The sequence below is a fragment of the uncultured Flavonifractor sp. genome (assembly GCF_944385615.1).
Classification (GTDB): Bacteria; Bacillota; Clostridia; order Oscillospirales; family Oscillospiraceae; genus Flavonifractor.
Genome location: NZ_CALWXV010000001.1, coordinates 113,231 through 170,265 on the forward strand (window position 1 = coordinate 113,231; position 57,035 = coordinate 170,265).

Sequence of the window (57,035 nt, forward strand, 5' to 3'; positions counted from 1 at the left end):
AAACAAATGGTTGAACGGGTTTTTCCGGCCACACTGGATCAGCTGGAGCCGGTGCAGGCCTTTGTTGCCGAGCAGCTGGAACAGTATGACTGCCCTATGAAGGTGCAGTTTCAGCTGGATGTGGCGGTAGAGGAGATTTTTGTCAATATTGCCCATTACGCCTACCCGGAGCACAATGGGCAGGCCACCGTGCGCTGCTGCGTGGGAGGCGACCCGCTGCAGGTGACCATCCAGTTTTTGGATAACGGACAGCCCTTTAATCCCCTGAATAAGCCGGACGCCGACATCACCCTGTCGGCGGAGGAGCGGGCCATCGGGGGACTGGGCATCCTGATGGTCAAAAAGAGCATGGACGCGGTGGATTACGCGTATGAGGACGGCAAAAACGTCTTGACCATAAAGAAGAATATCCAGTTGGGTTAGGAGACGATTAAAGTCATGATAGCATTTCAGCCCCCTGAGGTGGGGGACAAGCCGTGGGTTGACGACTGCTTCCGCGCCGCCGGTAACAGGGGCTGTGAGTACAGCTTTGCCACCCTGTTTCTGTGGAGCGATACCTTCCGGCAGCAGGTGGCCCGGATGGACGATTATGTGCTGGAGCGGCTGTGTGGTCGGGCGGGAAACGGCTATCTGTTTCCCGCCGGCAGAGGTCCGCTGGAGCCGGTGCTGGAAGCGCTGGAGGCCGACGCAGCGGAGCGGGGGGAGCCATGCCGCCTGCTGTGCGTGACCCCGGAGCAACTGGAGCGGCTGGAGGCGATCCGACCCGGACAGTACCAGTGTACGCCCGATCGGGACGGCTGGGATTATCTCTATGAGGTCGGGCGTCTGGCCGATTTGGGTGGGAAAAAGCTCCACAGCAAGCGCAACCATATCCACCGCTTTGAGGAGAACTGCCCGGACTGGGCGGTGGAGGAGATCACGGTGGAAAACCTGGCCGAGTGCGCGGAGATGGATCTGGAGTGGAACCGCCTTTACCGCCAGGAGCGGGAAAACGGCGCCGAGACGACACAGAGCCGGATGGACGAGCGCCACGCCATGTCCAAGGCTTTTGCCCACTATGATGCCCTGGGCCTGACCGGGCTGCTGCTGCGGACCGGGGGACGGGTGGTGGCCTTTACCATGGGCAGCCCCATCGGCGCGGATACCTTTGACATCCACTTTGAAAAGGCCTATGGGGAGATCCAGGGGGCGTATGCCATGATTAACCGGGCGTTTGCCCGCTGGATTCGGGATCACTATCCCCAGGTGCGCTATCTGAACCGGGAAGACGACATGGGGCTGGAGGGCCTGCGGAAGGCCAAGGAATCCTACTATCCCGACTGTATGGTGGAAAAATACACGCTGGTCCGCCAAATGACTTGACGTTAATAGTGGCCAAGGGGGGTAGAAAGCAAACAGTGGCAAACTCTTTTGTGGTATGATAGAGACAGCTACAAAAGGAGGTGCGCCGTTGTGCAGGACCTTACCTTGATCCGTCTGAAGCAAGATTTGGGTGCCTTTTCCCAATATGTTCCCCGATCCTTTCACCCCCTGATGGAGAAGCCGGAAACCGTGTGTGTGGGGGCTGTGTACAACGGCATGGCCTGTGCCGCCGCCCTGGCCGAGGAGACGGAGCCGGGGGAGTACTATCTGCGCTATGTCTTTGTGGACCCAGTGGCCCGGTTGTGTGGGCTGGGGACCTACCTGATTCGGGGACTGCTGGGAGAGGTGAAGGCCGCCGGAGCCCGTCAGCTCAAAGCGGTCTACAGCCCCAGTATGCTGGAGGGGGAGGAACAGACCCTCCACATTCTGACCCGAGCGGGCTTTTCCAAACCAAAGCCTATCTCTACGGCCTTTTCCACCCGGCTGGCGGACATTCCATCGGTCAGAGTAAACCTGCCGGAGGAGATGGCGGTATACAGCGCATTGGATGCACCGGAAGCCGTGCAGCTGGATTACGAGGCTCTGGTGGAAAAGGGAAGCCTGCCTTCCTTTGTCACCCCGGAACGGCTCAAGGACCCGGACCCCCAGCTGTGCAGCTTTTGTACGGTCAAAGGGAGCTTGTCCGGCCTGCTGCTGGTGGACCGGCTGGCGGGGGGCTATCAGATCGCGGGGCTTTATGTGCTTCCGTCCTACCGGAGCGGGCGGACGGCGGCGGCGCTGCTGGCCCGGACCATCGAGGCGGCCAGGGCCGCACTGCCCGGCGATACCCAGGTGTGGACCTCGGCCATTGACCGGGGGGGCTACGCTCTGTGCGACAAGCTGCTGCGGCAGGGAAGGCACGCGCAAAAAGAGACGGAATTTTATGCGGTATATCAGTTCTGAAGGAGGAATCGCGGATGCAGACCTATCAAACCAAGCGGAAAAGCGCTCCGGCCCGGGCGGCCCGCCCTCAGGCCAAGCCCGTTACGGCCGATGAAATGCTCCACCTGTCGGGCGCGGGTGCGCCACAGCCCATGTCCCCCGCCCTGCGGGAGAAGTTTGAACCCGGTTTTGGCGCGGATTTCTCCAACATCCGCATCAGCCGGGGCCACATTCCCGAAGAGATGGGGGTCCAGGCGGTGGCCAGAGGGACCGACATCCTGCTGGACAGCAGCGCCGGGATGGACGTGCTGGGCCACGAGCTGGCCCATGTGGTGCAGCAGGCCCAGGGCCGTGTGCAGGGGGGCTATCCCGTGGTGGAAAACGCCGCCCTGGAGCATGAGGCCGATGTAATGGGGGCCCGGGTGGCCTCCGGCCTCACCGCCCAGGCGGGGCCTCAGAACAGCTTCGGCGGGGAACTGACTACCATTGCTCCCATGTCGGGGGCCTCCGCCCCCGCCCAGTGTAAGAGCAAGGAGGAGAAAGAGGCGGAGAAAGCACAAAAGGAGCAGCAGAAACAAATGGCGCGGGACGAACAACAACGCCAACAATGGCATAGTATGCTTTCGCCCTCTGCTCAACGCTACATCAAACCGGTAGATATGATTGCCCAGCCCACCATTTCCCATGCAGAAATGAATCAACAGGTGCTGGATCGGCAACAATACCTTGGTTTACGTAATCATCGTACTGAAATGGCGACAGAAGCGTTGCGCAAAAAATACAATGATCCAAATGCAAGGCCGGATAATAGTGGTGCAGGTAGTATGGGACGGCGGATAGAGGCCTTGTTTGACGCCAGCGGAACAGAAGAGGCTGATTCGTATAATCAGACAATGATAGACACATTGGACCAGGTGAATCAAATAGCACAAACAACAGCGCAGTCAGGAACAGTGTCCATGAGTGATGATATGGTAAAGAATATGGGGACCACGTTTGCACCTCTGGTTCGGCAGATTCTTAATGCAGGTGGATCTGACGCAGGGAAACTGCAACAGTATGCAAAACAGAATTATGCAGATTCCAAATTTTTAATTGGTAAGCTCCATGCGCTTCCTGATGTGTTAAAATCGTTTGATGCGCAATCCAAAGAAAGAGTGATACAAGCTGCGGGATTTTCTGGGAGCTACCAGGATTATTTGAAAATGAGTGCACCTGTTAATAACGCATTTAGTGAGGGATGGAAGGAAAGCGGAAATGAAATGGGGATAGGCGCAAATGTTCTGTTTCGGGGCATTGAGCATCAAGAAGGCATAGATACTGTCCCCATTACTCCGGCTCCCCTGCCGCCTCAGGTGACTAGGCCCCGTCCAGCCCCCGGACCCTCCCTGGCACCTAAGCCGGGACAGCAGTACACCACTCAGGCCGACCTGCCCCAGAGCGGCCCTGGCTGGTCCCATACCGGGTCTTGGAAGCATAGCAATGCAGGGTATTACAATATGGACGACCGGACGGATCTCATGCCCGGCGGCAGCGAAGGCAGCGCATTCCATCGGTACTTCTCTCAAGAAGAATCCTCCGCCCCAAAAAAGAAAAAGGGCCTGTTCTCCCGGCTGTTTGGTCGGTAAACCGGTCGCGCTCAGACACAGGAACAGCCAGGGTCTGCCGCAAAAAGCGGCAGGTCCTGGCTTTTTCGAAGCCCTTGACGATAGATGGGAAAGCCCATATAATCATGGTGTACCCAGAAAAAACAGCGGACGGACAGGAGGGCTGTCAGAATGGAAGAGATCAGAATAGTCAATTTGGCCGATGCGCCGGAGCTGATGGAAGAGGTTTCCCGGTGGCTGTGGCAGGAATGGGCCAAGGCCGATGGATACACCCTGGACGAAATCATCTACCGCACCAAATACGCCTCCCAGCGGGATACCGTTCCCCAAATGCTGGTGGCGGTCCGGGGCGGACAGCCGGTGGGGGTGGTGTCCCTGTGGCTCAATGACCTGAAGACCCGGCAGGACCTGTCCCCCTGGATGGCCACGCTGTATGTCAAGGAGGAGTGCCGGAACCTGCATATCGGCCAGCGGCTGCAAATTGCCAGCATTGAGGCGGTGCGGGCGCTCCGCCGCTATGAGCATCTGTACCTCATCACCAAGCTGAACGGCTACTATGAGCGGATCGGCTGGAAGTTTGTGGAGGAAGCACCGGCAGGGGGAGGCGCCTATGAGCGCATTTACCGGTATGATCTCTGAACTATATCAAACAGCTCTGTTTTGTGAAGCTATTATCTGACGAAAACCTGTAGCGGCGGCTCCTTTTGGAGCCGCCGCTACAGGTTTGTGAGCAATGGGCATCTATCGATAGGAATGGGCAGCGATAAGAAATGAATCAGTCCTTTTGATCCGCGGAGTGCTTTTCCTTGGGCAGGATCAGACTGAGCAGCAGGGATACCACAAATACACCGGCTACCGCGTTGCCGTTGAAGATGTCGCCTACAGCGGCGGGGAAAGCGGAGAAGAAGTTGCCGGAGGTCTGGGTCAGGCCGATGCCGATACAGAAGGAGAGGGAGACGATAATCATGGTGCGGTCGTTGAATTCGCACTCCTTGAGCATTTTGATGCCCTCATACATAATGGAGCCGAACATCATGACGGTGCAGCCGCCCAGAACCGACTGGGGCAGGGAGTTAAAGAAAGCGCCCAGCGGGGGGAAGAGGGAGGCCAGGATCAGAATCAGCGCACCCATGAGGATGGTGAAGCGGTTGATAACGCCGGTCATGGTTACCAGGCCCACATTCTGGCTGAAGGAGGTGAGGGGCAGGCAGCCGAAGCAGCCGGAGATGGAGCTGGAGAAACCGTCTACCGCCAAGGAGCCCTGCAGCTCCTCGATCTTCAGCTCCCGGCCCAGTGCGCCCTGAGCCACGGCAGCGGTAGCGCCGGTGGTCTCGGCAGCGGAGACCAGGAAGACGATGGCGATGGTAAAGAAGGCGCCCAGGTCAAACACAGGGAAGTGGCTGGTAAAGAACACCGGCTTGGGCAGGCTGAAGAAGCCAATCTCACCAATGGTCTTCTGAATGCCGGAGAAATCTACCATGGGAGCGACGCCAACCACAGTCAGAATGGCGGCAGCCACATAGCCCACAATGAGTCCAACAAGGATGTTCAGGTTCTTGTATACGCCCTTCAGGCAGTAACGGGAGACCAGACAAACAATCAGAGTGAAGGTGCCGATGGCCAGATGGTACCAGGCGCCGAAGTCGGCTACGCCGTTGCCGCCGCCCCAGGAGTTCATGCCTACCGACAGGAGGGAAAGGCCGATGGCGATGACCACGCAGGCGGATACCACAGGGGTGAGGAAACGCTTCCAGTACTTGGCGCTCAAGCCAACCAGGCCCTCAAAGATACCGCCCAATATGACCGCGCCTACCATGCCCTCATAGCCCAGGGCTGGGTTGGTACAGATCATCAGGAGGCTGCCCAGGAAAGTGAAGCTGACGCCCATAACGATGGGCAGCTTGGAGCCGATTTTCCAAATGGGATAGAGCTGCAGACAGGTACCGATGCCAGCGGCGAACATGGCGCACTGGAGCAGCTGGGTGATTTCCACGGCTGTAAGATGGGTGTCGGTGCCCCGCACCAAAGCGGCGCTGCATACGATGAGCACAGGGGCCAGGTTGGCCACAAACATGGCCAGAACGTGCTGCAATCCAAAGGGGATGGCCTTGGACAGAGGGACCCTTCCGTTGAGCCGGTAGATATTGTCCTGGCTGACCGTTTTGATTTCCGCTTCCTTGTTTTCCATCATTAGCACCTCACTTGCAACGTTGAAAATAGTAATTTTTCATGTAAAATATATATTTTTCAGTAAAAAAGGGTGCAAAAATCCCCTTCGGTCTGGAGCCGAACGTTTTGTGGATCTTATTACAAATCGACAGGACCGAAGGGGACTGACAAAGAAATCAGGGGATATCAGACTGGGGGAAGGATTATACCGCGTCGGCTTCGGCGTTCTTGCCCAGGCGGCGGAGCATGGTCTTTTTCACCGCGCGGAAGATGTTTTCGTATCCGGTACACCGGCACAGGTGGCCGGACATCAGCTTGCGGATCTCGTCGTCGGAGTACTCCTTGCCCGACTCCAGGATCTCCGCCGCGCTCATGACAAAGCCGGGGGTGCAGAAGCCGCACTGGACGGCGGCCTCGTCGATGAAGGCCTGCTGAATGTCGGAGATCTCGCCGTTGGGACCGGCCAGTCCCTCCAGGGTCAGAATCTCCTTGCCGTCGGCCCACACCGCCAGGTAGATACAGGAGTTGAAGCACTCCCCATTGACCAGGACGTTGCAGGCGCCGCACTCACCCACTTCACAGCCCTTTTTCACGCTGGTGAGCCGGTAGTCGTCCCGCAGCATATCGGTGAGGGAGGCCCGCACGTCGATCATCTTTTCCACAGGCTTGCCGTTGATGGTGCAGCGGACCAGTTTATACTGCTTACTCATGGATCACACCTCCTGCCAGACGAATGGATTCGGTCAGAGCGCGCTCTGCCAGTACCACCACGATATGCTGCCGGAAGTCCTTGGCCGCCCGCCAGCTGTCCCTGGGGTTGATGTCCTCCAGAACCGTGTGGGCAAAGGCCTTGATCTCGGCCTGGGTGGTGGGTTTGCCCTTGGCGCGGGCCTCGGCTGTGCGGGCCCGCATGGGCACCGGCCCGGCCACCCCATAGGCGATGCGCACATCCTCCATGGTGGACTTGTCGGCGGACAGCTTCACGTTCACCGAGCAGCCGGTGGTGGCGATGTCCATGGCGTTGCGCATGGCGTACTTGATGTAGTGGCCCTCATAGCCCTCATAGGCCGCCTTGGGAATGAGAATGGCGGTCTGGAGCTCGCCGGGGCGCAGGTCCACTTTGCCCGCCTTGATGTAAAAATCCTGGATGGGGATGCGCCGCACCCCCTCCGGTCCGGTGAGCTCGACGATAGCATCCCAGGCAAACAGGGTGGAGGCGGAGTCGGCGGAGGTCACGCCGTTGCAGGTGTTGCCGCCGATGGTGCCGATGTTGCGGATCTGGGGGCCGCCCACCTGGTCCACCGCCTGGCCCAGCACGTTGATATGGGCCTGGATAATGGGGTTCCGGGTGATGTGGGAGAAGCTGGTGAGGGAGCCGATGCGGATGGTGCCGTCCTCCTCCAGGGAGACCCCACGGATCTCGTCCAGGCCGTAGATGCTGACCAACTCCTTGCCGGCCCGCTTGCCCTCCCGGATCTGGACCAGCACGTCGCTGCCGCCGGCAATGATCTGGGCTTCCGGGTGTTCCATCAGAAGCTGGATGGCGTGAGCCACGCTCTCCGCCTCGTAAAGTGCTTTGATATCATACATGGCCGGAGACCTCCTTTTCGATCAGGCCCTCTTCCTGGAAACGGCGGAAGAGGATGTGGGGATTCACAGGCGCGTCGTTGACAAAGACTCCGGTAGCCTGGTAGACCGCATTACGGATGGCGGGCGCCACCGAGCAGGTGGGGGGTTCGCCCAGGGCCTTGGTGCCGAAGGCACTGGTGGGTTCCGGATTTTCCACAAAGAAGGCCCGCAGGCGGGGGTGATCCATAAAGGTGGATAGCTTATAGTCCAGCAGGTTGTTGTTCAGGGCCCGGCCGTTTTTATCGTCGAAGAGCAGCTTTTCCGACAGGCCGAAGCCGATGCCCATGCTCATGCCGCCGTGGACCTGAGCCTCCGCCAGGGCGGGGTTGATGATGGTGCCTGCGTCGTGGACGTTGACCAGGTCCAGCAGCTTCACCTTGCACATGGGGATATCTACCTCCACCTCGGCAAAGGTGCAGCCGAAGGAATAGGCGTTGGACTTGATCTGGGCGGTGCTCTCCGCCGTCAGGTGCTGGCTGTGGGTCAGGCTGTAGAGGGCCTCGGTGGCCAGCTCACCCAGGGTCATCAGCTCCCGTCCATCGGTGATTCGGACGATCTTGCCGTTCACGATGTTCAGGTTGTAAGGGGGCATCCGGGTCAGCTCCTGGGCGTAGTTCAGGATGCGCTCTTTCAGCAGGGAGCCGGTCTGACGGATGGAAAAGCCTGCGGTATAGGTCTGCCGGGAGGCATAGGCGCCGGTGCCGAAGGGGGTGACGTCGGTGTCCTGGCAGGAGACCACGTGGACCTTGTCCAGAGGCACGCCCACCACGTCGGCGGCCATCTGGGTATAGGCGGTGTCGGCGCCCTGGCCGATTTCAGTCTCGCCCAGCTGGACCTGGAGGGAGCCGTCCTGGTTGAGCACCATCCGGCAGGAGGAGGTTTCCAGGGAGATGGGCCACACCGCCGTGTTGTACCAGAACACCGCCATGCCGATGCCCCGGCGGACGTCGCCGGTCTGATTCTGGTAGGCCTGATACTTCCGCAGGTAATCGGTGGCCTCCATACCCTTGTCGATACACTGGTTGAAGGTGTCGGCATACAGCTCGTTTTTGGAGAAGGGGTCCGTGTAGCCCACCGGCATCAGGTTTTTCCGCCGGAAAGCAATGGGGTCCATGCCCAGCCGGGCGGCCACCTCCTCCGTGTGGCACTCCACCGCCCACATGGCCTGTGGGATACCGTAGCCCCGCATGGCGCCCGCCACGGACTTGTTGGTGAACACGGTGTAGGCATCCACCTCCACATTGTCGCAGGGGTAAAGCTGGGGGAACGCGCCGGCGCCCTTGGCACAGATGCTGTGGCCGTGGGAGGCGTAGGCCCCCTGATCGGAGAAGGCCTCCAGCTTCCGGGCGGCATAGGTGCCGTCGGGACGCACCCAGGAGATGATGTGGCTGTGGATGGCATGGCGTACCCGGGTGGAGACGAAGGTATCCTCCCGGGGGATATCCAGCTTGACCAGATGGCCCCCCAGCTGCATACTCAGCCAGGCGCACAGAGGCTCGTACAACACATCCTGCTTGTTGCCGAAGCCGCCGCCGATGTAGGGCTTGATAACCTGGATTTTGCCCCACTCGATCCCCAGGGCCTGCCCCACCACCCGGCGGACAATGTGGGGGATCTGGGTGGAGGTGACGATCTTGATCCGGTCGCCCACCCCCTCAGCAAAGCAGATGAAATTTTCAATGTGACAGTGCTGGACGGTGGGAGTCTGATACCACCCCTCCACCTTGATGAGGCCGGGCTCTTTGATGGCCTCCTCATAGTTGCCCTTGCGGATGGTGGTATGCTTGAGAATGTTGTTGGGGTAGGCCTCATGGAGCTGAGGCGCGCCGTCCTGCATGGCCTCGTGGACGTCCAGTACGAAGGGATATTCCTCATACTCCACCTTGATGGCCCGGATGGCCTGGGCGGCGGCCACCTCATTTTCCGCCACCACCGCGCCGATGTCATCGCCGTAAAAGCGGACCCGATCGGTGAGCACCAGCCGGTCTGCCACGTCCTGGTGGCTCTCATCGGTGGACCAGGGGTGTCCGGCAGTGGGGAAGTAGTGTTTCTCTTTCAGATCAAAGCAGGTAAATACCTTGATGACGCCAGGAATGGCCTCCGCAGCAGAGGTGTCAATGGACTTTACCCGGCCGTTGGCAATGGTGGCGTGCAGTACCTGAGCGATATAGGCGCTCTTGTCACACAAGTCATCGGTGTACCTGGTGCGGCCGATGGCCTTGTCACAGGCGTCCACGCGGGTCACTTTTTTTCCGACATACATGGCGCTTTCCTCCTTTTACGTGCTCCGTGTTGACGGAGGGATATTCAGCCGTTGACGTGATGTTCAATGTGGGCTTTCATGCGGCGGTAGCCCTCCTCAGAAATCAGGATCTTTCCCCGCTGGACCCGGATCAGGTCCAGCTCCTCCAGCTTCTGAATACTGCGGTTGAGGGTTTTGGTGGAAAAGCCGATCTCCTCGGCGATCTGAGCTCTGGTCTTCTTCAGCTCCAGGACCTGGGGGGTGGGCAGCCGCTGTTCAAATTTTCGGATCAGGTGGACCATCAGCCGGTCCTTGCCGTCCATGAAGAGGTATTTGCGGGCCTCGGCGGTCTGGGTGATGAGCCGGTGCATATTTTCCTGGGTACGCAGGAACAGGGCTTCCACGTCCATCCGCATCCAGTCCATATAGGCGGAAGCGGGGATGGAGAGGACCCGACAGGGAGTGGAGGCGATGATGCTGATGCGGTATTGGGGCAGACCGGCAAAGCACTCGATCTCACCGAAGAAGTCGCCGGGCCCAAAGTCCTTGAAGGAATAGGGCCGCTCGTGTATGGGCCACTCCACGCCGGTGACCTTGCCGGAGAGGATGATAAAAATATGGGTGCAGTCTGTGCCTGCCTTGATAAAGGTACGCTCCGCCTCGATGTCGATCAGGGTCATATAGTACTTGACCTCTTCTGTGCAGTTGCGGAACAGAAACTCCATGTAGTTCCGCTTTTGCGGCGGAAGCGCCCGGAAGACGTCCACAGGACCTCACCTCCTCATGTCCCTATTATATCGTGTAATTCACACAAAAAGAAAGGTCATGTGTCTCATTTTTCTATAGTTTTTTTCAAACCCTCAAATCCAGTGGAACAAACAAAACAGACAGGCCTGCTTCCTCCCGGGGGAGTGAAGCAGGCCTTTTTCCCAAGGGGATGGTTTTTGGAAAGAATCAGGCGCGGGCGATGCCCTGCTCTCTGGCCTCTTGCGCCACGGCGTCAGCCACAGCGTCGGCCACGCTCTTATCCAGGGCGGAGGGAAGAATATATTCGGGGCTGAGCTGATCGTCGGTGACCAGGGCGGCCAGAGCCTTGGCGGCCCGGATCTTCATGCCCTCAGTGATCTCCCGGGCCCGGACTGCCAGAGCCCCCTTGAAGATGCCGGGGAACACCAGCACATTGTTGATCTGGTTGGGGAAGTCGGAGCGGCCGGTGCCGATGACGGCGGCCCCGCCCTTTTTGGCCTCGTCGGGCATGATCTCGGGGGTGGGGTTGGCCATGGCGAACACAATGCCGTCTTTCATGGTGGACACCATTTCCGCCGTTACCAGGTTGGGACGGGATACCCCAACAAAGGCGTCGGCCCCCTTGAGGGCGTCAGCCAGGGTGCCGTGCTCGTGGTTCAGATTGGAGATGTGGGAGATCTCCTCCTGACCGGCGTTAAGCCCCTGGTCCCCCTCACAGATGATGCCGTTGATATCACACATGACGATGTTGCCGAAGCCCATGGAAATGAGCAGCTTGCCGATGGCGATACCGGCGGCCCCCGCCCCGTTGATAACGATCTTCATCTGACCCAAAGTTTTGCCGGTGACCTTGGCGGCGTTGAGCATGGCGGCGGCCACCACGATGGCGGTGCCGTGCTGGTCGTCGTGGAACACCGGAATGTCACACAGCTCCTTCAGCCGCCGCTCCACCTCAAAGCACCGGGGGGCGGCGATGTCCTCCAGATTGATGCCCCCGAAGCTTTTGGAGATCAGATAGATGGTTTCCACCAGCTTGTCCACATCCTTGGTGTTCACACAGATGGGGAAGGCGTCCACGCCCCCAAATTCCTTGAACAGAGCACACTTGCCCTCCATCACCGGCATCCCAGCGGCAGGGCCGATATCTCCCAGCCCCAGCACGGCGGAGCCGTCGGTAATGACCGCCACCAAATTGCTCCGGCGGGTGAGGCGGAAGGACTGCTCATAATCCTTGGCAATGACCCGGCAGGGCTCGGCTACGCCGGGGGTGTACATGAGGGACAGGTCCTCCCGGGTCTCGATGGACCTGCGGGACACCACCTCGATCTTGCCCTGGAGCTCATAGTGGAGGTTCAGGGCTTTCTCGTTGATATCCATCTTGATTCCTTCTTTCTTCGGGTGAGAGATCAAACCAGTTTCGTTCAAATTGATCGTGGACTGGAGAAATATTCTCTATTTTATATTTTAATATTTTAGCACAAACATTGGGGGAAAAAAAGCCCGGCTGGCAGGAAACCGCTCTGGTTTGTGCTGTCCGCACAAGGAAGGCGGAGGGAGGGAGAGGTACCCTGCCGGTTGCCACAAAAATCTTTTTCAGGTACGCCAGAAGCTTGACAGAAGAAAAAGGAGCACGTATACTTAGATTCAGTTGTGAACAAAGGCGTTCCGGCCCGGGGGGCGGAGCGCCTTCTTTGCTATCTGAATCCATGATTTTGATGAGAGAAAGGGGCCCCTGTCATGCCGCACACCAAAGAAGATATCATCCGCATGGTACGGGAAGAGGATGTCAAATTCATCCGTCTGCAATTCACCGATATTTTCGGCCAGCTGAAGAATGTGGCCATCACCGCCTCCCAGATCGAAAAGGCGGTCAATAATCAGTGTATGTTTGACGGTTCCTCCATTGAGGGCTTTGTCCGGATCGACGAGTCCGACCAGTATCTGTTTCCCGACCTGAAATCCTACCGGGTGTTTCCCTGGCAGCCCCACCACGGCAAGGTGGCCCGGCTGATCTGCGACGTCCACAATACCGACGGCACGCCCTTTGCCGGTGATCCCCGGTATGTGCTCAAGCGGACCCTGCAAAAGGCCAGAGACATGGGCTTTGACGCCTTCAATGTGGGACCTGAGGCCGAGTTCTTCCTGTTCCATACCGACGATGAGGGCAAGCCCACCACCAAGACCAACGACGAGGCGGGCTACTTCGATCTGGGCCCCCTGGACCACGGCGAGTCCACCCGCCGGGAGATCTGCCTGGCTCTGGAGGCCATGAAGTTTGAGATCGAGGCCTCCCATCATGAATGTGCCGAAGGCCAGCATGAGATCGACTTCAAGTATGAGGAGGCCCTCCATGCCGCCGACAACATCATGACCTTTAAGCTGGCGGTCAAGACCCTGGCCCAGAAAAACGGTCTCCACGCCACCTTCATGCCCAAGCCCATCTATGGGGTGGCGGGCTCCGGTATGCACACCAATATGTCCCTGTTCCGCAATGGGAAGAATGTGTTTTACGATCCCAACGGCGAGCGGGGGCTGTCCAAGGAGGCCTACAGCTTTATTGCCGGGCTGCTGGCCCATGTGAAGGGGATGGCCGCCATCACCAATCCCCTGGTCAACTCCTATAAACGTCTGGTGCCCGGCTACGAGGCCCCCTGCTATCTGGCCTGGTCGGCCTCCAACCGCTCCGCCCTCATCCGCATCCCCGCCTCCCGGGGTCAGTCCACCCGGGTGGAGCTTCGTTCTCCCGACCCCTCCTGCAACCCCTATCTGGCCTTCGCGGTCTGTCTGGCCGCCGGTCTGGACGGGATTGAAAAGGGCCTGACGCCCCCCGAGGAGATCACCGAGAACATTTACGCCATGGACGACGCCACCCGAAAGGCCAACGGCATCGACTCCCTGCCCGGTTCTCTGGAGGAGGCCATCCGTCTGCTGGAGGCCGACCAGCTCATTCTGGACACCTTGGGCAGTCATGTAGCCCAGAACTTCCTGGAGGGCAAGAAAAAAGAGTGGGAAGAGTACCGGACCCGGGTATCCTCCTGGGAGCGGGAGAAATATATCATCAACTATTGAGTACCACGTTTCACCTCAGCGGAAGTGAGCGGATGTGGAAAAGATAATTGTGGCTTTTGCCGGTGTCCAGAATGGCAGGCGGATTCGGGAGCTGTTGGAGCGGTCGGGCACTGCGGCCTGTCTGCTGTGTACTTCCGCCGACCAGGTGCGGCGTACGGTCCATGAACAGCAGGTGGCCGCCGTGGTGTTCGGCTACAAGTTTGCCGACGGCCCCGCCGAGCTGCTCTATGAGGATCTGCCCGCCTTCTGCCGTATGTTGATCGTGGCCTCCCAAAGTCTGCTGGATCTGGTACAGAATCCGGAGATCCTCCGCCTCAGCGCCCCGGCCTCCAAAAGCGAGCTGCTGGACGCTGTGGAGCAACTGCTGGCCGAAGCGCGGGCCCAGCCCCTCCGGCGCGGCCAGCAGGAACAGGAGCAGATCGCGGCGGCCAAGGTCAAACTGATGGCCCAGGGCCTGAGCGAGGAAGAGGCCCACCGGGCTTTGCAGAAAAAAAGTATGTCTGCCGGTATCAAGCTGGCCCAGGCAGCCCAAATGGTGTTAGAACGCCTGTAAGCGGCATATCGTAGAGGGAGACAGGGAAGTCTCGCGGCGGCAGTCCGGGACAGGACTGCCGCCGCTTCTTTCTGGGAATAGGAGGGGCGGTATGCGCTTTACCAAGATGCAGGGATTGGGCAACGACTATGTTTACCTGAACGGCCTGGACGGCCTGCCGGAGGATCTGCCGGAACTGGCCCGCCGGATGAGTGACCGGCACTTCGGGGTGGGAAGCGACGGGCTGATCTGTATCTGTCCATCCCAAACAGCGGATTTTAAAATGCGCATCTTCAATGCCGACGGCTCCGAAGGGGAGATGTGCGGCAATGGTATCCGGTGTCTGGGCAAGTATGTCTATGACAAAGGCCTGACCGGGAAACGGGAGCTGATCGTGGAGACAGCGGCGGGGCTGCGCACTCTGGAGCTGCTGGTGGAGAACGGCCGGGTGGCCTCTGTCCGGGTGGATATGGGCTGTCCCCAGGTGGGGGAGCCGCTGGAGCTGATGGCGGCTGGCAAGTCCTGGACCGTTACTCCGGTGTCTATGGGCAATCCCCATGGGGTTTTATTTGTGGACCGGCTGGAGGCGCTGGATCTGGAGGGGCTGGGGCCTCAGTTTGAACATCACCCCGCCTTTCCGCAGGGAATCAACACGGAGTTTGTTGCCTGTCTCGCCCCAGACCGCCTGACGATTCGGGTATGGGAGCGGGGGAGCGGCGCCACGCTGGCCTGTGGTACCGGCGCCTGCGCCGCTCTGGCGGCGGCGGTGGTCCAGGGACGGACGGGGCGGCAGGTATCCGCCCAACTGCCCGGCGGGGTGCTGGAGCTGTCCTGGCCCAGCGGCGAGACAATCTGCATGACCGGCCCGGCAGAGACGGTTTTTGAGGGGGATTACCCCCTTTGAATACAAAGGAGAGAAGAACAATGGCAAAGATCAATAATAATTTCAATAAGCTGCCCGGGAGCTACTTGTTCTCTGAAATCGCCCGGCGGGTGGCGGCCTACAGCCAGGAGCATCCCGACCGGGCCCTGATCCGGCTGGGTATTGGGGATGTGACCCGGCCCCTGCCCGCCGCCGTCACCGCCGCCATGCACAAGGCGGTGGACGAGATGGCTACCGCCCAGGGCTTCCACGGCTACGGCCCGGAGCAGGGCTATGACTTTCTGCGAAACGCCATTGCCCAGCACGACTACAAGGCCCGGGGCGTGGAAATTCAGCCCGACGAGATCTTCGTCTCGGACGGCGCCAAGAGCGACTGCGGCAACATCGGGGATATCTTCCACCGGGACAATGTGGTGGCGGTATGTGACCCGGTGTACCCCGTTTATGTGGATACCAACGCCATGGCGGGCCGGGCCGGGGAATATGACGCTACCGTCGGCCGGTGGACCAAACTGGTTTATATGCCCTGTGTGGCGGAGAACGGTTTCTCCCCCGAAATTCCTCAGACTCCGGTGGATTTGATCTACCTGTGCTTCCCCAACAATCCCACCGGCGCGGTGGCTACCCGGGAGCAGCTGAAGGCCTGGGTGGACCACGCCAACCGCACCGGGGCGGTCATCCTCTATGACAGCGCCTATGAGGCCTTCATCACCGACCCCGCCATCCCTCACTCTATCTTTGAGATCGACGGGGCCCGCACCTGTGCCATTGAGTTCCGTTCCTTCTCCAAGACCGCCGGCTTTACCGGTACCCGCTGCGCCTACACTGTCATCCCCAAGGAGCTGGAGCGGGACGGTACCCCCCTCAACAGCCTGTGGAACCGTCGCCAGTGCACCAAGTTCAACGGGGTGCCCTATGTGGTCCAGCGGGGCGCTGAGGCGGTGTACAGCCCCGAGGGCCGGGCCCAGGTAAAGGAGACCATCCAGTACTACCTGAACAACGCCAAGGTCATCCGGGATGGGCTGGCCGCCGCCGGGCTTACCGTGTCCGGCGGGGAGAACTCCCCCTATATCTGGGCCCGCACTCCCGACGGCATGGGCTCCTGGGACTTCTTTGACAAACTGCTCCGGGAGGCCAATGTGGTCACTACCCCCGGCGCTGGTTTCGGTCCCAGCGGCGAGGGCTATATCCGCCTGACCGCTTTTGGTGAGGCGGACGCCACCCGCCAGGCGGTGGAACGCATCAAAGTGGTCCTGTAACAGAAGAACGCTAAATAAAAATACCCGCTGCAATCGCAGCGGGTATTTTTCGATATCTGTAATCAGGCCAGCTTCAGATGAGCCCGTTTCAGGGCATTGCGGATGAGCAGGCAGAGCACCGGAGCGGCGGCTACCGCCAGCACGGCGTTGACGACCGAGGCAGGGATTTTTAAGGGGAGCAAAACGACCGAGGCTTCAAAGGTCAGACCGCCCACCAGCATACCGTCGTAGAACAGGCTCTTGGAAAAGTAGAGAATGTAGTATACGACGCAGCCCAGCAGGGCGCCCGCAAAACAGCGGGGATAGCGGGGCTCCTCCCGGTGTTTGGCCCGAAGCATGACCAGCCCGGCGCTCAGTCCCATGGCTCCCTTGGTGAGAAAGGTGAGCCAGCATTCCGGGGCATACAGGGGATTGGTCAGGTCGTACAGAGCGGAACCCAGGCCGGCGGCCAGCCCGCCCACGGGGCCCAGCAGCAGCCCAGACAGGCAGCACATGATATTGGCTAAAGTGAAGGAGGTCTGGCCGGTAGACAGGGGAATGATGATCCGAGGATAGTTGACGGCGAACACCAGCGCGGTCATCATTGCCAGGACGGCGATTTTCAGGGCGGAATTGGAACGGGGCTGCATAGAGCGCACTTCCTTTCTCTCTGTGTTCTTACCCCGATTATAGTGCCAAACTGACCTTAATTCAAACGTCAGACATAGAAAATATAATAAGGTCAGATTGTGAAAAATACAACCGCAGCCTTGGCTGCGGTTGTATTGAGACAGGGCGTTAATACCGTCCAAAATCGCCGGAGCGGCCCTCGGTCACGTCGGAGCCGAACACGTAGTCCTTGCCGGGCAGAATGGCGTTGAGGGCGATACCGGCAATGGCGGCGATGGCCAGATTGGTCAGGGTGATGTGGACCTCACCGATGGCAAAGGTGATACCGTCGGAGAAGCCCAGGCCGCACACCAGGATGACGGCGGCGATGATGAGGTTGCGGGAGTTGGTGAAGTCCACCCGGTTTTCCACTACGTTGCGCACGCCGATGGCGGAGATCATGCCGTAGAGGATAAAGGATACGCCGCCGATGATGGCGGTGGGGATGGAGTTGACGATGGCGGCAAAGGCGGGGGAGAAGGAGAGGACCACTGCGTAGATGGCCGCCAGTCGGACCACGTTGGGGTCATACACCCGGGAGAGCACCAGCACGCCGGTATTCTCGCCATAAGTGGTATTGGCGGGGCCGCCGAAGAGACCAGCCAGAGAGGTGGCCACGCCGTCGCCGATGAGGGTACGGTGGAGGCCGGGGTTCTCAATGAAGTTCTGGCCCACAGTGGCGGAGATGGCGGACATATCGCCAATGTGCTCCATCATGGCGGCCACAGCGATGGGGGCCATGACAAAGATGGAGGTCAGGTCAAACCGGGCCAGGAAGAAGGGCTGAATGCCCACTGGGGCAGAGGCGGCTACCCCGGAGAAGTCAATGAGCGGCACTACATTTCCGGCGGCGTCTAAGGCGGTGGCTCCCAGAGCATTGGCGATCACGGCGATGATATAGGCCCCCACCACGCCCAGCAGGATGGGGATGATCTTGACCATGCCCTTGCCCCAGATGTTGGCCACAATGATGATAGCCATGGCTACGATGGCCAGCCACCAGCAGGTGGAGGCGTTGGTGACGGCGGAGGGGGCCAGGTTGAGGCCGATGAGAATGATAATGGGGCCGGTAACCACCGGGGGCAGGAAACGCATGACCCGGCGCACGCCCACCACCTTGATGATGGCGGCTAGAATCACATAGAGCAAACCGGCTACCACAATGCCGCCGCAGGCGTATTGCAGCTTGACGGCGGGGGCCATACCGGCATATTTGCCGGTGTCCAGGGCAGCCACGGCGGCAAAACCGCCCAGGTAGGCGAAGGAGGAGCCCAGGAAGGCGGGTACCTTCAGGCGGGTGCAGAAATGGAAAAACAGGGTGCCGATACCGGCAAAGAATAGGGTGGTCTGGATGGACAGGGGCAGGCCGTAGCCCTGGACCAGGATGGGGACCAGCACAGTGGCACCAAACATGGCGAACATGTGCTGTAGGCCCAGAATGAGCATTTTGGGCAGACCCAGGGTACGGGCGTCCCGGATGGGCTCGCTGCCGGGGGTATTGGTTTGGTTCATAACAATCTCCTCTCCTTCGGTGCTGCGCAGAAAAAAAGCAATTGTCTTTTCCACAGAAAAAACAATTGCTTTGTTATGGGGTCCGTGTCAGATACAAAACCAGCTTTGCTGCCACGATAGACCCCTCCCGCACAACGCCAAAATTCATATTATTATACCAGCTTGCCTTAGGATGCGCAAGGGAGCGGCATAAAATTCTATCCTTTTGGGTAAATTTCTAAAGAAAGAAAGGAAAGAACCGGAAATCCCTCACCATCTGTCCATTGACAGATGGCTGTAACTTTACTATAGTAAATAGCAAAAGATAAGAAGGTGAACCCATGAAACGACCCTTTGTGACATTAGAACAGCTGCGCACCATGACCGAACAATACCCCACTCCCTTCCACCTGTACGACGAGAAGGGCATCCGGGAGAACGCCCGCCGCCTGAAGGCCGCCTTTGCCTGGAATCCGGGCTTCAAGGAGTATTTCGCGGTGAAGGCCACCCCCAACCCCACTATTTTGAAGATCCTGCGGGAGGAGGGCTGTGGCGCGGACTGCTCCTCCCTCACCGAGCTGATGCTCTCCCACCGCTGCGGGCTAACCGGGCCTGAGATCATGTTCTCCTCCAACGACACCCCGGCGGAGGACTTCAAGCTGGCCGCCCAGCTGGGTGCCACCATCAATCTGGACGATTTCACCCACATCGACTTCCTCAAGGATACTATCGGGTACATCCCGGAGACCATCTCCTGCCGGTTCAACCCCGGCGGCACCTTTACCATTGGGGAATCCGCCGAGGGCTTCCAGGTGATGGATAACCCCGGAGAGTCCAAATACGGCTTTACCCGGGAGCAGCTCTTTGAGGGCTTCAAAAAGCTGAAGGCCATGGGGGCCAAGCGGTTTGGCATCCACGCTTTCCTGGCCTCCAATACCCTGTCCAACGAGTACTATCCCACCCTGGCGGGCATCCTCTTCCAGCTGGCGGTGGAGCTGGAGCGGGAGACCGGCTGTGATATCTGCTTTATCAACCTGTCCGGCGGCGTGGGTATTCCCTACCAGCCCGATCAGCCCGCCAACGACATCGCCGCCATCGGCGAAGGGGTGCGAAAGCAGTTTGAGAAGATTCTGGTTCCGGCAGGCATGGGGGATGTGGCCATCTATACCGAGTTGGGCCGCTTCATGCTGGGGCCCAACGGCTGCCTGGTGACCCGTGTGCTCCATTTCAAGCACACCTACAAGGAGTACGTGGGGGTGGATGCTTGCGCCGCCAATCTGATGCGCCCGGCCATCTATGGGGCCTACCATCACATTACAGTCATGGGCAAGGAGGACGCCCCCTGCGACCATAAATATGACGTCACCGGCGGCCTGTGCGAGAACAACGATAAGTTTGCCATCGACCGGATGCTGCCCCAGGTGGAGCAGGGGGACCTGCTGGTGATCCACGACACCGGCGCCCACGGTTTCTCCATGGGCTATAACTATAACGGCAAGCTCCGCTCCGCCGAGGTACTGCTCCAGGAGGACGGCAACACCAAGCTGATCCGCCGGGCGGAGACCCCGGAGGACTATTTCGCCACCCTGATTTTTGACTGACAAAAGGCCCGACTGGAGATCCAGCCGGGCCTTTTCTGTAAAAAAAGACCTGCCGCAACGCGGCAGGTCTTTTTAGCTCATTGGAAAGCGGAATTACTTCAGCTCCACCTTGGCACCGACCTCTTCCAGCTTCTTCTTCAGCTCCTCGGCCTCGTCCTTGGAGACACCCTCCTTGATGGCCTTGGGGGCAGCCTCAACGGCAGCCTTGGCCTCGGCCAGGCCCAGACCGGTGATCTCACGGACAGCCTTGATGACCTTGATCTTCTCGGCGCCGACATCAGCCAGCACCACGTCGAACTCGGTCTTCTCCTCAGCAGCGGGAGCAGCAGCGCCGCCAGCGGCGGGAGCGGCCATAGCAGCGGCAGAAACGCCGAACTCCTCCTCCAGAGCGTGGACGAGCTCGGAGAGCTCCAGAACGGTCAGACCCTTAACCTCTTCAATGAGGGCAGTGATTTTCTCAGAAGCCATGATAGGTAACCTCCTAAATAAATTATGATTGATACAAAATGGTGCGGGGAATTACTCGGCGGCAGCCTCGGTGGACTCCACGGAGCCGCCCTTCTGTTCGCAGATGGCCTTGATGACGATAGCCAGGCTGGTGATGGGAGCCAGCATGGTGCCCAGGACCTGAGCCTGCAGGACCTCCTTGGAGGGCAGCTCGGCCAGAGCGGTGATCTCGTCCATGGACAGAACCTTGCCGTCCATGAAGCCGGCCTTGATGGTGAACTTGGCGCCGTTGAACTGCTTGGCGAACTTGTTGATCACCCGCATGGGGGCGATGGGATCGCCGTGAGACAGGGCCAGAGAAGTGGTGCCGTTGAGCACGTCGTCCATCTCGTTGAGACCCACGTTGTTGATGGCGAAACGCACCAGGGTGTTCTTCACTACGGCGTAGTCCAGCTCGTTCTTGCGGCACTCGGCGCGCAGAGCGGTGTCCTCGGCCACGGTGATGCCCTTGTAGTCCACCAGCACGCCGCTGGCGGCGCTCTTCAGCTTCTCGGTCAGCTCAGCCACGATGGCCTGCTTCTCGCTGAGAACCTTTGCGTTAGGCATTTGGATTCACCTCCGTTGAATTTGAGTTCAACTTTTCCGATGCAGTCACGCAACAAAAAAGCTGTTTCCGCATTCAAAGCAGCGAAAACAGCACAAAGAAATTCATTCCGTTGTGGCTGCATTCTCGGCAGGAATTATGGCTTGCACCCCCTGCTGTCTTTGAACACGAACGATAGTATACAATAGACCTCAAAAAATGTCAAGCACTTTTTTGAAAAAAGAGCACATTTTTAAGGGAATTCCAGTGAGAAGCAAAAGAAAACTGCGGAGCAGGGAACCTGCTCCGCAGTTGACAGTTATTACATGAGCTTAGCGCCGTTGATCTTCACGCCGGGGCCCATGGTGGAAGCACACACGCAGGAGCGAATGTACTGACCCTTGGCGGCGGAGGGCTTGGCCTTGATGATGGCGCCCATCAGAGCGTTGAAGTTCTCGGTCAGCTTCTCAGCACCGAAAGAGACCTTGCCGATGGGGCAGTGGATGATGTTGGTCTTGTCCAGACGGTACTCCACCTTACCGGCCTTGATCTCGGTAACAGCCTTGGCCACGTCGGGGGTGACGGTGCCGGCCTTGGGGGAGGGCATCAGGCCCTTGGGGCCCAGGACCTTACCCAGACGGCCCACAACGCCCATCATGTCGGGAGAAGCCACGACCACGTCGTAGTCAAACCAGTTTTCCTTTTGGATCTTCTCCACCATGTCCATCTCGCCCACGAAGTCGGCGCCGGCGGCCTTGGCGGCCTCAGCCTTGTCGCCCTTGGCGAAGACCAGCACCCGCTGGGTCTTGCCGGTGCCGTGGGGGAGAACGATGGCGCCGCGGACCTGCTGGTCGGCGTGACGGGAGTCAACACCCAGCTTCACGTGGAGCTCCACGGTCTCGTCGAACTTGGCGGGAGCGGTCTTGACCACCAGCTCCATGGCCTCAGCGGTATCGTACAGAGCGCTCTTGTCGATGAGCTTGGCGCTCTCCTGATATTTCTTGCCTCTAAACATGCTCTATTCCCTCCTTCGGCTTAGTCGCCCACCACGATGCCCATGGAACGGGCAGTGCCGGCGATCATGCTCATAGCCGCCTCGATGCTGGCCGCGTTCAGGTCGGGCATCTTGGTCTCGGCGATCTTGCGCACATCTTCCTTGCTGATGGTGGCCACCTTGGTCTTGTTGGGCACACCGGAGCCGGACTCGATGTTGCAGGCCTTCTTGATGAGGACGGCAGCGGGGGGAGTCTTGGTGATGAAGGTGAAGGAGCGGTCGGCGTAGACGGTGATCACCACGGGGATGATCAGGCCCACGTCATTCTTGGTGCGCTCGTTGAACTCCTTGGTGAAGGCGGCAATGTTGATGCCGTGCTGACCAAGGGCAGGACCGACGGGGGGCGCGGGAGTCGCCTTGCCCGCGGGAATCTGAAGTTTCACATAACCAGTAATTTTCTGTGCCATTTGAAACAGCACCTCCTACGATAAATGTGGTTGGAAGCGGAACTGCTTTGCAGTCCCTCCCACGTGCGGGGGAAAGGGCCGTGCCCGGGGCTTACTGAACGGGCTCTACCTCGTCCAGCTCCAGCTCCACGGGAGTCTCGCGGCCGAACATGGAGACCACCACCCGGACCTTGCTGCGGTCCAGGTCGATCTCCTCCACGGTGCCCAGGAAGGACTCCAGGGCGCCGTTGGTGATCTTGACATTGTCGCCCACCTGATAGTTGACAACCACCTCGCGCTTTTCCACGCCCAGGGCGGCGATCTCCTCATCGGTGAGGGGGATGGCCTTATTGCCGGAGCCCACAAATCCGGTGACGCCGCGTACGTTGCGTACCAGATGCCAGGTCTCATCGGTCAGAACCATCTTGACCAGCACATAGCCGGGGAACACCTTGCGCTCTACGGTCTTGGGGCCGTTGTCCGTAATCTCGGTTACGGTCTCCAAGGGAATGGTGACCTCGCAGATGAGGTCCCGCAGACCGCGGTTCTCCACAGCCTTTTCGATGCTGGCGGCCACGGTGTTTTCATAGCCGGAATAGGTATGGACCACATACCACTTCGCGTTCTCAGCCATTGTCTACACCTTAACCCTTGCCAAACAGGTCCAACAGGGCACGAATCACGGAGCCGGCGAGGGCGTCGAACACCCAGATGCAGATCCCAACAGCAATACAGCAGAGAATGACGATCACGGTGTTGTTGATGGTCTGTTTCTTGGTGGGCCACTGGACCTTCTTCAGCTCGCTCTTGAGTTCCTTGAACCACTTGCCGACGCGGGCGAAGAAGCCGGGCTTTTTGTCCGCCTTGACGTCCTTTTTCTTGTCCGCCTTTACGGGCTTGGCCTGCTCGAGCTTCTCGTTTTCAGACATTCCGTTCAACCCTTCTTTCTTTTGAGCCATCTTGCAGCACTCATTACTTGGTCTCGTTGTGGACCGTGTGCTTTCTGCAGAAGGGGCAGTACTTCTTCAATTCCAGACGGTCGGGAGTATTCTTCTTGTTCTTGTTGGTGTTATAGTTCCGCTGCTTGCACTCGGAGCAGCGCAGGGTGATCTTCACCCGGTTGCCGGCCTTCGCCATGTTCGGCACCTCCTTCATTGTTTGACCGCATAACAGCAAAAATGCCGGACGCGGCCGCAAGCCGAATCCAGCACGTACCGGCAGCGAAACGCCGCCGAATGGAACGTCACGGTGCGGATTCGGCATATTTGCCTCCCTATGTCTCACGCGGAGGGAAGGGTTTTGTACGTCATCACACCGTAAAAATGCGCACAAAAAAAGAGCCCTTTTTCATAGGTGACTGAACTATACCACAGCTGCCCAAAGAAGTCAAGCACTTTCCCCTTGTTTTTTTGCCGCTTTTTCTGTATAGTGGGGGAAAAGGAGTGTTGAATGTGCGTATTATGGCCATTGATTACGGCGACGCCCGGACGGGCGTGGCCATTTCCGATCCCACCGGCCTGCTGGCCGGTTATACCACCGTGATCCACAGCCGGAAGGCGGAGGTCGTGGCACAGGAACTGGCCCGGCTGGTGAAGGAGCACCAGGTGGACGAGCTGGTGATGGGCTTTCCCCGGAATATGGACGGTACCGAGGGCCCCCGGGCGGAGCTGTATAAGGCTTTTGCCGGGCAGGTAGAGGCGGCCTGCGGCCTATGCCCGGTACTGTGGGATGAGCGGCGCACCACCGTGGAGGCCCACAATATCCTCCACGCCTCGGGGAAAAAGATGAAGAACCACAAGAAAACCGTGGACGCAGTTGCCGCTACGCTGATTTTGGAGGGCTATCTCACCTTCAAGCGGGCCAGAGGATAACAAGAGTCACGCTTTACGGAACAGCTCCCGCAGGCCCACCACCAGCAGAAAGCCACCAAAGCACCGCCGCAGCAGGCCGGTGTCCAGGCCGGTGGCGGCCCAGGCGGCCAGCGCCGCGCAGGCCAGGCCGGTGAGGATGGCGGGGAGCAGGACGGATGTTTCTACATAGCCGTGCTTCAGATGGGCAGGGAGGGCGGCGCCGGCGGAGGGCAGGAAATAGAGCAGGTTGATGCCTTGGGCCTGACTCTGCGCCATACCGGCCAAGTTGGTCAGGTAGATGAGCAGCAGGGTACCCCCTCCCACGCCGAAGCCGGAGAGCACGCCGGTGGCGGCCCCCGCCGCCACGGCCAGCAGCCAGCCCATCAAAAGAAAAGAGACCTCACCCCGCCGTAGAGCAGCAGCAGGGCAAACAGGCGGCGAAGCCACACCATATTGATGTGCTTGAATATGGTTCCGCCAATCCATCCGCCGATCAGTCCCCCCAGCAGATAGGGCAGGGCGGCGGTCAGCTCTACGCCGCCCCGGAACAGGTAGATGATAGCAGACAGTCCGCACAGGGGCAGAATGATGGCTACCGAGGTGGCAAAAGCCTTCCTTTGGCCCAGGCCGCACCAGCCCGCCAGCAGCGGCACCAGCACCATGCCGCCCCCGCCGCCGAAAAAGCCGTTGACCAGGCCCGCTGCCCCACCGGCCAGGGCGGGCCGCAGCATATTTTCCTTTTTTCCGCGCAAAAAACATCCCTCCATTGACCGTAGTATGTCAACGGAGGGATATTTTTATACAGATTGCAGCCCGGCCAGAGTGAGCGCCACGTCGCCGGCCATCATCAGCCCTGCTACCGGGGGGACCCAGGCCACGCTGCCGGGTACGGAACGGCGGCCGGGAGGCGGAGCCTCATGCTGGATGGCCTGCTTGGGCTCCTCCGGGGACCACAGTACCCGGTGGTGATGGATGCCACGGTTGCGCAGCTCCTTACGCACCACCCGGGCCAGCGGACAGCCCTCGGTTTTGGAGAGGTCGGAGATGCGGAACTGGGAGGGGTCCAGCTTGTTGCCGGTGCCCAGAACGGAGAGAATGGGGATATTTTTGGCAAGGGAGGTCTCGATCAGGTCCAGTTTACAGGATACCAGGTCGATACAATCCACAATATAGTCATACCGTGTGGAAAAAAAGGTGTCTCGATTGGCTGCCTCGTATTTTTCCACTCGCACTGTGGTACGGCAGGTGGGGTTGATGTCGGCAATGCGGCGGGCCATGGCCTCCGCCTTTGGGATGCCCAGAGTGGACAGGGTGGCTTCCACCTGCCGGTTTAAATTGGTCATGCCCACCTCATCGTGATCCACCAGGGTGAGGGCTCCCACACCGGAGCGGGCCAGGGCCTCGGCGCACCAGCTGCCCACGCCTCCCAGACCAAACACCGCTACATGGGCAGCGGCCAGCCGCTCCATGGCCTCCGCCCCCAGCAGCATTTCCGTCCGCAGAAATTTCTCGTCCATAGTGCCTCCTTGTACAAAAAGCGGACGGGATATCCCGTCCGCTTTTTATTTTTATCTTGGGTCAGATCAGCCCACGTAGGACAGGCCGTCGCCCTGGGTGACCTCCAGATCGGTCACCATGCCGTCAATCCACTCGTTGGTGCGGTCATCCTTCAGGGTGCTGGTCACATTCACCTTCCAAGCCAGCTCGTCCTGACCCTGGAAGTAGATGATATGCCAGCCCTGCTGGCCGCTCTGGGTATTTTCCACCAGGCCGGTGTCGCCGCTCTGGCGGCTGGCGTCAAAGATCCAGTCATTGAAAGCGTCAAACATCTCGCCGGGCACAACCTGCTCGTACAGGCCGCCGTTGGTGTTGGAGCCGGGATCGTCGGAGTTGGCATTGGCCAGCTCGCCGAAGGACTCAGCGGTCTTGTCGCCGGACTCCCACTGGGCCAGCAGGCTCTCAGCCTCCGCCTTGGCGGCGTCCAGAGAAGCCTGAGAGGGAACGGTGCTCTCGTCCACATCGGTGGTGGCGGGATCGTCCTGCTGATCCAGCTCGGCCTGAATCAGAATGTGGCGGATGTCAACAGAGGGGGTCTCATCCAGATAGCGGTTCTGGAAGACCAGCACATAGTAGCCGCTGGTATCCTCAATCACGGTGACGTCACCGCTCTGGCGGGCGCTGTCCTGGAGCCAGCTGGAATAGGTGCTGGACAGGTTGGAGCCCTTGGTAACGTTCAGGGTGCTGTAGTCGCTCTGGGCATCGGTACCCACATACTGGGTCACCTGGGCCAGGAAGGCGGCGCCCTTATCGTCAGCCTCGTTGAGGGTGGCAGCGAATGTGTCGGCCTTCTCCTTGGCCTCAGCCATGGCGGCCTCCTTCTCCTCTTCAGTGGGCTCCACCGTATTGCCGTCGGCGTCGGTGGTGGACTGGGCGGTGCCGTCGATCAGCGCGTAGTAGTACTCATAGGTGTCCAGAGAATCCTTGTTCTCGGTGTAGTAGGTGTTCAGATCCTCATCGGTGATGCTGAGATTGTCCTTGTAATGCTGCTGGTACTCCTGGAGCAGAACGGTCCGCTCCACGCAGGTCCGGTAGGCGCTCTTGGTCATATACTTGCCGTAATAGGCCCGCAGGTAACCCTCCAGGTTGTTATAGCCGTACTGGGTGGCGACGGCCGCGGTGTTCTCGATCTGCTCGTCCACGCTGGCCTTGCCCTCGTCGCTGAGGGTAAAGCCCTCCTCGGCGGCGGAGTTCTCCAGGGCGGCGGCGGCCTTCAGAGCGGTAGTGGCCTGCTCCAGGAAATAATCCCGGTAGGTCTGGGTCTGGGCCTCGTCCCGATACTGCTCGGCGGGGTCCACGCTGTTGTCAAAGCTGGACATGCCGTACATGCTCAGGGTGTATTCCTGATTGAGGGCGGAACGGTAGTAGTATTCCACATCGGTCACTTTATAGTCGCGCCCGGCAATGCTCATGGCGGTCTGAGCCCGCTGGAAGATGCCGGAATCCCATACCAGGAGAATCACCACCAGGATGGCGACGATGACGCCGATGGCGGCATACAGTACCGTTTTCTGCTTGGCGGCCTTCTGCTCTTTGAGCTCAGCCCGCTCTTTCTGCGTCATGGCCCGCTGGGGGTCGGCCTGGCGCTGTCTTCTTTCTCTGGATGCGCTCATTTGTTTGCTTCAGTCCTCTCGTCAATGTTCCTGCTGGAGCAGGGACGGGGCAAGCCCCATCTTTGATAGACAAATTCGTATTATACAGGAAACTTCCCGGGCTTTCAAGCCCAAAAACGGGTTTTACACTTTGTTCAGATTTTTCAGAAAAAAAGAAAACCCCACGAAACAAATGTTTCGTGGGGGTCCCGCTCTGGCCGTGCGGATCCATTTAAAACCTGCACGTGATGGCAGGTGGGTTGCCTCCATGATGTTTCGTTGCTTCCAACTTCCAGCGGACCCCATCAGGGGTGCCGGGAGGCCTGCAGTCCGCACCATGAGTGGGGCATCCCGTTTGAGAAATGTGGGTTTAAATAAAACCCGTCACGCACCGAGCAGGAATTCCGGTTCAGGAAGGGTCCTCCTCCTCATCGGCAAAGAGGGCTTCCATAAACTGCTGATAGACCAGCTCCAATTCTTCATCACTGTCCAGGGTGGAGAGCTGATCCTCGCCGTCCACATGGACGACCTTCAGGATGATGAGGCCGTTTTCCTCGTCGTCCAGATCCACCTCTTCCACCGTGTCGCCCTGTTCCTCCCCCTGAACAGCGGGAAAGAAGGCCATATAGGTCTGACCGTTGTAATCCAGGGTGTCTAAGTGCTCCAACTCAAACTCGTTGCCGTCCTCGTCGGTCACAGTGATAAAATCGGGGCCAAACTCTTCACTCATATCAGGCACCATACCTTCCTTGACTTCTTTTCTATTGTAGCCTGTAGCGGACAAAAAAGCAAGAGCGGGATGGGTCAAATTTTTGGAGACAACCAGATATATCCAAAAATAGAAGGAAAGAGGGTGGACAACGGGGAAGAACGTGATATAATAACATCAATTCTCAGTAAAGCACTTTTACCGAGAAAGGTACCAAAAGACCGGTTCCACCTAATATGGAGGTGTCATTTTGCCGTCAAGATCGAATGAAAACTACCCGCAGCCCCGGCCCCGCCGGAGCCAGAAGCAAGCCTCTCCCGTGCTGCATGTGTTTGGCGTGATAGGAAAGGTCCTGGGGACCTTCCTGCTGGTCATGCTCATCACCGGGATCATTTTGGCCTGTTTCGCCATGGCTTATATCAAGCAGGTCATCCTGCCCCAAGCCCATCTGGATGCCAACTTTGATATGAACCTGACCAGCACCATCTATTATATGGACTCCAGCACCGGACAATACGTGGAGCATCTTTCCCTCCATGGATCAGAAAACCGGGAGCTGGTGACCTACGATCAGATTCCTCAGAATCTGATCAACGCCACCATCGCCATTGAGGACGAGCGTTTTCTGACCCACAACGGCGTGGACTGGAAACGCACCTTAAACGGTGTGCTGCTTATGTTTACCGGAAAGGATATCCAGGGCGGCTCCACCATCACCCAGCAGCTGATCAAAAACGTCACCCAGTACGATGATGTGACGGTCAAGCGCAAAATTTTGGAGATTTTTACCGCTTTGGACTTTGACGCTACCTACTCCAAGGAGCAGATCATGGAGTGGTACCTCAACTATATCTATCTGGGCGATGGCTGTTCCGGTGTAGCCACCGCCGCCAAGAACTACTTTGGCAAAGAAGTGTCTGAGCTGAGTCTGGCCGAGTGCGCCAGCCTCATCAGCATCACCAACAATCCCACCCTGTATGGACCCAATTCCAGCATACGCATCACCAACGAGAAGACCGGAGAGGTCACCACCGGCCGGGAGCGCAACAAGGAGCGCCAGGAGCTGGTGCTGTGGAAAATGAAGGAATTGAATATGATCTCCGAGCAGGAGTACCAGGAAGCGGTGGCGGAGGAGCTGGTCTTCACCCGCAGCGAGGATGAGAGCAAGCCCACCACCATCTATAATTGGTATGATGAGCAGGTCATCACCGATGTGATCAACGACCTGATGGAGGAGAAAGGATACTCTCAGACGCTGGCGGAAAACACGGTGCTCTCCGGCGGCCTGAAGATCTATGCCTGTGTGGATACCCGCATCCAGTCCATTGTGGAATCGGTGTACTACGACCAGAACAGCCTTAAGCTGCCCTCCAAGAAGGGACAGGATATCCAGTCCTCCATTGTTATCATTGACCCCCAGGGTAATGTGGTGGGTCTGGCTGGCGCCTTGGGCAGCAAGGACGCCAACCGGGTGCTGAATATGGCCAGCGGCACGGTGCGGCAGCCCGGCTCCTCCATTAAGCCCCTGTCGGTTTACGCGCCCGCCATTGAGCTGGGCCTGATCACACCGGCGTCGGTGTACGCGGATGAACCGGTGCGGGTCCTCAACGGGAAAAACTGGCCGCTGAACAACCCCCAGACCTATCGGGGCGACATCACCGTGGAGACTGCTCTGGAGGTCTCCTCCAACCCGGTGGCCGTGCGTATTCTGGAAGAGATGGGCGCCGAGACCTCCTTCAACTTTGTGGAGGAGAATTTCCACATTGATTTGGAGGACTATTACCTGAGCAACGGCGAGGTCAAAAACGATTACGGTTCCAGCCAGCTGGCTCTGGGCGGTCTGACCCACGGCGTCAGCGTTATGGATATGGCTGCTGCTTACTCGGTCTTCCCGCGGGACGGCACGTATCTGGAGCCCCGCACCTATAGCAAGGTCACCCGGGAAGTAAACGGGGTGGAAGAGGTCCTGCTGGACAACACCAACACTGAGGGAGAGGTGATCCTGAGTACCCGGACCACCTATTATATGAATGAGATGCTCAAGAACGTGGTGACCAGCGGTACCGGTACCGCCGCCCGGATCTCGGGTATGACGGTGGCTGGTAAGACCGGTTCCACCACGGCCAACAATGACCGCTGGTTTGTGGGCTATACCCCCTACTACACCGCTGCGGTGTGGGTGGGCTACAAGACCCCGGAGCGGATCTACGCCAACAATAACCCGGCTGCCGTCATGTGGCAGAAGGTAATGAGCCAGGTCCATGAGGGCCTTGCCAACAAGGACTTTACAGAGGCCAGCGGTCTGACCACCGTGCAGATCTGTAAGGACAGCGGCCTGCGGGCCACCGATGCCTGCCGCAGCGATCCCAGAGGGGACCGGGTCATGCAGGTGAGCGTCTTCCCGGAGGACGCTCCGGCAGAGAACTGCGGCTCCCACGTCCTGGTGGAGGTGTGTACCGAGTCGCCCATTGTGGATGCCGACGGCAACGCCGTGTCGGGCCTGTACCATCTGGCCGGGGAGTTCTGCCCCAGAGAGGCCAACGAGGCCCAGGGTATTACCCAGGGAACGGTAACGTCCATCGGTGTGCTCACGGGCAACACGGGAGACAGCCAGTATACCAAGGCGTATCTGGAATCTCAAGGGAGCTGTACGGTCCACACCAGCGAGACCAAGCCTGAGGACCCCACAGAATATGACCCCTCCACCTTCCGGCTGGAGGACCAGTCCACCTGGCCCACTCAGGAGCAGTGGCCGGGCTTCAATCCGGAGGACCCGTCCACGTATCCCACGGTGTCTACCGAGCCCTCGCCGCCTCCAACGACGGAGCCAACTGATACGCCGGAGCCGGTCATCACGCCATCTCCCACACCGCCGCCGGAGGAAACCCCTTCTGAGGAGCCCTATATTCCGGCAGGCGGATAACCGGACGCCGGAAACCGGGGTCGGGGTTGCCAAGACCCTTTGATATAGTAAAAATGGCCGCCGAAAGGCGGCCATTTTTGCGCGGAAACGCTTCCGTTTGTACAGATGGCAAGGGCGGCAGAATGATTCTGAAGATTTGAAAAGAAAAACATCAGCAAAATGTAAGGGGCCGGGAATCGGGCTATGACCGGATGGTTTGCACGGATTTTTGATCGGTTTTCAGCTCTGTCTCCCCTAAAATTCAGGGAAAAAGTCCGGCTGACTGGTGGCGGACAGGGTAAAAACGGGGCGTCTTGGAAAATACCTGTCGAAAGAGGGACCAACTTGCGGTAAGAGAACCGTTTCCCTACTGGACGCGTACGGAAAAATCTGATAAACTGAAGCCAAATCACAGCAGGAGGGAAGCATATGCTGATCCAACAGATCGTTGCATATTTACTCGCAGGGGTGCTGGTGACTGGCGGCACATCGGTAACAGACATTCAGGATGTGCCCCAGGATCACTGGTCCCACCCCTATGTCTCCTATATGGTGGAGCATGAGATCATGTATACCACCAAGGCGGGGTATTTCCTGGGCGAGGCCCAGATCAACCGGGGCAATTTTGTGCGCAGCCTGTGGCTGGCGGCAGGCAGCCCTGAGGGAGCCCAGGCTGATTTTACCGACGTGGGGCCGGAGGACCCCTGTTATCAGGCGGTAGGCTGGGCGGTGGAGCAGGGCATCACCCAGGGCACCGATGCCACCACCTTTTCCCCTGCCGCCTATCTGGACCGGGAACAGGCCTTTACCTTCCTGTGGCGGGCGCTGCCGGTCTTTGGCGTGGAGCAGCGGGAGGGGCTGTCCGGCGGCCTGGCAGAGTTCCAGGATGTGGACGCAGTGAGCGACTGGGCGCTGACAGCCATTGGGGACCTCTATGACAGAGGAATCGTCAGCGGCAATGGGGAGGGGGCCTTGGCGCCTCAGGACCCAGTAACCCGCAGCGAGACGGCCACGCTCCTCTATAAAACCATGCATTTGGAGGCGGGGAGCGAGGGCGGTACAGAGCCCGCTGTCCCCACCACGACCACTGATACCGATGCGCCCATGGCCGATTGGTCCTGGTTTGACGACGCGGTCTTTGTGGGCGACTCAGTCTCCCTTAAGCTTACCGGCTATGTCACCAAGATGCGCAAAACTGAGCCCGACTATCTGGGAAAGGCCCAGTTCCTGACTGCCGGCAGTTTGGGCAGCGGAAACGCTTTATGGGAGGTAAGTGACCAGTCGGTACACCCCCTCTATCAGGGTACCAAGATGCGTCTGGAAGATTCCATTCACGCCTGCGGCGCCAAGAAACTGTATATCCTGCTGGGCATGAACGACGTGGGGATGTATGGCGTGGACGACTCGGCGGCCAATATGGAGACGCTGCTCAAGCTGATTCAGGAGAAGACCCCTGACCTGGAGATCTTTGTCCAGTCCGCCACCCCCATCCACAAGGGAAATGAGAAGAAGGTCCTGAATAACGCCAACCTGCGGGCTTATAACGAAAAGCTCAAGGAGATGTGCCAGCGCAACGGCTATCACTATGTGGACGTGGCCTCTGTCCTCACCGATGAGGAGGGCTATCTGCCCAGCGCCTATTGCAGCGACGCCTCCGGGATGGGAATGCACTTTACCGACGAGGCCTGCCGTATCTGGGTGGACTATCTCCGGCAGGACGCCGCCGCCCGACAGGCGGAGTGAAGTCGGAAACAGATTAAATCAGCGGCGATAGCCGCGGAAAAAGGTGATTGTAATGAAAAAAATCCTGCGCAATTTGACGCTGGCGTCCTTAGCAACCCTGCTGCTTCTGATGGTTACCGCCTGTAACGGACAGCAGAAGACGGCCGATCTGGATGTGAAAGCGGTCATGGCGGATATGCTGGAGCAATATCCCATTCAGGACGGCATGGAACTGAGCGAAAGCGACCTGCTTAATTTCTACGGCATCCAGGCCGAGCAGGTGGATGATTTTGCCGCTGCGCTGGCCGCTGACGGCATTACCGCCAATGAGATCGTGCTGATCAAGGCTAAGGACGAGGGCAGCGCCGCGGAGGTGGAGACCAAGCTGCAAAACCGGCTGGACGCCCGCCGCAACGAGCTCAACGGCTACCTGCCCGACCAGTACGAGATCGTGGAGAAGAGCGAGGTCAAACGGGACGGCGTCTATGTGCGCCTTATCATTTCTCCCCAGCAGGACGCGCTGGTGGAGCTCTACAACGGCTATCTCAACGGCTGACCATCGGAATGGATTTGAAAAAGCCTCATCTCCGCCAAGAACGGCGGGGATGAGGCTTTTTTGCGCCATTGGGGACTGGGGGCGGCTCTTGAAACTATGCGGGAAAACGCATATAATAGAAACAATATTTGTGTGAGGTGATGGGCTGTGGAATACATGACTGTACGGGAGGCAGCTCAGCAGTGGAACATTTCCCAGCGCCTGATCCAGCAGTATTGCATCGAAGGGCGCATTGGGGGAGCTAAGAAATTCAGCGGAGCCTGGGCGATTCCCGTAGGCGCCAAAAAACCGGAGGACCCCAGGAAAACCAGAAAGCAGGAGGTGCCCAAGCCGCCTGTGCCGCAGCCAGTTCCGGAGCACATCCCTTCGCCGCTGATTCCCATGCCGTTGCTGAACGGGGCATTTGAACCGGGACACTGTATGGAATATGTGAATGGGATCCAGGATGCCCGGCTGAGAGATATCGCCTTGACTGAATACTACTATTTCAGCGGCCGGGCAGAGGAGGCGGCCCGGATGGCAGAGCTCTACATCTCCCATCCCGACCCTGTCCTGCGGCTGTCAGCCTGCCTGCTCTATGCCTATTCCAACCTGTCAAACGGACAGATCCACAGGGTGCGCTATGCGCTGGCGGAGGTGCGCAATACCCTGGCTGCCGCCGATGAAAATACCCCGCCATCCCTGCGGGCCACGGCAGCCTTTGTGGTCGCCACCGCCGCCGTGCTGCTCCATCTGCCCCTGCCGGAGGAGGTGGGGGTTTTACGGGAACAGATCCGGTTTCTCCCGCCGGGGCTGCGGATGTTTGCCCTCTATGTAGAAGCACACCGCATTTATCTACAGGGGGATTATGGGAAAAGCATCGGCATTGTGGAGACTGCCCTGGCCATGCAGACGAAGGTATACCCTATTCCCGCCATTTATTTGCATCTGGCGGCGGTGATGGACTACATGAGTTTGAAGCAGTCGGAACAGGCCCAGGCCCATCTGCTCTCTGCCTGGGCTCTGGCCCAGCCTGACGACCTGATCGAGGGACTGGGCGAGCACCATGGCCTGCTGGGAGGAATGCTGGAGGCGGTTCTGAAAAAGGACTGGCCGGAGGATTTCAAGCGGATCATCGCCATCACCTACCGCTTTTCCGCCGGCTGGCGCAAGGTCCACAATCCGGTCACAGGGGAGGACGTGGCCGACAATCTGACCACCACCGAGTTTGCCGCCGCCATGCTGGCGGCCCGGGGCTGGACCAACCAGGAGATCGCTGACCACATGGGCCTTTCCCCCAATACCGTCAAGCGGTATATCTCTACCGCTCTGCAAAAATTGAATATCAAGCAGCGAAAGGATCTGAAACGCCATATGCTGCGTTGAGGACCTGTGTTAGCCTGCTGGGAAAACGTATTTATCTGCGTTCTTCCGCAGGCATAGTCCTTTTTTGGTGGTCAAACGGGTGATTGCTGCCAGCCTTCCATGTGCTATGATAAAGATACCATTTTATTCAGGTTAAGACCAGAGTGGACTGGAGGGGAGCGGCCCATGTATATACAAAATCTGCGGAAAGCCCATGCCAAATGCCTGAACGCCGGGCCGGTACTCCGGCGGATTCCCGCATAGACGGGAGTCCGCCGTGGCGCACAGAAGAGAGAAAGGAGCGACAGCCCATGGAAAAGCTCTCCATTGCCATTTGCGACGACCTGGCGGAGGAACGAATCGGACTGGCTAAAATGGTAGGGGCCTACTGTGCCCGGTGTGATTTGAACCCCAAGCTGCGGCTTTTCGCCAGCGGGGACGAGCTGCTGCATGTATTCTCCCAGCCCCGGCAGTTCCAGATGGTTTTTTTGGATATCTATATGTCGGGATATTCGGGAACGGAGACGGCCCGCCGCATCCGGGACATTGACCAGGACGTGCCCATTCTCTTTGCCACCACCAGCCAGGACCACGGCCTGGACAGTTTCCGGGTGCAGGCTGCCGACTATCTGGTCAAGCCCATCCAGCCGGACGATGTGGCCCGGGCCATGGACTGGTGCCTGGAACACGTTCCCGAGCCGTTGCGCTGTCTGTCGGTTCTGGCGGAAGGGGAGTGGGTGGATATCCCCCTTTCCACCATCCAATATATCGACGTCTACGGCCATCATTCCTGTATCCATACCGATCAGAAGGATGTGGTGACCCGGCGGGGTTTGGATGATCTGGAGCGCGCCATTGACAGCCGGGATTTTCTGCGCTGTCATCGGAGCGCGCTGGTCAACATGAATTACATCCAGGGCCTGGAGGGAAATGATTTCCGTATGAGGGACAATAGCCTGGTACCCATCAGTTCGTCCAATTCCCCCCAGATTCGCAATCAGTTCATCGACTGGACCTATTTCAAGGCTTGGGGGCAGACATGAAGCCATTTTTCTTTCTCGTGTTGGTGGCGCTGGCTGGAGCGGTGCTGGCTGCTTTGGTGTGGATTGTGCGCCTGCGAAAGGCTTTGCGTCAGAAGCAGGAGGAAAATCAGCGGCTGAAGCGGGTGCTTCTTTTGGGTTCTCACAGCGCCCAGGAGGACCTGAGCGCCCTGCGGAAGCTGCGCCATGACCTGCGCCACTATCTGCTTATGACGGATACCGCCACACTGCCGGAAGATCTGGGTAAGACGCTGGAGCAGCCCATGTCCGCGGAGAGTGGACAGAGCTGGGCTCTGACCTCATTGGAGCGCTATTACCGCGACCAGGGGGAGGCCCTTGGCTTTGAGACCGATATCCGCCTGAACCTGGAGCTGCCCCAGGAGGAGCTCCTCCCCGACCTGTGCCTAGTGGTGAGCAATTTGCTGGAAAACGCGGTGGAGGCCTTGCAGCGGGAGGGAGGCGGCTGGCTGCGGGCCAGAAGCAAATCAGCGCCTGGGTATGTCTCTCTGGTGGTTTGCAATTCCTGTTCCCAGGTTCTGCGTACCTGGAACGGGCGCTATCTGTCCAGCAAGGCGGAAGGCAGGTTCGGCATGGGGCTGGCCACCGTACAGGAGATTGCCCGGCGGTACGGCGGTTCATGGGAGTTTTCTGCCGATGGTACCCAGTTCCGCGCGGTGGTTTTTCTGCCCTGCCCGGCGCCCCCGTCATCTGGTGAGGAAGCTCCTTCGTCTCAGTGAGATAGCCGGTGGGCAAGCTTGTAATGACCTAAAAAACAGACGTGTGGAACACCATGCAGGTTATTCCACACGTCTGTTTTTATATAGATCGGATCACTTTTTCAGCCACAGGAAACCATAGCCGGGAAGGGTCAGGAACCCGCCGTCCACCTTCTGCCCGCTTACCAGATCGGTCCACCCATGTTCGGGGCAACGGGCGGACTGGGGATGTTCTGAGAAATTGAAGAGGGCCACCAGTTCTTCCCCGCCATACCGGCGGCAGATCGCCAGAACGGAGCGGTTTTCGGGCTCCAACAGGCTGACCTCTGCATCGGCCCGGAATACTTGCTCCCGCCCGCGGATGGTCTCCAGCCGCCGCAGGCCCTGGAAAATCCGGCCGGGGACGGTGCTCTCATCCCGGCACAGGGCAGCCTGATCCCACTGGAAATTTCCACGGTGGAGATAGCGGCTGTCATCGACCTTGGCCGGGTCCCCGTGGTAATTGTAATCGTTGAGTCGTCCCAGCTCATCCCCGCTGTAAAGGACGGGGATTCCGCTTTGAGAGAGCATCCAGGCGTGGAGCATAAGGTCGCAGCGGATGGCCCGCTCCAAGGCGTTGTGGTCGCCGCTGACCAGGGCGCTCTCTACGCCGCAGAGGGAGGCGGTGGTACCGCACAGCCGGGCATCTCCCAAGCGGGGGTCGTCGTTGTAGAGCTCTCCCCGGGACCAGCTGCCCGGCCACCGGCCGGTAAACCAGTCGTTGAGATACTTCTTATGGGGGACTTCTCCCTGCCCCTGCCACTGGGCCAGCCAGGAATAGTCCAATCCCCAGCCAATGTCGTCATGGCAGCGGAGGTAATTCTGGAACAAATAGGTCCGGGGCAGGGCACAGACCTGCTCCATCTGGTGGCGGAGCAGCCCCACGTCCCGGGTGGCCACCGTGCTCCAGGTGGTGCACATGGTGGTCACATTGTAGAGCATATCGCACTCGGGCCGCTCCGGGGTGCCGAAGTAGGGCGCCACCTTGGAGGGTTCCATGACCACCTCTCCCAGCAGCAGTACACCGGGGCACACTACCTGGCAGGCCAGGTGAATCAAGCGCACCAGGGTGTGGACCTGGGGCAGGTTGCGGCAGTTGGTCCCTAGTTGCTTCCAGATGTAGGGCACTGCATCCAGCCGGATCACGTCCATGCCCCGGTTGGCCAGATACAGCAGGTTTTCCGTCATGTCGTTGAGGACCATGGGGTTGCTGTAATTCAAATCCCATTGGAAGGGATAGAAGGAGGTCATGACCACCTTACCGCAGTCGGGGAGATAGGTAAAGTTTCCCGGAGCGGTGGTGGGAAACACCTGGGGAACGGTCCACTCAAACTGGTTGGGGATATCCCAGTTGTCATAGAAAAAATAGCGGCTGCGGGCCACCGGGTCTCCGGCCCGGGCAGCTTTGGCCCAGGGGTGCTCCTCGCTGGTGTGGTTGAGCACAAAGTCCAGGCAGAGGGCGATGCCGTTTTCCCGGCAGGCGTCGGCCAGAGTCTCCAGATCCTCCATGGTGCCCAGATCGGGACGCACCTTGCGGAAGTCGGACACGGCATAGCCGCCGTCGCTCTTTCCCTCCGGGGAATCCAGCAGGGGCATCAGGTGGAGATAGTTGATGCCGCACTCCTTCAGATAGGGCAGCTTCTCCTGTACGCCGGGCAGGGTCTTGGCAAAGCAGGAGGGATACAGCATCATGCCCAGCATCTCGCTGGAGCGGCACCAGTCGGGGTTTGCCAGCCGCCTCTCGTCCTGCTCCCGCAGGGCGGGCTTCCGCTGGTCCAGAGAGCGCTCCAGCATCCCTAGGAAATAGGAAAACGAATCCCAGTTATCCCCATAGAGAGAGGCATAGAGGCCCCACATCTCATCCTGGCAGGGCAAAAGCCGCGCCTCAAACAATTCGTGGCTGTTCACTGTGCGGCCCCTCCTTTTCCGGTCAATACCTCGTCCAGCACCGGCATGGCGGGAATGGCGCCCGGCCGGGTGCAGGTCAGGGCCGCGGCCCGGTTGGCAAAGTCCAGCTCACCCTCCAGCTGCTCCGGGGTAAGGCCCTCTAACCCGTCGGCCAGGACCAGTCGGGACAGCAAAGCCCCCAGGAAGGTGTCCCCGGCGCCGTTGGTATCCGCCACCTGGACGGTTTGAGCCGCCACCTGTCCGGTGTGGCTGCCCAGGCGGTAAAAGCTGCCGCCCTCTCCCAGGGTGACCACGATCAGCGGGGTACCGTATTTTTCATAAATAAGGCCGGTGCCCGCCTCCAGATCTTGGCTGCCTGTGAGCAGTTCCAGCTCTACCTCTGCCACCTTGAGCACATGACACAGGGACAGCGGCTCCTTCATCCGCTCCACGGCAGTTTCCTGGTCCGGCCATAGGTTGGCCCGGTAGTTGGGGTCGTAGCTCAGGAGGATACCCATATCCCGGGCGGCCTGTGCCGCCCCCAGGGTGGCGCTCCGAGCGGGCTCCGCCGTCAAGCTGACCGAACCGAAATGGAGAAACACCGGCCGCTCCTGATAGGCGTTCAGGGCCTGTACCGCCTCCTGCTGTGTGAGCTGGGTGTCCGCGCCGGAGGTGCGGTAGAAGGCAAAGCTCCGCTCCCCGGAGGGGTCCACACTCACTACGGCCAGGGTGGTGAGAAACTGCTGGCTTTCATACAGTCCGGTCACATCGACCTGATTGCGGCTGAGGGTCTGCTTGATGGATGTACCAAAAGCGTCCCGCCCTACTTTGCCGATAAAGGCAGCTTTCGCCCCCAGACGGGCAGCGGCCACCGCCACATTGGCGGGCGCGCCGCCGGGAAACGCGGCGTAGTGGCAGATATGCGCGGAATCCTCCGCGGTTTGGGTCAGGTCGATCAGGGCCTCACCCACAGTTACAATTTCTGGCATGTTCTTCCACCTTCTCTGGTTAGATTAAGATATGGTATCGGACTCCTCTTCCTGATACGTCTCCGCCGGGGCAGGACAGTAGTCCCGCAGCAGGGTGCGCAGGAAGAAGTTGGACAGCAGACAGGGCACAGAAAAGCCCAGCGACAGCACATAGATCAGGCTGATGGGCAGCTCCAGAATCCCGAAGAGCAGCAGGCCGTACCCTACGATTGCGGCCACGATGGGCCGGAGGGGTTTGCCCAGCCCCAGGAGCAAGGCCATGCGGAGGGCGGGGCGGAACTTCATCCCCGTACTCAGAGCGCCATACAGGCAGCCCGACGAGAGCAGCGTCACCAGAAGGATGGTGGAGCAGACCAGGAAGGGGAGAAACATAACCGGGTTTCCGGCTGCCTGCATCAGATAAAAATAAGCGCCGTAGCAGGAGGCCGCCAGCGGGAGGGCGGTGAGGAAAAAGGCGCCGTAGGCCTGCTTCCAGAAGGTACGAAAAGCGGTGCGGTAGTCATAAAAGCACAGCACCGGCTGGTCCAGCATCATTTTGCGGATCACCTGATTCATGGCAAAAAACGCCGGAGGGATGGTGACCATTGGGATACAGGAGACCACAAATAACAGATTCAAAAGAAAGATGGACCCTACCTCCAGCTGGATGATCTGGAGCAGACGGGCCGGGCCGGTTTTTTCCGGCTCATCCGGGCGGATGCCCGGGCCCGGAGTATTGTAGTCTTTGCGGAAAAACAAACGGATCCTTCCTTTCTCCATATCCTTATCAGCGTGAACATATCATACTGGGCCGGGCAATTCAATAGCAATAAACTGACAAGGAAGGTAATTTGATGATATACCCGGTTTTGAAATGGTAAAAATCATCTTTTTACCGAGGCTATCAACATTTTACTGTTGCGAAGGAAAAACACCCATGCTATCCTAAGTGCCAAAGAAACCCGTTCGGGCATGAACCGGCCAATAGGCTGGGCAATATCATCAATAAATTACCCTATCGGTCATATAAAAAATTTGGAGGTCAAGGATCATGGCAAGCATTACGTTCAAGCACGTCAATAAAACCTACCCCGGCAATGTGACCGTTGTCCCCGATCTGAATCTGGAGATCCAGGACAAGGAATTCGTGATTCTGGTCGGCCCTTCCGGCTGCGGCAAGTCCACCACCCTGCGGATGATCGCCGGTCTGGAGGATATCACCAGCGGCGAGCTGTACATTGGGGACCGCCTGGTCAATGATGTGGCCCCCAAGGACCGGGATATCGCCATGGTCTTTCAGAACTACGCCCTCTATCCCCACATGACGGTCTATAAAAACATCGCCTTCGGCCTGCTCCAGCAGAAGGTGCCCAAGGACGAGATCGACCGCCGGGTCCACGAGGCGGCTCGGGCGCTGGATCTGGAGAGCCTGCTCAACCGTAAACCCAAGGCGCTCTCCGGCGGCCAGCGGCAGCGTGTCTCTCTGGGCCGCGCCATGGTGCGTAACCCCGCCGTGTTCCTGCTGGACGAGCCTCTGTCCAACCTGGACGCCAAGCTCCGTACCACCATGCGCTCTGAGATCAGCCGCCTGCACAAGCGTTTGCAGACCACCTTTGTCTACGTCACCCACGACCAGACCGAGGCCATGACCATGGGCGACCGCATCGTGGTTATGAAGGATGGCGTTATCCAGCAGAACGACGCTCCCCAGGTGCTCTACGATTATCCCTGCAATCTGTTTGTGGCCGGTTTCATCGGCTCTCCCCAGATGAACTTCCTGGATGCCGTCATCAGCAAGCAGGGCGACGGGTATGCGGCCCAGGTATGCGGCTCCACTGTGGCGCTGCCCCCCCGCATGAATGAGGCGGTGGCTCCCTATGTAGGCAAGACCGTGGTGCTGGGTATCCGTCCCGAGGATATCATCGCGGTGGATGCCGGCCAGGGCGCCGGGTCCGGCATGACCTCCACGGTAGAGATCGCCGAGCTCATGGGCGCTGAGATCAGCCTGCATGTGGACTGCCAGGGCAGCCGGATGGTGATCCGCACCGAGCCCACCTTCAAGGGCCGGGAGGGCGACACCGCCATGTTGACTTTCAAGACGGAGAAGATCCACCTCTTCGATAAGGAGACCGAGCAGGCTATTGCGCACTGAGTACAAAGACAGACCCATCGGCCAAAGGGACAGGAGGCGGTTTTTATCCGCTCCTGTCCTTTTTTGGAGGAACACCATATGATTTCCAATCCAGCAAAAGAGCGGGAGGTTCGTCCCGCTCCGCCCGACCCGGCACTGGACGGTCTGCTGACCCTATCTTCCGCCCAGGTCCTCGTTCTGGCCTCCGGCGGTTGCCACAGCGGCTACGCCGGGGATCTGTGCTGCTGCCTTCTTGCCGCAGTTCAGGGCGCTCTGACTGCCTCCTCCTATGCCCAGAGCCATATTCTGGCGCCGGGCCAGGCGCTGGCACTCTACCAGTGCGGAGAGTTCTCCATACAATCTGTAGGGGAGGGTGTGTGTATGCTGGTCCAGCTTCAGGGGGATCTGCCCGGGCGGCTGCTGGCCAGCCGTCTGACCGACAGCGCTGCCTTCTTTCCCAGAGGCGGCGCGGCGGTGCGGGAGGCAGTCCTGTCTCTGTCCGTTCTGGAGGACGAGCACGCTCTGGTGAGCGGAACCGCTGCCTCCTCTTATGCCTACACCATGCTGACCAATCTGATCAGCGGACCTTCTTCTGAGGCAGTCATTGGACAGGGAGAGCCGCTTTCCCCCCTTGTGGAGGCGGCGGTGGGCATCATTCAGGAGGAGTTTCCCTTTCTGGAGGGATTGGATGAGCTGGCCGAGCGGCTGGAGGTATCCAAAGCCCATTTGATTCGGACCTTTACCAAACAAACGGGTATCTCTCCCGGGCGGTATATCACCCACACACGGGTGGAGTACGCCAAGCTCCTGCTCCGGGGAGTGGACCCTTCCATCACCTATGTGGCGGAGGCCTCCGGCTTTGCCAACGCTAACTATTTCGCCAAAGTGTTCCGCCGGGAAACCGGTATGTCACCCAGCGAATACATGGAAATCACGCCACGGAAGGAGCCGCCCAAGCGGGACCCCTTCTTGTGGTAGGAGACCATTTACAGCACATTTTGATATATTGAATCCTGTAGTTTTTTGAAGTTTGTTGGGCGAAATTTGGGGGTGGTTATTACATCTTCCTAATAGATTCCAGACTATTTCGTCTTGTTGCATAAAATATAACCTCTAAAAATCGATATTTTAACGAAAATGGTTCAAATACACCTAAATGTCATTTGATATGCTCGTAAGGTGTATTATGTGATGTTTAGGTATATTTTAATGGTACACTTTCATTTACAGTTTATCCATATTTATTATATGATGAATACAATTTTACGGCGCCTTTACCGGTGCCGCCGCGAACGCGGAAGAAGAAAAAGAGAAGAAGAAAAAGAGGAGGAGAGACGTCATGAAAAAGGTACCACGGGTGTTGGCTCTGCTGCTGGCAGCAGTGCTGATACTGCCGCTCTCCGGATGTGGCGCGTCAGATGGAAAGACCCATTTGACATTCCAGATCTGGGACGTGGCCCAGAGAGACGGTATGCAGGCCATGTGTGATGCGTATACCGCCAATGTGAACCCCAATGTGGTGATTGAGGTCCAGGTCACCAGCTGGAGCGAGTACTGGACCAAGCTGGAGGCCGCCGCCGAAAGCAATACCCTGCCGGATCTGTTCTGGATGCACACCGATCAGATCCTCTACTATTCCGAGTTCGGGATGCTGGCCGATGTCACCGACCTGTTTCACTATGAGGAGCACTACAGCGAGATCTCCATCAGCAACGCCCAGGGTACGGATGGCCGGATGTACGGCGTGCCCAAGGATAAGGACAATGTCTGTCTGGTCTACAACCGGGAGATGTTTGACGCCGCCGGGGTGGCCTATCCCGACGAGACCTGGACCTGGGACGATCTGACCGCCGCCTCCCAGGCCATCTATGACGCCACCGGCAACTACGGCTATATGGCCTACAGCGATGAGCAGCTGGGTTATCACAACTTTGTCTATCAAAACGGCGGCTGCATCCTGACTGAGGACAAGACCAAGGGCGGCTTTGACCAGGAGGCTACCCGGGAGGCTGTGAAATTCTATGTAGACCTGCAAAGCTATGACTGGTGCCCCACCCAGACTTACTTTGCGGAGACCACCCCCGGCACCGCCTTTTTCTCTGAAAAGGGGGCCATGTTCCTGGAGGGCAGCTGGAATCTGCTGTCTGAGATGAGCAATTATCCCGATATGGTAGGCAAGTGGGACGTAGCGGTGCTGCCCGCCGCCCCCAATCCGGCAAGCGGCGACGGCCGGGCCACCATCTCCAACGGTCTGACCTATGCCACCGGCGCCCACGGCAAGAATCTGGACATTGCCCTCGATGTGCTGAAGTACTTCGCCGGTGAGGAAGCCCAGCGGATTCAGGGCGAATCCGGCGCGGCCATTCCCGCCTATGAGGGACTGGAGGAGACCTGGATCAGCGCCTTCGATCAGTTTGATTATGATTTGGATCTGGAAGCGATTATGAGCCAGTTTGACTACTGCGTGCAGTACGTCAACAACTCTGCCCGTCCCAAGTGGAAGAGCGGTGTGGTGGACATTATGAACAGCATCTACAACGGTTCGGTGGATATTGATACCGGTCTGGACAACATCCAGAACCTCATCAACACCGAGACCGCCAAGAAGCTGGCCGATTCTTAAGAGGAGGGGTGACATTATGGGAAAAAAGATAATGAGGCTGTCTGCCGCCGCCCGGCGGGAGGAGCGCTGGGGTTATCTGATGATCGCCCCCACCATTATCGGCCTGGTCATACTGAACCTGTGGCCGTTTATTCAGACCATCTACACCAGCTTCTGTGAGCATCTGGGTTTTGGTAACTACAAGTTTATTGGCATTGACAACTATGTGGAAATGTTCCAAAATCCCGAGGTGTGGCGGGCGACCTGGAACACCATCCTGTTTTGTATCCTGACCGTACCCGTGGGCCTGTTCCTGTCCCTGCTGGTGGCCATGATGCTGAACGCCAAGATCAAGGGCAAGGGCCTGTTCCGAACCATCTTCTTCCTGCCCATGGTCTGCGCCCCTGCCGCTGTCACCATGGTGTGGCGCTGGATCTTCAACAGCGACTACGGCATCCTCAATCAGCTGCTGGGTACCCACATCAACTGGATCACCGACTCCCACTTTGTCATGATCGCCTGCGCCATCGTGGCCATCTGGAGCAACATCGGCTATGACGCGGTACTGCTGCTGGCCGGCCTGCAGAATATCTCCAAGTCTTACTATGAGGCCGCCGAGATTGACGGCACCAGCAAGGTCAACCAGTTTTTGCAGATCACTCTGCCCATGGTTTCCCCCACGCTGTTTGTGGTCATGATTATGCGCCTGATGTCTTCCGTCAAGGTCTACGATCTGATTTACATGATGGTGGAGGACACCAACCCCGCCCTGACCAGCGTACAAAGCCTGATGTATCTGTTCTACCGTGAGACCTTTGTGGCCGGCAGCCGCGGCTCCGGCGCCGCCATTGTTGTGTGGACCGTGGTCCTCATCGGTATCATCACGATCATTCAGTTTGTTGGCCAGAAGAAGTGGGTCAATTATGATGTGTAAGGGAGGGGAATACCGATGAAACAAAGCTCTATGCGCAATATGAAACGGCTGACCACCATCCTTACATATGTATTCCTGATCCTGGGCGCCGTAATTATGATCTTCCCCTTCGTGTGGATGATCCTGACCAGCTTCAAAACCCAGACCGAAAGTATGCAGATCCCTCCTGTGATCTTTCCCTCTCAGTGGAATCTGGATAACTTCGTGGACGCGGTGGCTTCTCTGCCCTTTGTAAACATGTATGTCAATACCGCTCTGATGATCCTGTTCCGGGTGATCTGCGCGGTGGTGTTCAGCTCCATGGCGGGCTATGCCTTTGCCAAGCTGAAATTCAGAGGGAAGAATATTCTCTTTGCCCTGATTCTGGTGCAAATGTCCCTCCCCTCTCAGATTTTTATCCTGCCCCAGTATCAGATGGTGGCAAAGCTGGGGATGGCCAACTCTATCTTCGCTCTGGTGTTTCCCGGTATCGTCTCCGCTTTCGGTACCTTCTTCCTGCGGCAGACCTACATGGGCATCCCCAACGAGATCGGCGAGGCTGCCTGTCTGGATGGGTGCAATCAGTTTGAGACCTTTATCAAGGTGATGTTCCCCCTCACCGGCACCTCGGTGGCCGCCCTGACCATTTTCACCGCCGTGTTTGCGTATGGCGATCTGATGTGGCCTCTGGTGGTCAATTCCGACCTGAACATGATGACCCTGTCCTCCGGTCTTGCCACCCTGCGGGGTCAGTTCTCTACCAACTTCCCTGTCCTCATGGCGGGCAGCCTGCTGGCCATGCTGCCCATGGTGATTCTGTATATGATTTTCCAGCGCCAGTTCATCGAGGGCATTGCCAATACCGGCGGAAAATAATCTGTCCGTTTTTGCCTGACGCGACAGCCTCAGCACGGGCTTTTGACCAACCTGCCGGGGCTGTCGCGGTTTCTTATAAAATTTAAGGTAGCTATTGAATCTTACTGGAATATCGCTTAGAATGGTTGGGTTGTATTCCACATAGATTTTTCTTTGCGAGGAGTCTTTTATGATTATCCAAGATGACAAGAAGCGGCTCTTTACCCTACAGACCCGCAATACCACCTATCAGCTCAAAGCGGACCAGAATGGGGTCCTGCTCCACACCTATTACGGGCCTAAAGTCCAGGGCGGCGATCTCTCCCGGCTGATCCGGTTTGCCGACCGTGGCTTTTCTCCCAATCCAAACGAGGTGGGGAATGACCGCACCTATTCTCTGGACACGCTGCCCCAGGAATACTCCGGGTCGGGCGCGGGCGATTTCCGCCTATCCTCTCTGGAGCTGGAGCTGCCCGACGGCAGCTATGTGGCGGATTTGCGCTATGTAGACGCAAAGCTGCAAAGCGGGAAGTATAAGCTGGAGGGCCTGCCCGCCTTCTTTGGCTCCGATGAAGACGCGGACACGCTGGTTATCACGATGGAGGACGCGGCCGCCCATGTCCGGGTAGAGCTGCTTTACGGCGTATTTGAGGCCTATGACCTGATTACGCGAGCGGTCCGAATCGTGAACTGCGGCGATAAGCCGGTTCGGCTGCGCCGGGCCGCCTCTCTGTGCCTGGATTTTCCCAGCGCCGATTTGGATTTCATCACCTTTGACGGCGGCCATGTGAAGGAACGCAGCCTGCACCGGACCCATCTGCGCCACGGTATCCAGTCGGTGGGCAGCATCCGGGGAATCTCCAGCCACCAGCACAACCCCTTTGTCATGCTGTGCGAGCCCGGCGCTGACGAAGAGCACGGGACTTGCTATGGGGCTGCATTGCTGTACAGCGGCAACTTTGAGGCCTCTGTGGAGCGCTGCCAGTTTGAGGACGCCCGCCTGACCCTGGGTATCCACCCCTACCACTTCTGCTGGACCTTGGAGCCCGGCCAGGCTTTTACCGCCCCGGAAGCGGCGCTGCTCTGCTCTCCCGATGGCTTTGGCCAGATGAGCCGGCAGTTCCACCGGGCCATTCGTGCCCACCTGCTCCGGGACGTCTGGCAAAACCGGCGTAAGCCTGTGCTGGTCAACAGCTGGGAGGCCTTCTATTTTGACTACGACCATGAGCGGCTGCTCCGGTTTGCCAAGGAATCCGCCGCGCTGGGCGTGGAACTGTTTGTGCTGGACGACGGCTGGTTCGGCCATCGGGACGACGACTCCAGCAGTCTGGGCGACTGGTGGGTCAATGAGAAAAAGCTGCCCGGCGGTCTGGGTGCGCTGACGGCGGAGATCAACCAGCTGGGCATGGAGTTCGGCCTGTGGGTCGAGCCGGAAATGGTCAGCGAGGACAGCTGCCTTTACCGGGAACACCCGGACTGGGTGCTCAATCCCAGCGACCGGCCCTGTACCCGGGGCCGCTATCAGCTGGTGCTGGACTATACCCGGGAAGAGGTCCGGGATTACATCTTCCAGGCCCTTCAGAAGCTGCTGGATAACGCCAATGTCTCCTATCTGAAATGGGATATGAACCGGGCGCTGACACAGGTTTGGTCTGCCGCACTGCCCGCCGAGCGGCAGGGTGAGGTTTATCACCGTTTTGTGCTGGGCGTCTATGACCTGCTGGAGCGGATCCGGCAGGCTAACCCCAACACCTTGATCGAGGGTTGTTCCGGCGGCGGCGGCCGATTTGACATGGGTATGCTGTACTATACCCCCCAGATCTGGTGCAGCGACAACACAGACGCCATCGACCGCCTCTCCATCCAGTACGGTACCTCCTTTGCGTATCCCCCCTCCACCATGGGGGCCCATGTCTCTGTCGTACCCAATGAGCAAACCGGCCGAAGCGTACCCATGGAGACCCGCGCTACTGTGGCCATGTCCGGTACCTTTGGTTATGAGCTGGACCTGGGCGCGCTGCCCGAGCAGGAGAAGGATATGGTGGTCCAGCAGATCCAGGCGTACAAGGAGAGCTATGATCTGATCCAGACCGGGGATTACTACCGTCTGTCGGCGCCCACGCCCGACGGAGCGCCCACCGCCTGGCTTCATGTCTCCACCGACCGCCGGACGGCGCTGCTGTGCGTGGTGGCCGGACAGACCCATGCCGGCCCGCCCTTCCGTCAGGTGAAGCTGCGGGGCCTGGACCCCACCCTTCAGTACCGGCTGACCGGCGACGATACTCCGTGGCCCGGCGATGTGCTGATGCAGGCTGGCTATCCCCTTCCCATGCTGGAAGAATATCACTGTCTCCGCCTCTGGCTGAAAGCAGAATAAGCAAAAGAGAGCTGGCCACTGATGATTCTGCGGCCAGCTCTCTCTTTACCAGCGGTTTGCTTACGCGTGGTGCTTTCTGTTTTGGGTGCGCCACTTCTGGGGCGGGGTGCCATAGTGCTTTTTGAAGGCGCGGGAGAAGTGAAATTGGTTGGAGTATCCGCACCGGATGGCAATCTCACTGATGGGCGCGTTGCTGCTGCACATCAGCTCGGTTGCTTTGGCCAGCCGTACGCGGATCAAAAACTCCTGAGGCGGACAGCCCACATTTTCCTTGAACAGTTTGCTGAAATAACTGCGGTTGAGGCGGCAGGCGTCGGCCACCTCCTCTACCGTCAGATTCCGCTGATAATTCTGCTCAATATAGGTGACCGCTTCCTGAATGTAGAAATCCTTGAGCTGGTTCTCTTGGGCGCTCACCCGGGTAGCGGAGGACTGCATCAGCGCATCCACAAACAGATACAGGTAGCCGATCAGATGGAGGGCGGAGGCCTGGGGGTGCTCGGCAATGTAGAGCATCAGGTCCCGGACCCGGGCGCTTTGGGTCTCATCGTCGGCCCGGTAAATGGGCTGAGCCGCAGTCAGCCCGGCATAGCGCAGGGATTCCGAGGCCCGCAGACCATCAAATTCCACCCAGACATATTTCCATGGATGGGCTTCCTCCGCGAAATAGGTGTTGATGAGGCCGGGGCAGATCAAAAATCCCTGTCCGGCCTGAAGCTCATACCGGCGTGTGGTCACCCCATCCTCTGCGGTGGCGTCCAACGAGCCCCGTCCGGAAATCACATAGTGGAACAGGTAGTGATTGCGGATGAATGGCCCGAAGGATTGCAGGGGAGCGCACTGTTCATAGCCATATTGATAGATACGCAGGTCCAAAAAGTTTTCATTGGGAAAGATGGAAAAGGAGAAATCCTTCATCCGGCGCCCCTCCTCATGATGTAAAGATATTTGTCTTTAGTATAGCATAAACGCGGCGGAAAGGCACATGATTTCTTAACAGAGCATATCATTTTGTTTCCCAAAGAGAAGCAAGGGCAGGAAAGGAGATCAGCCATGCCCAGGTTATACTATAAAGAAGCGCAGCGGCGTGCCCAAAAGGAGTTTCGCGCCTGCACCTCCCGGGGTGAATATCCCTATCCACCTGTTCTGGACGATTTTGTTTCCAGAGACCAGCTCAACCGCGGGGTCAATCTGGGCACGGTCCAGATTCCACTGGAGTTCGTGGTGGGCACCTGCACCGATATCCGGACCAACGCCTTTGCCCGAAATTTTATGCCGCTGTTGGAGGAAGATTCGGAATTTGCTACCAAATGGCAGGCGCTTTGCCAGGCCCATGTGGAGGAGGGCATCCGGGACCCCATCAAGGTTTACGAGTATATGAACCGTTACTATGTCCAGGAGGGCAACAAGCGGGTCAGTGTACTGAAATTTTTTGGCGGTGATGTGGTCACCGCCTCTGTGATCCAAATCCTCCCGGAGCGCAATGAGACGCCCGAATCCCAGCTCTACTATGAGCTGCTGGAGTTCCGCCGTCTCAGCCAGATCAGCTATGTGGAGTTTTCCAAGCCGGGCAGTTACCTTCGGCTCCAGGAGCTGATGGGGAAGGCCCCTGACGAGCCGTGGACCGAGAATGAGCGCCGGGATTTTTCTGCGGCCTATTACTCCTTCCGTCAGGCCTATGAGGCCCATGGAGGGAACCGTCTGTCCTCCACGGTTGGCGACGCCATGCTGGCGGTGATCCAGGTCTATGGCTATCCGGCGCTTTACAGCAAGACCCCGTCCGAGATCTTCCAGCTGGTGTCCAAGGCCTGGGAGGAAATCGTCCTACAGCAGGAAAAGGACCCCATTGATATCAAGCTCACACCGGAGGTAAAAAAGCCTGGACTGCTGTCCAAGGTATTCTCAACAGGCGAAAAAGGCGCCATGCGGGTGGCCTTCATCCATGACAAGACCCCTACGGAATCCGGCTGGACCAACAGCCACGAGCAGGGGCGGCTCCATGTCCAGCGGGTGTTTGGCGACGCCATCCAGACCACTCCCTATTTTAACGCTCTGGAGTCCGATCCGCTGGCCGTCATCCAGCAGGCCATCGCCGACGGCAATACTATTATCTTTACCACCTCTCCCCGGTTGCTGCCCGCCTCACTCCGGGCGGCGGTAGAGCAGCCCAAGGTCACCATTCTGAACTGTTCTCTCAACAAGTCCCACCGGTATATCCGCACCTATTACGCCCGGATGTACGAGGCCAAGTTTATCATCGGGGCCATTGCGGGCAGCCTGGCCGGTGTGGACAATGTGGGTTATCTGTGCGACTATCCCATCTATGGTCAGATTGCCGGTATCAATGCCTTTGCTCTGGGGGTGCAGATGGTAAATCCCCGCACCAAGGTCTATCTGGAGTGGTCCACGGTGGGCGGAGCGGAGGCCGCTATCCGCAGGCTGACCGACCGGAATATCCGGCTGATCTCCTCCCGCGATCTGACCCGGAAGGGGGACCGGAGCTGGACCAGCTTTGGCCTGTCCCTGATTTCCGAGAAGGACCGGGTGATCCTGGCGGCTCCCGTATGGCAGTGGGGGGTCTATTATGAGGCCATGCTCCGCCGTATCCAGGACAAATCCTTTCAGACCGAGTATGAGGAAAGCGGGAAGGCCCTGAACTATTATTGGGGCATGCCCTCCGGCGTGGTGGCCCTCCATTGTACTGATAAAGTGCCGCCCAGCACCCAGAAGCTGGCCGAACTGCTGCAAAACTCCATCCAGGCCGATCTCTACTATCCCTTCAGAGGCAAGCTTTACGCCCAGAACGGGAAGGTTTTGGAGGGGGATCTGACCCCGGAGCAGATCATCTGTATGGACTGGCTGGCGGAAAATATCGTGGGTTCCATCCCGGAATACGATGAGCTGAGTGAGACAGGCAAGGCCACCGTGGATCTGGTGGGTGTAGAGATTATTTCAAAAGATAAGCGGGGATGATATGAAAATTTTAGCCATCTCTGACGTGACTGCAAAATATTACTTTGATTTCTATAAGCCGGGCAAACTGGACGGGATCGATCTGATCCTGTCCTGCGGCGACCTTCATCGGGAATATCTGGAGTTTTTAGTCACGATGTCCAACCGCCCGGTCCTCTATGTGCATGGCAACCATGACGAGTGCTATGACCAATTTCCGCCTCTGGGCTGTACCTGTATCGACGACATGATCTATGTCCACCAGGGGGTCCGTATTTTGGGACTGGGCGGGTCCCACCGCTACCGGGACGGAAAATATATGTACACGGAAGCTCAAATGCGCTGGCGTATCCGCCGCCTGTGGTTTCAGCTGCGCAAGTACAAGGGGTTTGATATTTTGGTCACCCACGCCCCGGCACGGCATATCAACGATTTTGAGAGCATCTCCCACCGGGGGTTTTCCTGCTTTGTGGACCTTTTGGAAAAGTATAAGCCCAAGTATTTTCTCCATGGCCACATCCATCAAAACTATGGAATACATATTCCCCAGAAGACCATTCGGGGAGAGACCACCATCATCAACAGCTACGACCATTGCGAGTTTGAGTTTTGAATCTGCCCCTGTGGTCAAACGGTCCCCAGCGTGTCCATGGTGGGCGACACCAGGATTTATCAATTCGGACTTGAAATTGAGATGAAAATCCTGCATAGTATAGATTACAGATCGTAGATATGGCGGATATGCTCCCGGAACAGGAGCAGGCGCTTGCCGGTCAGCCCGTCCTGGCCTGGGACCCTGCCGAGCGGGCGCATTTCTGTGCCTGGTGTACAGGAATGGAGGAGAGCGGGCAATGCTGAAGGACACGGCGCTTCAAATTTTAGACCAGACCAGATCGGTCCTGGAATCCTACTGGCAGGGCAACTGTGAAGAGATCCTGACATACTTTGCAGAGGACTCCACCTGGATCGGCGCACAGTTGGAACAGTTTTACCAAGGAAAGGTCCACATTGCCCAGGCCATCCGCCAGATTTCCGCTGAAATGAAGCCCTGTTATCTGCTGCACCAGGAGTACAGGCTGGTACATAGAGATAAAAACAGCTGTACCGTTATGGGAAAATACCTGGCCACCACCGACGAAACGGCGGAGTATTTTTTACAGGGTTGGCAGCGGGTCACCTTCCTTTGGGTTTTGGAGGACGAGATACCCAAAATCCGGCACTGCCATGTGTCAAATCCCATTGGTGAATTGAAGGTGGCAAAAGGAGAGGCCTTTGTCAACACCATCGGAAAAATGGCTTATCAATTTCTCAAGCTGCACCAACAGGCGACGCACAGCAAGCAGCGGATCATGGTTTTGGACCGCAGCGATACCATGCACTTTATCTCTCCCTATGAGATTGCCTACGCCACGGCGGACCGCCACAATACCAATATCGTTCTCATCCATGGACAGGAGATCTTTGCCCGTCTCAAAATCACCGATCTGCTGGAGCAGGCCGACGGTGGGCTGGTGGCCATTCACCGCAGCCACCTGGTCAACCCGTTTTATGTGAGCCATCTGGAAAAGCAGACAGCTGTTTTGCGCAGCGGGGTTCGTCTGCCCATTCCGGAAAAAAAGTATACGGAGATCCGGGAACGGCTCCAGGCCGTTTTTTCCGCTCCATCGGAGACATCTGAACCTTAGGGCTTGCTTGAAAAAATAACGGGTCAATTCCCGGGCCTTTTTTGCTGACCATATACCCTTCAGGGGGTATATGGTTAGTTTAGACTTACAAACGTTTTTCGTGATGTGATATCCGTCTTTGGTGCGGATTATATTGACTGCTTTTTCTTTTTACGATATAGTTTATGAAACAGCAGGGAAAACTGAAAGGCCCACAAGGCTATGGGAACATCCATGCTATCCGCAGAGCCAACGGGTCAAAGGAATCATTGACAGATAACCCCTGGCCGGACCAGGTTTCCTGTGCAGTTGCCTTGACGCAATTGGAGGGGTATATTTTGTAGCGTTTTTATGGGCTGGATGTGCCTTTTGTACTCCGTGCCATACCTCAGGAGGATCATCTATGTATAAAAGTACACAGCGAAAGAAGCAGCATGTTCCCTCTAAAGGTACAGAGGGCGGCATGTCTCCTTATATGTTTGGACCTGCAGGTATCCCTAACTCCATGTTGATGTCTGCACACGGAGATGAACCCTTTGGCGCTTTATCTTCTCAGGCGCTGAAAGACCAGATCCTCGCTCGCCAGCCCGGTGCACAGCCCCACAGCCAGGCTCAGATCCCCCAGGCGGAAAGCGAGGCCGACCGGTTGTCGGCTTCGGTCACCGCTACTTCGCCGGATGCAGTCAAGGCTGATCTGGGCCGCCGTCTGGGAGCGGACTTTTCCGGTGTGCGCTTCCACACCGACGCTGATGCACAATCAAGGGCGGCAGCCATGGATGCCCGGGCTTTCACCAGCGGCTCGGATATTTACTTTGGCCCAGGTGGATTTGATCCCACTATTGCCGCCCACGAGCTGGTCCATACGGTTCAGCAGGGTGCGGTGGACAGCGGTACTGCTACCCTCTCCACCCCTGCCGGTGGAGTGCAGATGTGGCCCTGGAGCAAGAAAAAAGAGACGGGCGGCGCCACCGACAACCGGGGATTTTTCGACAAGCTTTTTGATAAAATAAAACGGCCCACAAAGTCCATCGTTGACTGGGCCGAGCGCCGTACCGGCCATCAGGTCGACCCGGCGGAAAATGAGGAAATACCCCTGGGCCTGGACGAATTTTTTGAACAGGATCTCACAGCCCCCGCGTCCCAGCCCCAAAAGCCGAAAAAATGGTGGCAGCGGGCCGGAGGTTGGATCAAGAAGAAGGCCTCCTCCGCCCTGGAGTGGGGTAAGGACAAGGTGGCCGGTCTCATTACTTCCGCCAAGCGGAAAAATGATGAGGCGGTGGACCAGTTCAACAGCTTTGGGGAGGACTATCAGAGTATGCCGCTGCACCAGCGCATCCTATGGACCCTCAAAAATCCCCTGGCACGCCTGACTGCATCCCGCCGTAAGAAGGGCACCGCAAAGCGGGCCGCGCACAGAGCGGATATTGAGGCCAAGGCGGCGGAGTACGCTGCTTCCCTGAGGGGCCGGGACCAGCTGGCGGCCCGAGCCCGGCGGGGCGAATTGCCGGAGGAGGATTCCACCCAGGAGGAAACTGCGGCCGCCCCGGCGGAGGATGTTGAGGAGAAGTCCGCTCAGGTCAAGGGTGCTCAACCTGAAGCGGCTCAACCAAAGGCTGCCCAGCCCGAAACCGCTGGAGAGGAGGACGAGGAAGAGGAGGATACCTCCCTGGCCAATCTCTTTATGGAGCATGGCGATACGATAGCCGGGCAGTTCTCCGGGGATCTGGATGCCCACAATGAATTTCTGGAGTCCGGCGGAACAAAGGGGGAGAAGATGTCTACCTTTGGCCAGTATGCCGGTATGCTGGAAAACGGTTTAAACGTGATTAACTCTTTCAAGGAGACCGATGAACATTTGAGAAATGCCAGAGAGCGGGCGGCCATGGGAGACAGCGTGGGCGCCGTGTCCAGCCGGTTCCGGGCAGTTGGCAGCGGCCTTAGCGGCATCAGTTCGGGCGCCACCTTTGGCCAGTATGCCGCTCTGGGCAAGGCTCCGGGTCTGGACCCCGTCTCCGCGGTTGCTGGTGCCGCCAGCAACTTTGCTACCGGCACGGCGGATACCATAGACGCTGTTGACGCTGGAAAGCGCATGAGCCGGATGAAGACCGCCCAGGCAGCTTTGGAGGCAAAGCTGGCCGCCGGCGAAAAGTTGGGGGCCGATGACGAACTGATGCTCCGCATGGCCAGACAGGGTCGGGGTATCGCCAAGTCGGACACCGTTCAGTATGGCTCTGCCGCGGCAGGGAATTTCATCCAGGGAGTGGGTGGAGTCATCACCGCCACCGGCGCCGGAGCTCCTGTGGGCAAAGTGCTGACCACCTTGGGAAGCGCCACAACAAAAATTGGTGCCAGTGTGGCGGACGGTCAGCGTAAACAAGTGCGTACACAGGTGGCCAACGAGGAGTTTAACATTGATAAGCGCATAGAGCGTTATCTGAAAGAGCATCGCGGCATCAGCCGCCACGATGCCAAGCAAATTGTGCTAAAGGGCTTGGGATTCCGCTCCGGAAAGCGCAGCGAGGCCTTTGCCCAGGGCACCATTCAGCGGATCGATCAGGGATTTGCGGCGGAACAGGCGGGCAACACCCAGATGGGCGCCTTCTTTGATGCTCTGAGCGTGCCCCAGGTCAATGGAGCCCGCAGCCGCAACCTGGCAGGCAACCGTTTGGGCCTGCGGGGCGAGGGCGAGTTGGAGGACCGCAAGGAGGCAATCGCCAGAAGCCGCGATTTTGTCAACCCCTTCCGGAGAAAACGGCGGAAAGGGGCCTCTTGACCGGTACATTGTGCTATATGTGAAAGGATGGAACCATGGAGCAGGAAAAATACAGAGCGATCATGGAGTATCTGGAGAATTTCTCTCAAAAGATAGGCACCGAGTCCCACCGGGAGACACTGGGAAATGGCGTGGAGCTACTTTCCTTTCTGTCCGCCGTCAACGAGGACGGGTCCGGATTGATCTACTTTCAGCTGGCCCTGATTCGGGCACAGGATACGGTGGATATGGCGCAGATTTGTACCACGGTATTGCCTAAAATCGGTCAGGCGTTGCCTCAACTGGAACGGGCTATTACCATTTGGAACCAGACCAGTATTCTGGGCGGTTATGGAGTTTTCCATGAGGAGGACCAGCTCTACCACAGATACCGCCTGCCGCTGGATGACAGTGAGACCGCCGAAGTCACAGTCAACCACATCATAACCGCTGTCACCCTCATTTATGAAGAGATTTCCCGCCGCTATCAAGCGGCCAAGGCCATGGTTTCTGAAGGACTTACCTGGAAAGAGGTCCAGGCCAAGGGGCTGTCTTAATCCAAATCGTATTGAAAAGATAAAAATATACGAATCACAATAATACGGGAAAAACCAGAAATCCGCTGGAATCTTATGATTCCAGCGGATTTCTGGTTGTAGGAGAAGAGTTTATAGGGCAAAGGCCCTGCAAAATGGCTCATGGATTGATTACAGCTTATTTGAGTAACGGTTTACCGTTTGTTAAGCGGAATACTCCGGGTCCTTCTGTTCCAGGGACAGCTTCATGTTCCAGGGAAGGTGGTAGGGTCCGTTAGGCCGGGTGTGGAGATCCCAGTAGATATCTGCCCGCTGCTGTACCGAGGCCAGAGCGTTGGCGTTCCTCCCGTCGGAGAGCCGCCAGGCCGAGTATCCGTCCAAAAAGCCCTGGCACAGCTCCTCCCAGGAGTGGAAATAATGCTGCATGATAACACCCACCTCACAGGAGCGGCGGAACAGCTCCTGCCGGTTGCACCAGCCCGCCAAGTAGGCGCACCCCAGCAGCTGCATAGAGCGGCACAGCTCCCAGGCCTGTCCGCCCTGATCCACGCAATTCAGAAGCCCCGGCCCCCGGCTCATGTATTCCACCGTCTCCAGGATCCCGTTGTAATCGGTGATGTCCCAGGAACTCTTTAGGGTCTCTCTCATCATCCGCTTGGCCCCCACCACCCGGGGACAGCCCCCAATGTGGATGGTGTGGGTCTTGGCGTAGGGGAGCCCCATGGCCAGAATGGTGTAAAA

Annotated in this window: 54 protein-coding genes, 1 other RNA gene and 1 other annotated feature (2 of these 56 running past the window's edge); of the genes, 29 read left to right on the forward strand and 26 right to left on the reverse strand. The window is 58.3% G+C overall.

What is annotated here, in order from left to right; translation table 11 throughout:
* From Q0J75_RS00560 to Q0J75_RS00585, 6 genes are all read left to right on the forward strand, one after another.
* Positions 1 to 14 carry the 3' end of a PP2C family protein-serine/threonine phosphatase gene (locus Q0J75_RS00560; protein WP_297195837.1) on the forward strand. Its footprint begins 1,636 nt before the window's first position, so only the last 14 of its 1,650 coding nucleotides appear in the window; its start codon lies off the left edge, out of view; the stop codon is at positions 12 to 14.
* Positions 7 to 423, forward strand: a complete 417-nt coding sequence (locus Q0J75_RS00565; RefSeq protein WP_297195838.1) for an ATP-binding protein — start codon at positions 7 to 9, stop codon at positions 421 to 423. The genes Q0J75_RS00560 and Q0J75_RS00565 overlap by 8 nt, the downstream gene beginning before the upstream one ends.
* A 15-nt stretch (positions 424 to 438) precedes the next feature.
* Positions 439 to 1,362: a DUF2156 domain-containing protein gene (locus Q0J75_RS00570; protein ID WP_297195839.1), complete on the forward strand. Its 924-nt coding sequence runs from the start codon at positions 439 to 441 to the stop codon at positions 1,360 to 1,362.
* A gap of 90 nt (positions 1,363 to 1,452) precedes the next feature.
* A complete protein-coding gene (locus tag Q0J75_RS00575; protein ID WP_297195840.1) occupies positions 1,453 to 2,304 on the forward strand; it encodes a GNAT family N-acetyltransferase in 852 nt (283 codons plus the stop codon).
* Between the two features lie 14 nt (positions 2,305 to 2,318).
* On the forward strand, positions 2,319 to 3,911 hold the full coding sequence (locus Q0J75_RS00580; protein WP_297195841.1) for an eCIS core domain-containing protein: 1,593 nt from the start codon (positions 2,319 to 2,321) through the stop codon (positions 3,909 to 3,911).
* Positions 3,912 to 4,061: 150 nt separating this feature from the next.
* Positions 4,062 to 4,529, forward strand: a complete 468-nt coding sequence (locus tag Q0J75_RS00585) for a GNAT family N-acetyltransferase (protein ID WP_297195842.1) — start codon at positions 4,062 to 4,064, stop codon at positions 4,527 to 4,529.
* A 136-nt stretch (positions 4,530 to 4,665) separates the two neighbouring features.
* Here the strand turns inward: Q0J75_RS00585 and Q0J75_RS00590 are convergent, their stop codons facing one another.
* The 6 genes from Q0J75_RS00590 to Q0J75_RS00615 all read right to left on the reverse strand — a co-directional run bounded on the left by Q0J75_RS00590 (position 4,666) and on the right by Q0J75_RS00615 (position 12,054).
* Positions 4,666 to 6,078, reverse strand: a complete 1,413-nt coding sequence (locus Q0J75_RS00590) for a uracil-xanthine permease family protein (RefSeq protein WP_297195843.1) — start codon at positions 6,076 to 6,078, stop codon at positions 4,666 to 4,668.
* A gap of 184 nt (positions 6,079 to 6,262) precedes the next feature.
* Complete coding sequence (gene xdhC, locus Q0J75_RS00595) at positions 6,263 to 6,769, reverse strand: xanthine dehydrogenase subunit XdhC (protein WP_297195844.1); 507 nt, start codon at positions 6,767 to 6,769, stop codon at positions 6,263 to 6,265.
* Positions 6,762 to 7,649 (reverse strand): xanthine dehydrogenase subunit XdhB, encoded by an 888-nt coding sequence (gene xdhB / locus Q0J75_RS00600; RefSeq protein WP_297195845.1) that lies wholly within the window; start codon positions 7,647 to 7,649, stop codon positions 6,762 to 6,764. Before xdhB ends, xdhC begins: the two co-directional genes overlap by 8 nt.
* Complete coding sequence (gene xdhA / locus Q0J75_RS00605) at positions 7,642 to 9,951, reverse strand: xanthine dehydrogenase subunit XdhA (protein ID WP_297195846.1); 2,310 nt, start codon at positions 9,949 to 9,951, stop codon at positions 7,642 to 7,644. The genes xdhB and xdhA overlap by 8 nt, the downstream gene beginning before the upstream one ends.
* 44 nt (positions 9,952 to 9,995) lie before the next feature.
* Complete coding sequence (locus Q0J75_RS00610; protein WP_297195847.1) at positions 9,996 to 10,697, reverse strand: Crp/Fnr family transcriptional regulator; 702 nt, start codon at positions 10,695 to 10,697, stop codon at positions 9,996 to 9,998.
* Between the two features lie 187 nt (positions 10,698 to 10,884).
* Positions 10,885 to 12,054, reverse strand: a complete 1,170-nt coding sequence (locus tag Q0J75_RS00615; RefSeq protein WP_297195848.1) for an NAD(P)-dependent malic enzyme — start codon at positions 12,052 to 12,054, stop codon at positions 10,885 to 10,887.
* Between the two features lie 360 nt (positions 12,055 to 12,414).
* Here Q0J75_RS00615 and glnA point away from each other — a divergent pair, with 360 nt between their 5' ends.
* From glnA to Q0J75_RS00635, 4 genes are all read left to right on the forward strand, one after another.
* A complete protein-coding gene (gene glnA, locus Q0J75_RS00620) occupies positions 12,415 to 13,746 on the forward strand; it encodes a type I glutamate--ammonia ligase (protein WP_297195849.1) in 1,332 nt (443 codons plus the stop codon).
* 34 nt (positions 13,747 to 13,780) lie between these two features.
* Complete coding sequence (locus Q0J75_RS00625) at positions 13,781 to 14,299, forward strand: ANTAR domain-containing protein (RefSeq protein WP_297195850.1); 519 nt, start codon at positions 13,781 to 13,783, stop codon at positions 14,297 to 14,299.
* Positions 14,300 to 14,390: 91 nt separating this feature from the next.
* Complete coding sequence (gene dapF, locus Q0J75_RS00630; RefSeq protein WP_297195851.1) at positions 14,391 to 15,182, forward strand: diaminopimelate epimerase; 792 nt, start codon at positions 14,391 to 14,393, stop codon at positions 15,180 to 15,182.
* 20 nt (positions 15,183 to 15,202) lie between these two features.
* Positions 15,203 to 16,420, forward strand: coding sequence for an LL-diaminopimelate aminotransferase (locus Q0J75_RS00635; protein ID WP_297195852.1), 1,218 nt, complete (start codon positions 15,203 to 15,205; stop codon positions 16,418 to 16,420).
* Positions 16,421 to 16,482: 62 nt separating this feature from the next.
* Here the strand turns inward: Q0J75_RS00635 and Q0J75_RS00640 are convergent, their stop codons facing one another.
* Positions 16,483 to 17,049: an ECF transporter S component gene (locus Q0J75_RS00640; RefSeq protein ID WP_297195853.1), complete on the reverse strand. Its 567-nt coding sequence runs from the start codon at positions 17,047 to 17,049 to the stop codon at positions 16,483 to 16,485.
* 148 nt (positions 17,050 to 17,197) lie between these two features.
* On the reverse strand, positions 17,198 to 18,580 hold the full coding sequence (locus Q0J75_RS00645) for a uracil-xanthine permease family protein (protein WP_297195854.1): 1,383 nt from the start codon (positions 18,578 to 18,580) through the stop codon (positions 17,198 to 17,200).
* Positions 18,581 to 18,900: 320 nt separating this feature from the next.
* On the opposite strand from Q0J75_RS00645, the gene Q0J75_RS00650 reads away from it, so the two are divergent.
* On the forward strand, positions 18,901 to 20,160 hold the full coding sequence (locus Q0J75_RS00650; protein WP_297195855.1) for a diaminopimelate decarboxylase: 1,260 nt from the start codon (positions 18,901 to 18,903) through the stop codon (positions 20,158 to 20,160).
* A gap of 93 nt (positions 20,161 to 20,253) precedes the next feature.
* On the opposite strand, the gene rplL is transcribed toward Q0J75_RS00650, so the two are convergent.
* The 7 genes from rplL to rpmG all read right to left on the reverse strand — a co-directional run bounded on the left by rplL (position 20,254) and on the right by rpmG (position 23,767).
* Positions 20,254 to 20,628: a 50S ribosomal protein L7/L12 gene (gene rplL, locus Q0J75_RS00655; RefSeq protein ID WP_087345801.1), complete on the reverse strand. Its 375-nt coding sequence runs from the start codon at positions 20,626 to 20,628 to the stop codon at positions 20,254 to 20,256.
* A 51-nt stretch (positions 20,629 to 20,679) separates the two neighbouring features.
* Positions 20,680 to 21,213 (reverse strand): 50S ribosomal protein L10, encoded by a 534-nt coding sequence (rplJ, locus tag Q0J75_RS00660; protein WP_297195856.1) that lies wholly within the window; start codon positions 21,211 to 21,213, stop codon positions 20,680 to 20,682.
* A 45-nt stretch (positions 21,214 to 21,258) separates the two neighbouring features.
* Positions 21,259 to 21,394, reverse strand: a sequence feature (ribosomal protein L10 leader region).
* 118 nt (positions 21,395 to 21,512) lie between these two features.
* Positions 21,513 to 22,205 carry a 50S ribosomal protein L1 gene (gene rplA, locus Q0J75_RS00665; RefSeq protein WP_297195857.1) on the reverse strand — a complete coding sequence of 231 codons (693 nt, stop codon included), beginning with the start codon at positions 22,203 to 22,205 and terminating at the stop codon, positions 21,513 to 21,515.
* A gap of 20 nt (positions 22,206 to 22,225) precedes the next feature.
* Entirely contained in the window at positions 22,226 to 22,651 is a 426-nt protein-coding gene (rplK, locus tag Q0J75_RS00670; RefSeq protein WP_007489097.1) for a 50S ribosomal protein L11, read from the reverse strand.
* 91 nt (positions 22,652 to 22,742) lie between these two features.
* On the reverse strand, positions 22,743 to 23,264 hold the full coding sequence (nusG, locus tag Q0J75_RS00675; protein WP_297195858.1) for a transcription termination/antitermination protein NusG: 522 nt from the start codon (positions 23,262 to 23,264) through the stop codon (positions 22,743 to 22,745).
* A 10-nt stretch (positions 23,265 to 23,274) separates the two neighbouring features.
* Positions 23,275 to 23,559, reverse strand: coding sequence for a preprotein translocase subunit SecE (gene secE / locus Q0J75_RS00680; protein WP_297195859.1), 285 nt, complete (start codon positions 23,557 to 23,559; stop codon positions 23,275 to 23,277).
* A gap of 43 nt (positions 23,560 to 23,602) precedes the next feature.
* Positions 23,603 to 23,767 (reverse strand): 50S ribosomal protein L33, encoded by a 165-nt coding sequence (gene rpmG / locus Q0J75_RS00685; protein WP_087188137.1) that lies wholly within the window; start codon positions 23,765 to 23,767, stop codon positions 23,603 to 23,605.
* A 314-nt stretch (positions 23,768 to 24,081) separates the two neighbouring features.
* Here rpmG and ruvX point away from each other — a divergent pair, with 314 nt between their 5' ends.
* Complete coding sequence (gene ruvX / locus Q0J75_RS00690) at positions 24,082 to 24,501, forward strand: Holliday junction resolvase RuvX (protein ID WP_297195860.1); 420 nt, start codon at positions 24,082 to 24,084, stop codon at positions 24,499 to 24,501.
* Between the two features lie 6 nt (positions 24,502 to 24,507).
* Here the strand turns inward: ruvX and Q0J75_RS00695 are convergent, their stop codons facing one another.
* The 6 genes from Q0J75_RS00695 to Q0J75_RS00720 all read right to left on the reverse strand — a co-directional run bounded on the left by Q0J75_RS00695 (position 24,508) and on the right by Q0J75_RS00720 (position 28,359).
* Positions 24,508 to 24,864 (reverse strand): sulfite exporter TauE/SafE family protein, encoded by a 357-nt coding sequence (locus tag Q0J75_RS00695; protein ID WP_297195950.1) that lies wholly within the window; start codon positions 24,862 to 24,864, stop codon positions 24,508 to 24,510.
* Positions 24,864 to 25,232 (reverse strand): TSUP family transporter, encoded by a 369-nt coding sequence (locus Q0J75_RS00700; protein WP_297195861.1) that lies wholly within the window; start codon positions 25,230 to 25,232, stop codon positions 24,864 to 24,866. The genes Q0J75_RS00695 and Q0J75_RS00700 overlap by 1 nt, the downstream gene beginning before the upstream one ends.
* Before the next feature lie 45 nt (positions 25,233 to 25,277).
* Positions 25,278 to 25,997, reverse strand: a complete 720-nt coding sequence (locus tag Q0J75_RS00705) for a tRNA threonylcarbamoyladenosine dehydratase (protein ID WP_297195862.1) — start codon at positions 25,995 to 25,997, stop codon at positions 25,278 to 25,280.
* Positions 25,998 to 26,063: 66 nt separating this feature from the next.
* Positions 26,064 to 27,650 carry a peptidylprolyl isomerase gene (locus Q0J75_RS00710; RefSeq protein ID WP_297195863.1) on the reverse strand — a complete coding sequence of 529 codons (1,587 nt, stop codon included), beginning with the start codon at positions 27,648 to 27,650 and terminating at the stop codon, positions 26,064 to 26,066.
* Between the two features lie 181 nt (positions 27,651 to 27,831).
* Positions 27,832 to 28,034: non-coding RNA, 6S RNA (gene ssrS, locus Q0J75_RS00715), on the reverse strand.
* 4 nt (positions 28,035 to 28,038) lie between these two features.
* Positions 28,039 to 28,359 carry a DUF1292 domain-containing protein gene (locus Q0J75_RS00720; RefSeq protein WP_297195864.1) on the reverse strand — a complete coding sequence of 107 codons (321 nt, stop codon included), beginning with the start codon at positions 28,357 to 28,359 and terminating at the stop codon, positions 28,039 to 28,041.
* 298 nt (positions 28,360 to 28,657) lie between these two features.
* Between Q0J75_RS00720 and Q0J75_RS00725 the strand changes: the two genes are divergently transcribed.
* The 6 genes from Q0J75_RS00725 to Q0J75_RS00750 all read left to right on the forward strand — a co-directional run bounded on the left by Q0J75_RS00725 (position 28,658) and on the right by Q0J75_RS00750 (position 36,639).
* Positions 28,658 to 31,261 carry a transglycosylase domain-containing protein gene (locus tag Q0J75_RS00725; RefSeq protein ID WP_297195865.1) on the forward strand — a complete coding sequence of 868 codons (2,604 nt, stop codon included), beginning with the start codon at positions 28,658 to 28,660 and terminating at the stop codon, positions 31,259 to 31,261.
* Positions 31,262 to 31,669: 408 nt separating this feature from the next.
* Complete coding sequence (locus Q0J75_RS00730) at positions 31,670 to 32,983, forward strand: S-layer homology domain-containing protein (protein WP_297195866.1); 1,314 nt, start codon at positions 31,670 to 31,672, stop codon at positions 32,981 to 32,983.
* Positions 32,984 to 33,035: 52 nt separating this feature from the next.
* Positions 33,036 to 33,518 (forward strand): DUF4358 domain-containing protein, encoded by a 483-nt coding sequence (locus tag Q0J75_RS00735; RefSeq protein ID WP_297195867.1) that lies wholly within the window; start codon positions 33,036 to 33,038, stop codon positions 33,516 to 33,518.
* 156 nt (positions 33,519 to 33,674) lie between these two features.
* Positions 33,675 to 34,883, forward strand: coding sequence for a LuxR C-terminal-related transcriptional regulator (locus Q0J75_RS00740; RefSeq protein WP_297195951.1), 1,209 nt, complete (start codon positions 33,675 to 33,677; stop codon positions 34,881 to 34,883).
* Between the two features lie 290 nt (positions 34,884 to 35,173).
* On the forward strand, positions 35,174 to 35,905 hold the full coding sequence (locus Q0J75_RS00745) for a LytR/AlgR family response regulator transcription factor (protein WP_297195868.1): 732 nt from the start codon (positions 35,174 to 35,176) through the stop codon (positions 35,903 to 35,905).
* A complete protein-coding gene (locus Q0J75_RS00750; protein ID WP_297195869.1) occupies positions 35,902 to 36,639 on the forward strand; it encodes a GHKL domain-containing protein in 738 nt (245 codons plus the stop codon). The genes Q0J75_RS00745 and Q0J75_RS00750 overlap by 4 nt, the downstream gene beginning before the upstream one ends.
* A gap of 93 nt (positions 36,640 to 36,732) precedes the next feature.
* On the opposite strand, the gene Q0J75_RS00755 is transcribed toward Q0J75_RS00750, so the two are convergent.
* The 3 genes from Q0J75_RS00755 to Q0J75_RS00765 are packed head-to-tail and all read right to left on the reverse strand — an operon-like array spanning position 36,733 to position 40,271.
* A complete protein-coding gene (locus tag Q0J75_RS00755) occupies positions 36,733 to 38,565 on the reverse strand; it encodes an alpha-amylase family glycosyl hydrolase (protein ID WP_363315692.1) in 1,833 nt (610 codons plus the stop codon).
* Positions 38,562 to 39,533, reverse strand: a complete 972-nt coding sequence (locus Q0J75_RS00760; protein ID WP_297195870.1) for a carbohydrate kinase family protein — start codon at positions 39,531 to 39,533, stop codon at positions 38,562 to 38,564. Before Q0J75_RS00760 ends, Q0J75_RS00755 begins: the two co-directional genes overlap by 4 nt.
* Before the next feature lie 24 nt (positions 39,534 to 39,557).
* Entirely contained in the window at positions 39,558 to 40,271 is a 714-nt protein-coding gene (locus Q0J75_RS00765) for a DUF624 domain-containing protein (protein WP_297195871.1), read from the reverse strand.
* A 292-nt stretch (positions 40,272 to 40,563) separates the two neighbouring features.
* Here Q0J75_RS00765 and ugpC point away from each other — a divergent pair, with 292 nt between their 5' ends.
* The 6 genes from ugpC (at position 40,564) to Q0J75_RS00795 (ending at position 48,390) form a co-directional block, all read left to right on the forward strand.
* Positions 40,564 to 41,664, forward strand: a complete 1,101-nt coding sequence (gene ugpC / locus Q0J75_RS00770; protein ID WP_297195872.1) for an ABC transporter ATP-binding protein — start codon at positions 40,564 to 40,566, stop codon at positions 41,662 to 41,664.
* Between the two features lie 78 nt (positions 41,665 to 41,742).
* Positions 41,743 to 42,621 carry a helix-turn-helix transcriptional regulator gene (locus Q0J75_RS00775; RefSeq protein ID WP_297195873.1) on the forward strand — a complete coding sequence of 293 codons (879 nt, stop codon included), beginning with the start codon at positions 41,743 to 41,745 and terminating at the stop codon, positions 42,619 to 42,621.
* A gap of 361 nt (positions 42,622 to 42,982) precedes the next feature.
* A complete protein-coding gene (locus Q0J75_RS00780; protein WP_297195874.1) occupies positions 42,983 to 44,266 on the forward strand; it encodes an ABC transporter substrate-binding protein in 1,284 nt (427 codons plus the stop codon).
* Positions 44,267 to 44,282: 16 nt separating this feature from the next.
* Positions 44,283 to 45,179: a carbohydrate ABC transporter permease gene (locus tag Q0J75_RS00785; RefSeq protein ID WP_297195875.1), complete on the forward strand. Its 897-nt coding sequence runs from the start codon at positions 44,283 to 44,285 to the stop codon at positions 45,177 to 45,179.
* 15 nt (positions 45,180 to 45,194) lie between these two features.
* Positions 45,195 to 46,034, forward strand: coding sequence for a carbohydrate ABC transporter permease (locus Q0J75_RS00790; RefSeq protein WP_363315693.1), 840 nt, complete (start codon positions 45,195 to 45,197; stop codon positions 46,032 to 46,034).
* A 169-nt stretch (positions 46,035 to 46,203) separates the two neighbouring features.
* Positions 46,204 to 48,390, forward strand: coding sequence for an alpha-galactosidase (locus Q0J75_RS00795; RefSeq protein WP_297195876.1), 2,187 nt, complete (start codon positions 46,204 to 46,206; stop codon positions 48,388 to 48,390).
* Positions 48,391 to 48,450: 60 nt separating this feature from the next.
* Here Q0J75_RS00795 and Q0J75_RS00800 read toward each other — a convergent pair whose 3' ends face one another.
* The gene (locus tag Q0J75_RS00800) at positions 48,451 to 49,308 is read right to left on the reverse strand and encodes an AraC family transcriptional regulator (RefSeq protein ID WP_297195877.1); all 858 of its coding nucleotides are present in this window, start codon (positions 49,306 to 49,308) and stop codon (positions 48,451 to 48,453) included.
* Positions 49,309 to 49,443: 135 nt separating this feature from the next.
* Here Q0J75_RS00800 and Q0J75_RS00805 point away from each other — a divergent pair, with 135 nt between their 5' ends.
* The 5 genes from Q0J75_RS00805 to Q0J75_RS00825 all read left to right on the forward strand — a co-directional run bounded on the left by Q0J75_RS00805 (position 49,444) and on the right by Q0J75_RS00825 (position 56,315).
* Positions 49,444 to 51,363, forward strand: a complete 1,920-nt coding sequence (locus Q0J75_RS00805; protein ID WP_297195878.1) for a BMP family ABC transporter substrate-binding protein — start codon at positions 49,444 to 49,446, stop codon at positions 51,361 to 51,363.
* Between the two features lies 1 nt (position 51,364).
* Positions 51,365 to 51,955, forward strand: a complete 591-nt coding sequence (locus tag Q0J75_RS00810) for a metallophosphoesterase family protein (RefSeq protein WP_297195879.1) — start codon at positions 51,365 to 51,367, stop codon at positions 51,953 to 51,955.
* A 238-nt stretch (positions 51,956 to 52,193) separates the two neighbouring features.
* A complete protein-coding gene (locus Q0J75_RS00815; RefSeq protein ID WP_297195880.1) occupies positions 52,194 to 53,027 on the forward strand; it encodes a LytTR family DNA-binding domain-containing protein in 834 nt (277 codons plus the stop codon).
* A gap of 484 nt (positions 53,028 to 53,511) precedes the next feature.
* The gene (locus Q0J75_RS00820; RefSeq protein ID WP_297195881.1) at positions 53,512 to 55,779 is read left to right on the forward strand and encodes an eCIS core domain-containing protein; all 2,268 of its coding nucleotides are present in this window, start codon (positions 53,512 to 53,514) and stop codon (positions 55,777 to 55,779) included.
* Positions 55,780 to 55,814: 35 nt separating this feature from the next.
* Positions 55,815 to 56,315, forward strand: a complete 501-nt coding sequence (locus tag Q0J75_RS00825; RefSeq protein ID WP_297195882.1) for a YbjN domain-containing protein — start codon at positions 55,815 to 55,817, stop codon at positions 56,313 to 56,315.
* A gap of 183 nt (positions 56,316 to 56,498) precedes the next feature.
* Here Q0J75_RS00825 and Q0J75_RS00830 read toward each other — a convergent pair whose 3' ends face one another.
* Positions 56,499 to 57,035: the end of a DUF1266 domain-containing protein gene (locus tag Q0J75_RS00830; RefSeq protein ID WP_297195883.1), read on the reverse strand. It continues 684 nt past the right edge of the window; the window shows 537 of its 1,221 coding nt (coding positions 685-1,221); the start codon falls outside the window, past its right edge; the stop codon is at positions 56,499 to 56,501.

Coding starts and splice junctions, on each gene's coding strand:
- Q0J75_RS00565 (WP_297195838.1), top strand. CDS start 7: ATGGTTGAACGGGTTTTTCCGGCCACACTGGATCAGCTGGAGCCGGTG.
- Q0J75_RS00570 (WP_297195839.1), top strand. CDS start 439: ATGATAGCATTTCAGCCCCCTGAGGTGGGGGACAAGCCGTGGGTTGAC.
- Q0J75_RS00580 (WP_297195841.1), top strand. CDS start 2,319: ATGCAGACCTATCAAACCAAGCGGAAAAGCGCTCCGGCCCGGGCGGCC.
- Q0J75_RS00585 (WP_297195842.1), top strand. CDS start 4,062: ATGGAAGAGATCAGAATAGTCAATTTGGCCGATGCGCCGGAGCTGATG.
- Q0J75_RS00590 (WP_297195843.1), bottom strand. CDS start 6,078: ATGGAAAACAAGGAAGCGGAAATCAAAACGGTCAGCCAGGACAATATC.
- xdhC (WP_297195844.1), bottom strand. CDS start 6,769: ATGAGTAAGCAGTATAAACTGGTCCGCTGCACCATCAACGGCAAGCCT.
- xdhB (WP_297195845.1), bottom strand. CDS start 7,649: ATGTATGATATCAAAGCACTTTACGAGGCGGAGAGCGTGGCTCACGCC.
- xdhA (WP_297195846.1), bottom strand. CDS start 9,951: ATGTATGTCGGAAAAAAAGTGACCCGCGTGGACGCCTGTGACAAGGCC.
- Q0J75_RS00615 (WP_297195848.1), bottom strand. CDS start 12,054: ATGGATATCAACGAGAAAGCCCTGAACCTCCACTATGAGCTCCAGGGC.
- glnA (WP_297195849.1), top strand. CDS start 12,415: ATGCCGCACACCAAAGAAGATATCATCCGCATGGTACGGGAAGAGGAT.
- dapF (WP_297195851.1), top strand. CDS start 14,391: ATGCGCTTTACCAAGATGCAGGGATTGGGCAACGACTATGTTTACCTG.
- Q0J75_RS00635 (WP_297195852.1), top strand. CDS start 15,203: ATGGCAAAGATCAATAATAATTTCAATAAGCTGCCCGGGAGCTACTTG.
- Q0J75_RS00640 (WP_297195853.1), bottom strand. CDS start 17,049: ATGCAGCCCCGTTCCAATTCCGCCCTGAAAATCGCCGTCCTGGCAATG.
- Q0J75_RS00645 (WP_297195854.1), bottom strand. CDS start 18,580: ATGAACCAAACCAATACCCCCGGCAGCGAGCCCATCCGGGACGCCCGT.
- Q0J75_RS00650 (WP_297195855.1), top strand. CDS start 18,901: ATGAAACGACCCTTTGTGACATTAGAACAGCTGCGCACCATGACCGAA.
- rplL (WP_087345801.1), bottom strand. CDS start 20,628: ATGGCTTCTGAGAAAATCACTGCCCTCATTGAAGAGGTTAAGGGTCTG.
- rplJ (WP_297195856.1), bottom strand. CDS start 21,213: ATGCCTAACGCAAAGGTTCTCAGCGAGAAGCAGGCCATCGTGGCTGAG.
- rplA (WP_297195857.1), bottom strand. CDS start 22,205: ATGTTTAGAGGCAAGAAATATCAGGAGAGCGCCAAGCTCATCGACAAG.
- rplK (WP_007489097.1), bottom strand. CDS start 22,651: ATGGCACAGAAAATTACTGGTTATGTGAAACTTCAGATTCCCGCGGGC.
- nusG (WP_297195858.1), bottom strand. CDS start 23,264: ATGGCTGAGAACGCGAAGTGGTATGTGGTCCATACCTATTCCGGCTAT.
- secE (WP_297195859.1), bottom strand. CDS start 23,559: ATGTCTGAAAACGAGAAGCTCGAGCAGGCCAAGCCCGTAAAGGCGGAC.
- rpmG (WP_087188137.1), bottom strand. CDS start 23,767: ATGGCGAAGGCCGGCAACCGGGTGAAGATCACCCTGCGCTGCTCCGAG.
- Q0J75_RS00695 (WP_297195950.1), bottom strand. CDS start 24,864: ATGGGCTGGCTGCTGGCCGTGGCGGCGGGGGCCGCCACCGGCGTGCTC.
- Q0J75_RS00705 (WP_297195862.1), bottom strand. CDS start 25,997: ATGGACGAGAAATTTCTGCGGACGGAAATGCTGCTGGGGGCGGAGGCC.
- Q0J75_RS00710 (WP_297195863.1), bottom strand. CDS start 27,650: ATGAGCGCATCCAGAGAAAGAAGACAGCGCCAGGCCGACCCCCAGCGG.
- Q0J75_RS00720 (WP_297195864.1), bottom strand. CDS start 28,359: ATGAGTGAAGAGTTTGGCCCCGATTTTATCACTGTGACCGACGAGGAC.
- Q0J75_RS00730 (WP_297195866.1), top strand. CDS start 31,670: ATGCTGATCCAACAGATCGTTGCATATTTACTCGCAGGGGTGCTGGTG.
- Q0J75_RS00735 (WP_297195867.1), top strand. CDS start 33,036: ATGAAAAAAATCCTGCGCAATTTGACGCTGGCGTCCTTAGCAACCCTG.
- Q0J75_RS00740 (WP_297195951.1), top strand. CDS start 33,675: ATGACTGTACGGGAGGCAGCTCAGCAGTGGAACATTTCCCAGCGCCTG.
- Q0J75_RS00745 (WP_297195868.1), top strand. CDS start 35,174: ATGGAAAAGCTCTCCATTGCCATTTGCGACGACCTGGCGGAGGAACGA.
- Q0J75_RS00750 (WP_297195869.1), top strand. CDS start 35,902: ATGAAGCCATTTTTCTTTCTCGTGTTGGTGGCGCTGGCTGGAGCGGTG.
- Q0J75_RS00760 (WP_297195870.1), bottom strand. CDS start 39,533: ATGCCAGAAATTGTAACTGTGGGTGAGGCCCTGATCGACCTGACCCAA.
- ugpC (WP_297195872.1), top strand. CDS start 40,564: ATGGCAAGCATTACGTTCAAGCACGTCAATAAAACCTACCCCGGCAAT.
- Q0J75_RS00775 (WP_297195873.1), top strand. CDS start 41,743: ATGATTTCCAATCCAGCAAAAGAGCGGGAGGTTCGTCCCGCTCCGCCC.
- Q0J75_RS00780 (WP_297195874.1), top strand. CDS start 42,983: ATGAAAAAGGTACCACGGGTGTTGGCTCTGCTGCTGGCAGCAGTGCTG.
- Q0J75_RS00785 (WP_297195875.1), top strand. CDS start 44,283: ATGGGAAAAAAGATAATGAGGCTGTCTGCCGCCGCCCGGCGGGAGGAG.
- Q0J75_RS00790 (WP_363315693.1), top strand. CDS start 45,195: ATGAAACAAAGCTCTATGCGCAATATGAAACGGCTGACCACCATCCTT.
- Q0J75_RS00795 (WP_297195876.1), top strand. CDS start 46,204: ATGATTATCCAAGATGACAAGAAGCGGCTCTTTACCCTACAGACCCGC.
- Q0J75_RS00800 (WP_297195877.1), bottom strand. CDS start 49,308: ATGAAGGATTTCTCCTTTTCCATCTTTCCCAATGAAAACTTTTTGGAC.
- Q0J75_RS00805 (WP_297195878.1), top strand. CDS start 49,444: ATGCCCAGGTTATACTATAAAGAAGCGCAGCGGCGTGCCCAAAAGGAG.
- Q0J75_RS00810 (WP_297195879.1), top strand. CDS start 51,365: ATGAAAATTTTAGCCATCTCTGACGTGACTGCAAAATATTACTTTGAT.
- Q0J75_RS00815 (WP_297195880.1), top strand. CDS start 52,194: ATGCTGAAGGACACGGCGCTTCAAATTTTAGACCAGACCAGATCGGTC.
- Q0J75_RS00820 (WP_297195881.1), top strand. CDS start 53,512: ATGTTGATGTCTGCACACGGAGATGAACCCTTTGGCGCTTTATCTTCT.
- Q0J75_RS00825 (WP_297195882.1), top strand. CDS start 55,815: ATGGAGCAGGAAAAATACAGAGCGATCATGGAGTATCTGGAGAATTTC.